Source organism: Peribacillus deserti, assembly GCF_002863585.1.
In the GTDB taxonomy this organism is placed as follows: Bacteria; Bacillota; Bacilli; order Bacillales; family DSM-1321; genus Paraperibacillus; species Paraperibacillus deserti_A.
This window is the reverse complement of sequence record NZ_PGUY01000057.1, coordinates 1-52,213: the sequence shown is the minus strand read 5'-3', so window position 1 is coordinate 52,213 and position 52,213 is coordinate 1. Positions and strand designations below refer to the sequence as shown.

At 42.3% G+C, this 52,213-nt stretch carries 54 protein-coding genes and 1 pseudogene; 19 read left to right on the top strand and 36 right to left on the bottom strand.

All coding sequences use genetic code 11. The annotated features are described in order from the left end of the window. Positions 1–310: 310 nt before the first annotated feature. The 4 genes from CUU66_RS18030 to CUU66_RS24355 form a co-directional block, all read right to left on the bottom strand. Complete coding sequence (locus tag CUU66_RS18030; protein WP_101644738.1) at positions 311–460, bottom strand: YvrJ family protein; 150 nt, start codon at positions 458–460, stop codon at positions 311–313. 70 nt (positions 461–530) lie between these two features. After that, complete coding sequence (locus CUU66_RS18025; RefSeq protein ID WP_101644736.1) at positions 531–749, bottom strand: DUF2922 domain-containing protein; 219 nt, start codon at positions 747–749, stop codon at positions 531–533. 254 nt (positions 750–1,003) lie between these two features. Further along, entirely contained in the window at positions 1,004–1,222 is a 219-nt protein-coding gene (locus CUU66_RS18020; RefSeq protein ID WP_101644734.1) for a DUF1659 domain-containing protein, read from the bottom strand. Positions 1,223–1,664: 442 nt separating this feature from the next. After that, a complete protein-coding gene (locus CUU66_RS24355) occupies positions 1,665–1,811 on the bottom strand; it encodes a hypothetical protein (RefSeq protein WP_180955346.1) in 147 nt (48 codons plus the stop codon). A 186-nt stretch (positions 1,812–1,997) separates the two neighbouring features. Here CUU66_RS24355 and CUU66_RS18015 point away from each other — a divergent pair, with 186 nt between their 5' ends. The 6 genes from CUU66_RS18015 to CUU66_RS17990 all read left to right on the top strand — a co-directional run bounded on the left by CUU66_RS18015 (position 1,998) and on the right by CUU66_RS17990 (position 6,854). Beyond that, positions 1,998–2,831 carry a glycerophosphodiester phosphodiesterase gene (locus CUU66_RS18015; protein ID WP_101644732.1) on the top strand — a complete coding sequence of 278 codons (834 nt, stop codon included), beginning with the start codon at positions 1,998–2,000 and terminating at the stop codon, positions 2,829–2,831. Positions 2,832–2,946: 115 nt separating this feature from the next. After that, positions 2,947–3,267, top strand: a complete 321-nt coding sequence (locus CUU66_RS18010; RefSeq protein WP_101644730.1) for a hypothetical protein — start codon at positions 2,947–2,949, stop codon at positions 3,265–3,267. Between the two features lie 189 nt (positions 3,268–3,456). Next, positions 3,457–4,620 carry an ABC transporter ATP-binding protein gene (locus tag CUU66_RS18005; RefSeq protein WP_101644728.1) on the top strand — a complete coding sequence of 388 codons (1,164 nt, stop codon included), beginning with the start codon at positions 3,457–3,459 and terminating at the stop codon, positions 4,618–4,620. Beyond that, positions 4,620–5,258: an ABC transporter permease gene (locus CUU66_RS18000; RefSeq protein WP_101644726.1), complete on the top strand. Its 639-nt coding sequence runs from the start codon at positions 4,620–4,622 to the stop codon at positions 5,256–5,258. Before CUU66_RS18005 ends, CUU66_RS18000 begins: the two co-directional genes overlap by 1 nt. Before the next feature lie 31 nt (positions 5,259–5,289). Then, the gene (locus CUU66_RS17995) at positions 5,290–6,201 is read left to right on the top strand and encodes a glycine betaine ABC transporter substrate-binding protein (protein WP_101644724.1); all 912 of its coding nucleotides are present in this window, start codon (positions 5,290–5,292) and stop codon (positions 6,199–6,201) included. Beyond that, positions 6,201–6,854 (top strand): ABC transporter permease, encoded by a 654-nt coding sequence (locus CUU66_RS17990; RefSeq protein WP_101644721.1) that lies wholly within the window; start codon positions 6,201–6,203, stop codon positions 6,852–6,854. The genes CUU66_RS17995 and CUU66_RS17990 overlap by 1 nt, the downstream gene beginning before the upstream one ends. A gap of 67 nt (positions 6,855–6,921) precedes the next feature. On the opposite strand, the gene CUU66_RS17985 is transcribed toward CUU66_RS17990, so the two are convergent. Then, positions 6,922–7,449 carry a DUF2179 domain-containing protein gene (locus CUU66_RS17985; protein ID WP_101644718.1) on the bottom strand — a complete coding sequence of 176 codons (528 nt, stop codon included), beginning with the start codon at positions 7,447–7,449 and terminating at the stop codon, positions 6,922–6,924. Between the two features lie 1,063 nt (positions 7,450–8,512). Between CUU66_RS17985 and CUU66_RS17980 the strand changes: the two genes are divergently transcribed. Next, positions 8,513–9,298, top strand: a complete 786-nt coding sequence (locus CUU66_RS17980) for a GNAT family N-acetyltransferase (protein WP_101644716.1) — start codon at positions 8,513–8,515, stop codon at positions 9,296–9,298. Between the two features lie 121 nt (positions 9,299–9,419). Beyond that, on the top strand, positions 9,420–9,980 hold the full coding sequence (locus tag CUU66_RS17975) for a YdcF family protein (protein WP_257968059.1): 561 nt from the start codon (positions 9,420–9,422) through the stop codon (positions 9,978–9,980). A gap of 1,648 nt (positions 9,981–11,628) precedes the next feature. Here the strand turns inward: CUU66_RS17975 and CUU66_RS17965 are convergent. The 3 genes from CUU66_RS17965 to CUU66_RS17955 form a co-directional block, all read right to left on the bottom strand. After that, a complete protein-coding gene (locus CUU66_RS17965) occupies positions 11,629–11,955 on the bottom strand; it encodes a DUF3243 domain-containing protein (RefSeq protein WP_101644714.1) in 327 nt (108 codons plus the stop codon). 108 nt (positions 11,956–12,063) lie between these two features. Then, complete coding sequence (locus CUU66_RS17960; RefSeq protein WP_101644712.1) at positions 12,064–13,557, bottom strand: UDP-N-acetylmuramoyl-L-alanyl-D-glutamate--2,6-diaminopimelate ligase; 1,494 nt, start codon at positions 13,555–13,557, stop codon at positions 12,064–12,066. A gap of 209 nt (positions 13,558–13,766) precedes the next feature. Next, positions 13,767–14,489 (bottom strand): gamma-glutamyl-gamma-aminobutyrate hydrolase family protein, encoded by a 723-nt coding sequence (locus CUU66_RS17955; protein ID WP_101644710.1) that lies wholly within the window; start codon positions 14,487–14,489, stop codon positions 13,767–13,769. Positions 14,490–14,607: 118 nt separating this feature from the next. On the opposite strand from CUU66_RS17955, the gene CUU66_RS17950 reads away from it, so the two are divergent. Further along, entirely contained in the window at positions 14,608–15,030 is a 423-nt protein-coding gene (locus CUU66_RS17950) for a pyridoxamine 5'-phosphate oxidase family protein (RefSeq protein ID WP_101644707.1), read from the top strand. A gap of 301 nt (positions 15,031–15,331) precedes the next feature. Here the strand turns inward: CUU66_RS17950 and CUU66_RS17945 are convergent, their stop codons facing one another. The 15 genes and pseudogenes from CUU66_RS17945 to CUU66_RS17870 form a co-directional block, all read right to left on the bottom strand. Beyond that, positions 15,332–15,880 (bottom strand): M15 family metallopeptidase, encoded by a 549-nt coding sequence (locus CUU66_RS17945; protein WP_101644705.1) that lies wholly within the window; start codon positions 15,878–15,880, stop codon positions 15,332–15,334. 88 nt (positions 15,881–15,968) lie between these two features. After that, a complete protein-coding gene (locus CUU66_RS17940; RefSeq protein ID WP_101644703.1) occupies positions 15,969–16,682 on the bottom strand; it encodes a GDSL-type esterase/lipase family protein in 714 nt (237 codons plus the stop codon). 156 nt (positions 16,683–16,838) lie between these two features. Further along, complete coding sequence (locus tag CUU66_RS17935; RefSeq protein WP_101644701.1) at positions 16,839–18,089, bottom strand: M24 family metallopeptidase; 1,251 nt, start codon at positions 18,087–18,089, stop codon at positions 16,839–16,841. A gap of 144 nt (positions 18,090–18,233) precedes the next feature. Next, positions 18,234–20,483, bottom strand: coding sequence for a phosphodiester glycosidase family protein (locus CUU66_RS17930; RefSeq protein WP_180955345.1), 2,250 nt, complete (start codon positions 20,481–20,483; stop codon positions 18,234–18,236). Between the two features lie 435 nt (positions 20,484–20,918). Next, positions 20,919–21,704 (bottom strand): serine hydrolase, encoded by a 786-nt coding sequence (locus tag CUU66_RS17920; RefSeq protein ID WP_101644694.1) that lies wholly within the window; start codon positions 21,702–21,704, stop codon positions 20,919–20,921. A 15-nt stretch (positions 21,705–21,719) separates the two neighbouring features. Further along, the gene (locus CUU66_RS17915) at positions 21,720–22,730 is read right to left on the bottom strand and encodes an ABC transporter ATP-binding protein (RefSeq protein WP_101644692.1); all 1,011 of its coding nucleotides are present in this window, start codon (positions 22,728–22,730) and stop codon (positions 21,720–21,722) included. 3 nt (positions 22,731–22,733) lie between these two features. Beyond that, on the bottom strand, positions 22,734–23,651 hold the full coding sequence (locus CUU66_RS17910) for a C40 family peptidase (protein ID WP_101644690.1): 918 nt from the start codon (positions 23,649–23,651) through the stop codon (positions 22,734–22,736). Positions 23,652–23,667: 16 nt separating this feature from the next. After that, positions 23,668–24,747 carry a mandelate racemase/muconate lactonizing enzyme family protein gene (locus tag CUU66_RS17905; protein WP_101644688.1) on the bottom strand — a complete coding sequence of 360 codons (1,080 nt, stop codon included), beginning with the start codon at positions 24,745–24,747 and terminating at the stop codon, positions 23,668–23,670. 45 nt (positions 24,748–24,792) lie between these two features. Next, entirely contained in the window at positions 24,793–25,713 is a 921-nt protein-coding gene (locus CUU66_RS17900) for a S66 peptidase family protein (protein ID WP_101644686.1), read from the bottom strand. 159 nt (positions 25,714–25,872) lie between these two features. Further along, positions 25,873–27,501, bottom strand: a complete 1,629-nt coding sequence (locus tag CUU66_RS17895; protein ID WP_101644684.1) for a peptide ABC transporter substrate-binding protein — start codon at positions 27,499–27,501, stop codon at positions 25,873–25,875. A gap of 34 nt (positions 27,502–27,535) precedes the next feature. Further along, a pseudogene (locus CUU66_RS17890) lies at positions 27,536–28,535 on the bottom strand (ABC transporter ATP-binding protein). A 5-nt stretch (positions 28,536–28,540) separates the two neighbouring features. Next, positions 28,541–29,500 carry an ABC transporter permease gene (locus CUU66_RS17885; RefSeq protein ID WP_101644682.1) on the bottom strand — a complete coding sequence of 320 codons (960 nt, stop codon included), beginning with the start codon at positions 29,498–29,500 and terminating at the stop codon, positions 28,541–28,543. Continuing rightward, on the bottom strand, positions 29,497–30,426 hold the full coding sequence (locus tag CUU66_RS17880) for an ABC transporter permease (protein WP_101644680.1): 930 nt from the start codon (positions 30,424–30,426) through the stop codon (positions 29,497–29,499). The genes CUU66_RS17885 and CUU66_RS17880 overlap by 4 nt, the downstream gene beginning before the upstream one ends. Before the next feature lie 13 nt (positions 30,427–30,439). Continuing rightward, a complete protein-coding gene (locus tag CUU66_RS17875; protein ID WP_101644678.1) occupies positions 30,440–31,264 on the bottom strand; it encodes a M55 family metallopeptidase in 825 nt (274 codons plus the stop codon). A gap of 207 nt (positions 31,265–31,471) precedes the next feature. Next, positions 31,472–32,176 carry a hypothetical protein gene (locus CUU66_RS17870; RefSeq protein ID WP_101644676.1) on the bottom strand — a complete coding sequence of 235 codons (705 nt, stop codon included), beginning with the start codon at positions 32,174–32,176 and terminating at the stop codon, positions 31,472–31,474. Between the two features lie 116 nt (positions 32,177–32,292). Between CUU66_RS17870 and CUU66_RS17865 the strand changes: the two genes are divergently transcribed. Continuing rightward, entirely contained in the window at positions 32,293–32,712 is a 420-nt protein-coding gene (locus CUU66_RS17865) for a hypothetical protein (RefSeq protein WP_101644674.1), read from the top strand. A 4-nt stretch (positions 32,713–32,716) separates the two neighbouring features. Next, positions 32,717–33,169, top strand: a complete 453-nt coding sequence (locus tag CUU66_RS17860) for a hypothetical protein (RefSeq protein WP_142383748.1) — start codon at positions 32,717–32,719, stop codon at positions 33,167–33,169. Positions 33,170–33,195: 26 nt separating this feature from the next. Here the strand turns inward: CUU66_RS17860 and CUU66_RS17855 are convergent, their stop codons facing one another. From CUU66_RS17855 to CUU66_RS17835, 5 genes are all read right to left on the bottom strand, one after another. Next, positions 33,196–33,942, bottom strand: coding sequence for a hypothetical protein (locus CUU66_RS17855; protein ID WP_101644670.1), 747 nt, complete (start codon positions 33,940–33,942; stop codon positions 33,196–33,198). Beyond that, complete coding sequence (locus CUU66_RS17850; protein ID WP_101644668.1) at positions 33,939–34,355, bottom strand: hypothetical protein; 417 nt, start codon at positions 34,353–34,355, stop codon at positions 33,939–33,941. Before CUU66_RS17850 ends, CUU66_RS17855 begins: the two co-directional genes overlap by 4 nt. Before the next feature lie 77 nt (positions 34,356–34,432). Then, positions 34,433–38,059 (bottom strand): copper oxidase, encoded by a 3,627-nt coding sequence (locus CUU66_RS17845; protein ID WP_101644665.1) that lies wholly within the window; start codon positions 38,057–38,059, stop codon positions 34,433–34,435. A 22-nt stretch (positions 38,060–38,081) separates the two neighbouring features. Next, the gene (locus tag CUU66_RS17840; RefSeq protein ID WP_101644663.1) at positions 38,082–38,396 is read right to left on the bottom strand and encodes a hypothetical protein; all 315 of its coding nucleotides are present in this window, start codon (positions 38,394–38,396) and stop codon (positions 38,082–38,084) included. A 13-nt stretch (positions 38,397–38,409) separates the two neighbouring features. After that, positions 38,410–38,706 (bottom strand): hypothetical protein, encoded by a 297-nt coding sequence (locus CUU66_RS17835; protein ID WP_101644661.1) that lies wholly within the window; start codon positions 38,704–38,706, stop codon positions 38,410–38,412. A gap of 143 nt (positions 38,707–38,849) precedes the next feature. Here CUU66_RS17835 and CUU66_RS17830 point away from each other — a divergent pair, with 143 nt between their 5' ends. Next, positions 38,850–39,269 carry a hypothetical protein gene (locus CUU66_RS17830; protein ID WP_101644660.1) on the top strand — a complete coding sequence of 140 codons (420 nt, stop codon included), beginning with the start codon at positions 38,850–38,852 and terminating at the stop codon, positions 39,267–39,269. 89 nt (positions 39,270–39,358) lie between these two features. Here the strand turns inward: CUU66_RS17830 and CUU66_RS17825 are convergent, their stop codons facing one another. After that, positions 39,359–39,577, bottom strand: coding sequence for a hypothetical protein (locus CUU66_RS17825; protein WP_142383747.1), 219 nt, complete (start codon positions 39,575–39,577; stop codon positions 39,359–39,361). A 187-nt stretch (positions 39,578–39,764) separates the two neighbouring features. Then, entirely contained in the window at positions 39,765–40,280 is a 516-nt protein-coding gene (locus tag CUU66_RS17820) for a Rok-like winged helix domain-containing protein (protein ID WP_101644655.1), read from the bottom strand. Between the two features lie 390 nt (positions 40,281–40,670). On the opposite strand from CUU66_RS17820, the gene CUU66_RS17815 reads away from it, so the two are divergent. Beyond that, positions 40,671–41,327, top strand: coding sequence for a C40 family peptidase (locus tag CUU66_RS17815; protein ID WP_101644653.1), 657 nt, complete (start codon positions 40,671–40,673; stop codon positions 41,325–41,327). A 58-nt stretch (positions 41,328–41,385) separates the two neighbouring features. Here the strand turns inward: CUU66_RS17815 and CUU66_RS17810 are convergent, their stop codons facing one another. Then, a complete protein-coding gene (locus CUU66_RS17810) occupies positions 41,386–41,649 on the bottom strand; it encodes a hypothetical protein (RefSeq protein WP_101644651.1) in 264 nt (87 codons plus the stop codon). 196 nt (positions 41,650–41,845) lie between these two features. Here CUU66_RS17810 and CUU66_RS17805 point away from each other — a divergent pair, with 196 nt between their 5' ends. Beyond that, positions 41,846–42,595, top strand: coding sequence for an NAD-dependent protein deacylase (locus tag CUU66_RS17805; RefSeq protein WP_101644649.1), 750 nt, complete (start codon positions 41,846–41,848; stop codon positions 42,593–42,595). 291 nt (positions 42,596–42,886) lie between these two features. On the opposite strand, the gene CUU66_RS17800 is transcribed toward CUU66_RS17805, so the two are convergent. The 4 genes from CUU66_RS17800 to CUU66_RS17785 are packed head-to-tail and all read right to left on the bottom strand — an operon-like array spanning position 42,887 to position 46,460. Next, positions 42,887–43,603 carry a (2Fe-2S)-binding protein gene (locus CUU66_RS17800; RefSeq protein WP_101644647.1) on the bottom strand — a complete coding sequence of 239 codons (717 nt, stop codon included), beginning with the start codon at positions 43,601–43,603 and terminating at the stop codon, positions 42,887–42,889. 13 nt (positions 43,604–43,616) lie between these two features. After that, entirely contained in the window at positions 43,617–44,402 is a 786-nt protein-coding gene (locus tag CUU66_RS17795) for an ABC transporter ATP-binding protein (protein WP_101644645.1), read from the bottom strand. 13 nt (positions 44,403–44,415) lie between these two features. After that, positions 44,416–45,417 (bottom strand): FecCD family ABC transporter permease, encoded by a 1,002-nt coding sequence (locus CUU66_RS17790; RefSeq protein ID WP_180955344.1) that lies wholly within the window; start codon positions 45,415–45,417, stop codon positions 44,416–44,418. A 5-nt stretch (positions 45,418–45,422) separates the two neighbouring features. Continuing rightward, on the bottom strand, positions 45,423–46,460 hold the full coding sequence (locus tag CUU66_RS17785; protein ID WP_257968058.1) for a FecCD family ABC transporter permease: 1,038 nt from the start codon (positions 46,458–46,460) through the stop codon (positions 45,423–45,425). Positions 46,461–46,663: 203 nt separating this feature from the next. Here CUU66_RS17785 and CUU66_RS17780 point away from each other — a divergent pair, with 203 nt between their 5' ends. The 5 genes from CUU66_RS17780 to CUU66_RS17760 all read left to right on the top strand — a co-directional run bounded on the left by CUU66_RS17780 (position 46,664) and on the right by CUU66_RS17760 (position 50,870). Continuing rightward, complete coding sequence (locus CUU66_RS17780; protein ID WP_257968057.1) at positions 46,664–47,611, top strand: ABC transporter substrate-binding protein; 948 nt, start codon at positions 46,664–46,666, stop codon at positions 47,609–47,611. Positions 47,612–47,927: 316 nt separating this feature from the next. After that, positions 47,928–48,656, top strand: a complete 729-nt coding sequence (locus tag CUU66_RS17775; protein WP_101644641.1) for an amino acid ABC transporter ATP-binding protein — start codon at positions 47,928–47,930, stop codon at positions 48,654–48,656. Between the two features lie 14 nt (positions 48,657–48,670). Then, on the top strand, positions 48,671–49,474 hold the full coding sequence (locus tag CUU66_RS17770; protein WP_101644639.1) for a transporter substrate-binding domain-containing protein: 804 nt from the start codon (positions 48,671–48,673) through the stop codon (positions 49,472–49,474). A gap of 82 nt (positions 49,475–49,556) precedes the next feature. Further along, complete coding sequence (locus CUU66_RS17765) at positions 49,557–50,195, top strand: amino acid ABC transporter permease (RefSeq protein ID WP_101644637.1); 639 nt, start codon at positions 49,557–49,559, stop codon at positions 50,193–50,195. Positions 50,196–50,207: 12 nt separating this feature from the next. Then, a complete protein-coding gene (locus CUU66_RS17760; RefSeq protein WP_101644636.1) occupies positions 50,208–50,870 on the top strand; it encodes an amino acid ABC transporter permease in 663 nt (220 codons plus the stop codon). An 828-nt stretch (positions 50,871–51,698) separates the two neighbouring features. Here the strand turns inward: CUU66_RS17760 and CUU66_RS17755 are convergent. Continuing rightward, a complete protein-coding gene (locus CUU66_RS17755; protein WP_142383746.1) occupies positions 51,699–51,902 on the bottom strand; it encodes a hypothetical protein in 204 nt (67 codons plus the stop codon). Positions 51,903–52,213 lie beyond the last annotated feature (311 nt).

The following is a 52,213-nucleotide window of genomic DNA, read 5'->3' as shown; positions in this document are numbered from 1 at the left end:
CACCTGATAAAGAAGACTTGCTGATTGGCAAGCGATAGCGAAGACAGAAGCTTAGTCGCCCTTATGCGTTAGCCCGGCATAAGACGAGCGGCAGTAAAAGGCCGATTTTGCCTTTTAATGGCGATTGGCTAGACCCGCGGTGTCAGTCCGGAGCTGGACAATACCCGCTGCTCCCGCAGGAGTCTCGCACCTTACGTTCCAATCAACCTGTTTAACAATAGAATAGGTTCACCGAACTATTAAAAAACAACATTCTTTTAGAAAAGAGCCTAAAAAAAAGAAACTCTGGCGCAGAGTTTCTTTTCTCCATTTATGGAAGTGGTTTATCTTTCAACAGCGGGGGAAGGTTTTGAATAGATTGAATCAGGATGTCAAGCTTTGATTCAATACGATAAAGCAGGTACAACGAGACAACTATTGGAAAACCTACCTCGCTGATAAAAGTAAAGAGTGTTTCCAAGACAACTCCTCCTTTATATGTTAGTAGGGAAGCCATTCCCCGGGCTTAGCAGAATGGCTTCATCCTTCTATTAAATCAATTCATACTCCTGGACCGTTCTGTCTATGATCCTGGCATTTTTTTTTGCAGTCAAATCTCCTGAACTAGTCATGAAGATGTTTGCTGCGAGAATCGAATCCATTGCCTGTTTTACAGCAGCAACATCGACCGGCTCTTTTGGGTCCTCCACAGATATCTTTGAATTTTTGCCATCGGCGGTGATAAACACCAGTTCTAACGTTTTTGCCATTCCTTTCGCTCCTTTTTTTTAGTTTGGCTGTTTTCGCAAACTTTGTTGTTATTGAACAAGGGGGTTAATTTCTACTTCAGGATGCACGTTTTCCGCGAGGCGGGCGCCTGATTATCCTCGGCCTCACCTGTCCCGCTGCTTCTGCAGGAGTCTCGCACCTTACGTTTCAATCAACCTGTTTAACAATAGGGTTGGTTCTCAGAACTTTTTAAAAAACAATAATCTTTTAGAAAAGAGCCTTTAGTTTCCACAAATTACGCATTAATGCTCTGTACATCCTCCCTTGTTACATCAGCAAGCGGAAACTTGCCAAGACCTGCTAAAGCCTGCGCGGTTTGCTGAAGCTGATCTGGAGTGGCCGCGGGCTTTACATTTGGAAGAGTCTTCTTTTTAAAAATCGGTTCATTTTTGTCATTTAATCCTGCTTGGACCGAATACTGCAGTGAAGATGTGATCAATGTTTGATTTGCCATTTTTGTTCACCCCCTTTCACTCTCTATATAAAGAGCTGCGGTTAAAAAGGGGCATGGATGCAAAAAAAACCGGAAATTTTCCGTGCAGTATGTGCTGTCCGGGTAGTTCAAAATTCCAGGGCTCCCGGGCACATGGGCCGCTGCAGCATATTAAAAAGGCTGATCCCGGGTTTACTGGATCAGCCTCCTTAATCTTTTATAGGTTTCCTGCTGTTTATCTAGACCGCTAAGAAAGCGATGGAACGGTATTATGTTGACTCTGCTACAGGCCGCTGCCTTTTACCCCAGCTCGTCTACTATAATACGGGTAAAATGATGCTCGTAATCAGCCTATTTTTTAAGGCGGCTATTATTTAACTTAGTTAAGTATTTATAGAAATTTTTTTCTCATGAAATCTCAAGCTTTAATTGGAGCTCTGCTATCATCTTCTAAATCTAGCAGTTATATTTTGTTTTTAGCCTTTTCACTTAACATATGGTAATCGTTTTGAGAGAGTAAGCTGGCAAACAGTTTCTTTCTGGAGATGACTTTCTCAGCTTTTACTCCTTTTTTTAATAAGGAAATAATTAATTCATTGACTGTTGGCATATGTACTACCCTTCTCTTCCCTTGCAGAATTGACAAAGACACTTCCCTGCATAATACCTAGAATTATATGCCTGTCCTAATTAAATTGCAAATAGATTTTTTACATATTCCTCTATCCATTTATAGAATTGACATTTAACGTTTAGTATTTTACCCTTAGAAAAAATCACATAAGGTGTGATCACTGTGAAGGCTCCTGGATCCAAACGTCTGTCTCTGTTCAGCCTTTTCCCGCTATTAACATTTATAAAAAAAGGAATGAACAAGAATGATGTAATCTCACCGAAATATCCCCTTATCATTGCTCATCGGGGGGCGTCTGGCTATTGTCCTGAGAATACCCTTGCCGCCTTTAATGAATCCCTGAAAATGGGAACGAAATATATAGAACTCGATATACAATTAAGCCGGGATGGAGAACTGGTAGTCATTCACGATACAACCTTGGAAAGAACCACTAACGGAAAAGGCTATGTAAAAAACTGGACTTATGAAGATCTATCAAGATTAGATGCTGGTTCCTGGTTTAATGAACAGTATAAAGAAGAACGGATTCAGCGTCTCCAGGATGTCCTTGCCCGTTATAACGAAGCCGCCGGATTCGTTATTGAAATAAAGAAACCGGCACTTTATCAAGGGATTGAAGAAAAGTTAGCTGATGCGTTAAGTGAGATTACCTTTCAATCTGACCTGTTGTTCCCTGTTATGGTCCAGTCGTTTGATGAAAATTCCTTGAAGACCTTCCGGAGCTTTGCTCCTGATATCCCGATTGGGCTGCTTGTAAAGAGACAGCCTGCAGGTATCAGTACAAAAAGAATGAAACGGATCTCTCAATATGCTCAATTTATAAATCCAAAAATAAATATGGTTAACAGGCGTTTGATCAAAAGGATCCACTCCGTGGGTTTAGGGGTTTTTGTTTGGACGGTCAAGGATAAGAAAACAGCAGAGAAGCTCCGCCTCTATGGTGTAGATGGAATAATAACGGACTTCCCTGATTTGTTTAACAATAGAGAGTGATAATGGCCCCAGCCTGCTGACAGGCTGGTTTTTTTATGCAGAAGCATGGCTAAAAAGTATGAAAACCAATCCACTGGGGAAGACTTATTCACATTCTTTTCTTTAGGAGGATATGGTGAAAAGTCTATATTATATTAACGAACGAATGATGATACAGGGGCTCGATAAAAAAGAGAGCACTCTTGCACAAGTAAACAGTCTCAGAAGCTACATTGCCGAGAACAGCCTCCAGACAATCAAGCTTAATCCCCATCAAATAAACGATTACTATACAATACTTCATGCACTGTTGTTTGATCTTGAAAAAACAGGAACCCGCTATGAATACTTCCTCTATTACTCAGACGAGGCTGTGGCTAAATTCATACATCTTTACCCCGAAAGATGGGAACAAATAGGATTATATTTTAATGAGCTTAAATGCTGTTCTCATTAAATCATTGCTATAAAAACTGCCCGCAGCATGAGAAGTTAGTTATGTGTGTTTATTTGTGGGACATTCAGGGTAAACACACGTATCACGATATTATTTTCTTGAAATAATATCGTATGGAAAGAAGCAGCAAGAAATTGCTATTCTAGCAGAATTGTCTTGTTACTACACATTTTGGGGTGAAAAAGGAAAATGATTCGATTTGAAAAAGTATATAAAAGGTATGCGGATGGGTTCCAGGCCTTAAAAGATATTAATCTGGATCTTGAAGCTGGTAAAATCCACGTGTTTATCGGCCCAAGCGGCTGCGGAAAGTCTACGACTATGAAGCATATCAACAGGCTGATCACACCAACCGAAGGAAAAGTTTTCATTGACGGTGAGGATATTACCGCAGTGAACCCTGTCCAGCTAAGAAGGAAGATTGGTTATGTAATTCAGAATATTGGTTTATTCCCGCATATGACCATTGCAGAAAACGTTGCGGTAGTGCCTCGTTTATTAAAATGGGATGAAATCAAAATCCAAAATAAAGTGAATGAACTCCTCTCTTTAGTTAATCTCCCTCCTGAAACATATAGAAATCGATTTCCAGGTGAACTTAGCGGCGGCCAGCAGCAGCGTGTCGGGGTTATACGTGCCCTTGCTGCAGAACCCGATATTATCTTAATGGATGAACCCTTTAGCGCACTGGATCCCATCAGCCGGGAGCAGCTTCAGGATGAATTAACCAACTTACAGGAAAATATCCAAAAGACGATTGTCTTTGTCACGCATGATATGGATGAAGCCATAAAAATAGCTGACAATATCGTTTTGATGAAAGCAGGAGAAGTCATCCAAGTCGGCACACCCGAGCAGATTCTCCGACACCCTGCCAACGATTTTGTTAAAGAATTCATCGGTAAAAAGCGATTGGTAGAACATAGAGAAAATACGATGTTTACGAACTTTGATGAAGGAGTGCCATCTGTCAGAGAAGTAATGATTGATAAGCCGGTAACTGCTGCGCCTCAGCGCGGGCTTGCTTCCTCACTGAATCTGATGGAACAGCGCAGAGTCGATTCGTTAATTGTTGTGGATAAACACAGAAAGCTGCTCGGATATGCGCCTATCCTGAATGTACTGGGCCACATCAGCGATGAAACTAAAGTACTTGCAGATGTGATGCAGTCATTTACGTTCTCTGTAAAACCGGAGGATCCATTTACCGCAGCACTAGAGTATATGGGACAAAATAATGCCCCCTATGTTCCTGTAGTGAATGAGGAGAATATACTCGTAGGAGCCGTAACAAGAGGAAGTATAGTCCGATTAATGTCTGAAGTATATCCTGTAATAGAAGAGGTTTTATAATGATAGCTGAATATATAACTTTTCTTAAAGAACGATATCCGGATATTCTGGCCCGGACTGGTGAACATTTGATTATTGTTGGTGCTGCGGTCATTCTCGGGTGTATTGTTGCGATCACGACAGCAATCATCCTGACACGCTTTAAGGATAGCTTGGCAGGCTCCATTTCATTCGGCCTGGCGAATATCTTCCAGACCATCCCTTCCATTGCACTGCTTGCAATGCTTATACCGCTGCTGGGAGTCGGCAGAAATCCTGCTATTCTTGCCTTGTTCCTCTATTCCCTGCTGCCTCTGTTAAGAAACACCTATTCAGGCATCAAGGAAGTAGATGCCAATATTGTCGAGGCAGCCAGGGGGATGGGCTACAGTTCATTCCAGAGATTGTGGAAAATCGAGCTTCCTCTTGCAAAGCCATATATACTCTCGGGCATCAGGCTGACAACGGTGTATATCATAAGCTGGACTACTCTTGCAGCCATTGTCGGAGCAGGAGGGCTTGGTGATTTAATCATTGCCGGGATGGCCAATAACAATAACTTTTTAATATTCACAGGAACGATAAGTGCCATTATTCTTGCACTTGCAGCTGACCTGATCCTGGGCTTTGTTTCAAAGGACAGAACGGTAAAAGGATAAGAGAATCATAATTGGGGTGAAGAAAAACAACATGCGAAAAGCCAGCAGACTATTGCTTGCTATAAGTCTTGTTTCCATCTTCCTTTTATCTGCCTGCAGTCAAAAGGAAGATACGATAAATATCGGGGCGGCAACCTACACGGAAACAAAAATAATGGCAGCAGTTTATAAAGAATTAATAGAAGACCGGACAGATATCCAGGTTGATATTACCCCGGATCTTCTGTCCACTTCCTTGATCCTTAAGGCATTGGATCGTGGAGACCTTGATATGTCTTTAATGTACTCAGGCATGATTTATAATAATTTCTTTCCCGTGAAAGTAACGACGAATCGTGAGGAAGTCCTTTCACAGGCTAAGAAAGGGTTTGACAAATACTATGATATGAAATGGTTTGACCCGCTCGGATTTGAAAATACGTATGCATTAACTGTAAGAGAAGACATAGCTGAGCAAAGAGGCTTAGAAAAGATTTCAGATTTGAAAAAAAGTGAAAAAAACATGAAATTCGGGGTAGATTCATCCTGGATGGAACGGCCTACAGATGGCTATCCCGCTTTTAAGAAAGCCTATGGTGTAACCTTTGAGCGGACATATCCAATGGACGTGAACTTAGTCTACGAAGCGGCTGCCAGCAAGAAAATGGATGTTGTCCTTGCCTATTCTACAGACCCGAGGTTGATTCAATACAAATTGAAAACCTTAAAAGACGACAAAAGGTTCTTCCCGCCATATGATGCTTCCATACTTGCGAGAAACGACACCTTAAAAAAACATCCTGAATTAAAGGGAATTATTAATACGCTTAGTGGCAAGATTAATGAAAAAACCATGACAAACCTTAATTATCAAGTGGATATTAAACATAGAAGCGAACGGGATGTAGCAAGAGAATATCTTGTGCAGCAGGGCCTTCTTGACAAGGAAAAGGAGGAAAGCTGATGCAGACATTAAAAGATATGGCAGCTTATATTGGAGAAAATTACGATCTTCTGCTGATCTACACTGGGCAGCATCTATTAATGGTTGTATGCGGGGTTTTCCTGGCACTCATTGTCGGCACCCTGCTGGGAATTGTTTGTGCAAGGTTTAAAAAGGCCGCACCCTTTATATTGGCGATCGCTAATATCATACAGATCATACCAAGTCTTGCACTTCTGGCGATACTCATGGTCTATTTTGGACTCGGTTTTTATACCGTCGTTGCCGGACTGTTTTTATACTCTCTTCTTCCCATTATCCGCAACACCTATGTGGGTCTCGACCAAGTGGATCAATCCCTGATTGAAGCCGGACATGGTATTGGCATGACCTATTTCCAGCTTCTTTTAAAAGTTCAGCTTCCGCTGGCCATGCCGTTTATTATGGCAGGACTTAGGATAGCGGCTGTTATTGCGGTCGGAGTAGCAACCATTGCTCCTTTTGTAGGCGGAGACGGCCTGGGACGTGAAATTTTCTCAGGAATTAATTCCCGCAATGATATGAGGATATTTGTCGGGGCAATACCTGCAAGTCTGCTAGCCATTATAGCAGATCTTGTGCTTGGAAGAATGGAAAGAAAAATGAAATATACTACAAAGCCGAAAACCAGCTGACCACTGGGGATCGTCTGAAATAATGAAAAAAAAGCAGCTATCGCAGCTGCTTTTTTTGTTTGTCTCATTATTTTCTATGCTTTGCTTTTTTCATACCTTTTAAAAGAAAACCGCCCTTGAATTTTCGAGGTTCATAGGAAATGATGAAAGCTCTGGGCTCATGTGTTTCAATAATTTTCATCAATTCTTTTTCCCGGTCTCGTCTGGTCAGGATATCCAGCTGATATCTCTTGCCGTCCCTTCCTTCCCCTTCAAAGACCGTTACACCAAACCCAAGCTCACGCAGTTCATTTATCAAGCTTTCGTTACGGCTGGCAAGCTTCACATTAAGATTGGTGTATCCAATCGCCAGCAAGGATTCCACGTAGCCGCCAATTAATATTCCAAGTCCAAACCCTACGGCGTAAACAACCATCGCCAAGCCGCTCTGATCCCCGGAAAATACGAGTGACAGCCCGAAAACATAAATTAAGGATTCCACCATGCCAAAGAGGGATGAAAACAGGGTTTGGCCTTTAACCATGAATATTGTACGAAGAGTAAGAATTGGTACATATACCAGTTGAAGTATTAATATCAGGATAATTTCTTTCAAAGCTAAACCCTCTCTCACTAATATAATTAAATACAAGCACCATAACCCTATTGCTATTTTAGTAAAATTTTATCACAAATCACTTTCTTTTTTCACTTTTTTTATAGGGTTTTAGGAATTTTACAAACTAAGCAGTCTTTATATTTTTACCCATAAAAAATCACTAAAAACGATTCTTTTTTAATGGTTTAGAATGAGTATTGATAATTTCCAAAAATTTCTTTAAGATTAATAGAAAAGAGCAATCACCCCGCTCAGCTGCCAGTGGTCTGGAACGCTCCGCATTAGATAAAGGAAGCAAAAAAAGCTGAATACAGTGGTACCTAAGCATACCTGACCATCTATCCCCTTCGTGATGAGTGTATAGCTTTAACACCTTTCACATATGTCAGGCAAAAGACCTGATAAAGTGTACTTTGCTGATTGGCGGGCAAGCAATATCGAAGCTTAGCCAAAGTTATGCGTAAAGCCTGGCTGGAGACATTTGAAGTGGTGTTCCCCCTCCAAGGGATGCGAGGCTCTATGATTCCAGCGCCTGCAGCTATACCAATACAAAGAGAGACGTGAATCATTGTTGTTTAGCAGGAGTAGAGTGAAATACAGTAGTCGCCTCAAGTGCGTACACTGTCTATGGATATAGTTCAAATTCTTTTTTTGATAGCTCTGTTAAACATGGCTGTTGATTGCAGCTAGCAGGCACTCGCGGACCTTAGGGGCGTTCCGGGAGCCTCCTCGGCATTGACGCCTGTGGGGTCTCCCTTAATAGAAAAGCGGAGGACGGTGACTTTCTAGGCATTTAAAAAAAAAACTGTGATGAGTAAACTCTTTAAAAAACTACATAATATGGAAAGTCAGACACCTGACAGACATAAGACGAGCGGCAGCGAAAGGCGCTTTTGGCCTTTTGATGGCGATTGGCTTATGACCGAAGGTGTCAGTCCGTAGCTAGACAATACCCGCTTTTCCCGCAGGAGTCTCGCATATCCGTTCCAATCAACATCGTGCAAAAATCAACAATGACCTTTAACATAGCCTTTTTGATAAAAACCTAGGAGCCGCTACAATGATTAGAAAATTAAATAACCAGGATCATGCCAAGGTCTTTTCCTTTTTAAAAGAGGAGCCTTCTTTCAATCTATTTATAATCGGAGATATCGAAGCATTTGGATATGAAACGGAATTCCAGCAAATATGGGGCGAGTTTGATGAAAAGCTGAACCTTATAAGTGTAATGCTGCGATTTCATGATTCCTATCTTGTATATGCCAAAGAGGCATTTGATGTGGAGGGCTATGCTCGCCTTCTACCAGTTGAAGGACCGGTCCAATTATCGGGCAAGTCAGAGGTAGTCGAAAAATTTGAAACGCAGAGCTTCATTCAACTGGGCGAAAAGAAAAAAATGTACTTTGCTGAATGCCGCAGTAAGTCTCATGCAAAGGACCCTGATTCAAGGCCAGTACATTTAGCGGATTTTGAAGATGTTGACAGGATTATGGAATTAAGAAGCAGGATAAAGGAATTTGTGATTACACCGTCCAGGAGAGATATCCTTGTACAGGCAATGAAATCGAAAACAGGACGAACATATTACATAGAAGAAAACGGACAAATGATCTCTGCTGCCGGTACTGCGGCTGAAAATTCCATTTCCGCAATGATAGTAGGGGTATGTACACATCCAGAACATAGGAATAAAGGGTTAGCCTCGGAAACCTTAATAGCTTTAATGGAAGATTTAATGGAAATCGAGAAAAAAACCTTATGCTTGTTCTATGACAATCCGGCAGCTGGAAGCATTTATCATAGACTGGGTTTCAAAGACATCGGAAAATGGACTATGTATAGATAAAGATTCAATGCTGCCGGTTTTATTAAATCATTCCAGTGACACTTTTTTTGCTAGTTTAGTAAATACCGGTCCAGTGAATGCCATGAAATGGAGCTGATCTGCCATTAAGAGAAAAAAGGCCTTGCATCTATTGCTTTTGCTGGGAGCAGCAGGAATTTTTTACTGTGGTATCCTTCAATATATGATGTATCGATACTCCCATAAGCCGGTCCCCGAACAAGCCGATTACGTAATTGTCCTTGGTGCACGTGTGAAAGAAGATGGGCCAAGCCTCACTCTTCAAGCAAGAATAAATGCTGCCGCGGGCTACCTGAGTGAAAATCAGAAGACCAAAGCTATTGTTTCAGGAGGCAAGGGGCTGGATGAACCCGTTTCTGAAGCTCAAGCAATGAAGGAAGGTTTGGAATCTGCCGGTATAGACGAAACCAGGATCATCCTGGAACCCCGCGCAAAGACAACCTATGAAAATATTAAATACTCAAAAAAACTTATTCGCTCAAAGCGGGACACCGTCCTCCTCGTCACAAATGATTTTCATATATATAGGTCGGTTCAAATGGCAAAGAAACAGGGAATGACCGTGAAAGGTCTGCCCGCTCCAACGCCGCTCATTGCAGTTCCTAAATCTTTTATACGTGAATACCTGGCGATAACAAAATATCTAATAACGGGAAAGATGTAAAAAGGGACTATCATCAGTCCCTTTTTCGCCTTGTAAGAAGATACATCGATAGGGGCTCTTGCTTTGCCCGATCTGGCACAGGGATATTTTATTTATGAATGCAGACTATTCTAATTAATATAGAAAGGCTGCCGGAATTTTTAACGAGCTTGCACGATACGAGAATATCATGAAGAGAATATGGAATTTGCGTATTGTTTTTGGGGGACTGCTGATTTGAAAACGCGGAAATTCTGCGGATATGCTTTTTATGTGGCTAAACAACAGTTTTATGTGTCTTAACCTCGGATTTATGTGGCTATCTTATTTTTTATGTGGCTAAACAACAGTTTTATGTGTCTTAATTCGGATTTATGTGGCTATCTTATTTTTTATGTGGCTCACTCTTACTTTTGTGTTTTTTAGCTGACTTCCGGCTCGTGGCCGGCCCCGGCTGATCCCGCAGTTATCGCATTCTTCCATGGCCTTTATAAGAACGCGGTATACCCAAAGATTATGCGCCCCCTCTGCTTTGTACTATTTAATTTGACCTGCGATTTCCACATGTTTTTTGGATGCTAAGTACTGTTTTTCCCAGCTAAATCATAGATTTTGGTACTTTTTGAACCTACAAGCTCAATATAGTATCAAAATTGGTGATATGTATATGGTTTTTACCAAATTAAAGGATGGTGAACAATCTGTGAATCTCCTTATGCTTAACTTCTTAGACTTTATGCTTATGTTTGAAAGGTTTATGCTTGCCTTTTAAGGTTTTATGCTTATCTTTTAATGGTTTATGCTTATCGCTCATGTTTCTATGCTTATATTTTTTGCCATATGCTTATCCAATAGCTTTTATGCTTCCCTTTTAAGAGATATGCTTATCTGGCGACGGGAATTCACTTCTCCACCCTCAGCATAAGAAAAATCTCGTATCGGCATGGCTGTATGATACTAGAAATCAGATTAAACCAATACGCAGATATTACTCAATGCTATGCCAGAACTTAATATTCCCCACTAAGACATATAATTATCTGTCAAGCCGGTCCACAACCGATCAGCAAAAATTAAATAGATAAATAATTAGGCTGTTTTCTCAAACTTTATAACAAGAGGTTGATTGGAACGGAAGGCATGCTCGCTTTCCGCGGGGCGGGCGGTGAGCCTCCTCAGCTTCGCCTGCAGGGTCTCACCTGTCCCGCTGCTCCCGCAGGAGTCTCGCACCTTACGCTCCAATCGACCTGACTGAAGAATAGGGTAACGTAACAAGACTTATTAAAAACAACAATTTTTTAGAAAGGCTCTTTTCGCAAAGTTTGTTGCTTTTTAATGGCAGGTTGATTTCCGTTCCAGGTGCTCGCTTTCCGCGGGGCGTGCGGTGAGCCTCCTCAGCTTCGCCTGCGGGGTCTCACCTGTCCCGCTGCTCCCGCAGGAGTCTCGCACCTTCCACTGCAATCAACTGGTTCGATAAGGAAAAACATCTCGAAAAACAACAATCCTTTAGAAAACAGCCTTTAGAAAAGAGCCAATAATTAATCATTAAGGTCCGCTTACATAACATCTATCCAACATGAGCAGCCTTCATTTCACATCAAAAATAAAGGCTGCCGGGGCTTACCCGACAGCCTGTAAGAAAGGGACTGCGATCAACCCCTTTTTTACATTATTGCACCAGCTTAACCAGCATGTGTGACAGCATATGGCGTTCTTCTTCGTTTCCTGTTTTCCAAAGCTGCTGAAGCAAATATTCTTCGCGATTGCGAGGTTCTTCATGTTCAGCCAGGTACCCGGCTACTTTTTGTGTCAGCTTAGCCAGCTGTTCTTCTCCCAGACCAAGGCTTTCTCCTTTTGACACCTTTTCGCCTAGATATGATTTAAAGCTGTCAAAATTCGAAAGAATATCATCCTTTGTTTCCTGGCTCATGTTGTTCAGTTTCTGTTCTACTCTGCCTTCAGTTTCAGAATTGCTGCTTCCATTTAATTGGCTCATTTATAACATCTCCTTTTCCGAAGTTGTTTATTTAATATCCTTTTTCGAGCTGTTTCAAACATTATACAAAAATTAAATTTAACTTATACAAAAAAAGCGAATGTCACATTATCTTACCAGCCCTTGAAGCTTGGCACCTGGTTTGACGACATCATCCGCCTCCTGCCTTAAGTACTCCAGAGCCTCGAGATCCGATTTAACAGGAAGAAGGAAATCTTCGGCATACAGCTCCGGCCCCTTGCCCGTTACTAGGATCCACTCATCTCTTTCGGCTTGCAGCCATGCTTTCCTGATAGCAGCCGTTCTGTCAGGAATTATCTGAACTCGGCTGCCATCCACTCTTTGTTTGATCTTTTCCAGCTCATCTAACATCGTTTCAAGTGGTACACCATTCAGGTCATCGATTGTAAGATACACCTGGTCACTGTGCTCCAGGGAAGTCTGTAACATAAGATCCCTTTTGGTTTGATCCCGTCCGCCGCGGAAGCCAAAGATATGAGTCACTTTTTCGGCTCCCAGTGATCTTACAGTGGTTAACATATATTCTATGGCATCCTCTGTATGTGCATAATCCACGACAAACCTTGCTCCATATGGATGTTCAACGATCTCGAACCGGCCAGGTACACCTATGAAGCAGCCTAATGCTTCGATGATCGTTTCTAAAGGAATACCTGCCTCATAGCAGGTTAAAATAGACATAGCTGCATTATACACATTATGAAGACCAGGGAAGGAAAGGAAAACAGGATACGATTTCCCCTCGATGCTGACATGAAAGCTGCCGCCTTCACATGAGACTCTTGCAAGACCTAAGTCCCCTCCCGCCTCACCCGCTATCTTTTTTACAGATACTTTCTTTTCTTCTAAAATTGCAGCCAGTTTGCTCCCCCATGTATCGATGGAGTTAACGATCGCTTTTCCGTTCGGCTTTAAGTAATCAAATAACTTCTGCTTCGCAGAGAAATAGTTATCCATGGTCTGGTGATAATCCAGGTGATCATGGGCTAAGTTGGTAAAAAGCCCGTAATCTAACGCTAATCCATCGATTCTGGATTGCTCCAGAGCATGCGAAGAGATCTCCATGATTACATATTCGTCATTGCTTTTTGCCAGCAATTCCTGCAATTGCAAAGAATCCGGCGTAGTATTTGTCGGAGGAAATTCTTCGCCATTAATTATGTATGATATAGTCCCAAACAGAGAACATGATAGGCCGGCATAGTTCAGGATATGTTTGATCATATAAGAAACGGTGGTCTTTCCATTGGTGCCGGTTATCCCGATGATCTTGTGCTTCTCAGCTGGAAAATTATAAAAAGTACAGGCCAGCTTCGGAAGAGCTTTTCTGCTGTCCTCCACTTGTATGTATGGAATATCCAGCTGTATCGGCTTTTCTCCTACAATTGCCTGAGCACCGCGCTCAATTGCTTCTTGTATGTACTCATGCCCATCATGCGAATATCCTGAAATGGCCACGAACATGTCACCGGGATTAATGGAGCCTGAGTGAATCTGTAAACCTGATATTGGTAAATCCTCCGTAACAGAGTCCTGTATAATGGATGGGGCAATGGCAGCCTTCAGTTCGGCTAGTTTCATTTTACAATCTCCTGTCTTTATAGCTTCAGATAAAAAGCAGCTTATTTGTAAGGTAAACACAACATAAACTTTCTATACCCTTCACGCCTGTATAATAACTAAAACATTTTCCTCATTTTACAGGGTGGAATCCGGATTATCATGAATGTTTGTAAGTCCAATTAACTAAAAAAAGATAGTGAACCGAGTTCACTATCTCTTTTTACATTTCATTCACTGCAAGCTTCGATAAAACTTACGAATAATTGATGCATTATTTCATCTCCGGCAGCCATATCCTCTGGATGCCACTGTACAGCCAGCATCCAGCCGCCATCCGGATCCGCCGCTTCCACCGCCTCTATGATTCCATCTTTTGAGACTGCGCCAATCTTAAGAGATGATGCTACATCACCTATAGCCTGATGATGGAAGCTGTTCACACGTATGGAATCCTTTCCTGATATCCTGCCCAGAAGGCTGTCTTGTTCAATAGCTATAGTATGGCTTGAAGCAGCGCGGGCAGCCTGCTGTGCATGTTTAATATATTCCATTCGTTCACTTTCTATATCCTGGATTAGATTTCCGCCAAGCGCAACATTCAGCACCTGAATACCTCTACAGATACCAAATATGGGCAGCTTCTTTTTGCGAGCATATTCAATCAAGTCTAATTCTGTCTGATCTCGTTCCGGCACCACTCTGCCAAGCCTTGGATGAGGTTCAGCCCCAAAGTGATATGGATCGATGTCCTCGCCACCACTTAACAGAATACCATCACACAAAGAGACCCATTCTTGTGCCAGCTCCTTATTTCCGATTGGAAGAACGACAGGAATGCCGCCAGCTCTAATAACTGAATCCACATAGCTGTAGTGAAGGTATACAGAATCGAATCCAGACGTAAACATCGTTGTTGCTGTTATTCCTATGATGGGTTTTTTATTACTCATTGTTTTAGTTCCTCCTATGCAGGTATGGTATTTTTAATGATCCTGTTTCACACTTCTCCGTTTAATTACAAGCAAATGAAGGAATATATAGGTAGATAACCAAAAAGGAGTGTTACAAATGGATCAGCAGGAATTAAGAACAAAAATTATAGGATTACTTGAAGAAAATGCGGTCGGGACGCTCGCCTCAGTAATGAATGGCAAGCCGCATAGCCGCTACATGACGTTCTTTAATAACGACCTTACCTTATATACACCGACGAACAAGGAAACACATAAAGCTGAAGAAATTGATAACAACCCTTACGTCCATATTTTACTTGGCTACCAAGGCGAGGGTTTTGGTGATTCTTATCTTGAAATCGAAGGCAAAGCCGCAGTAAGAGAGGATGCCGACATAAAGGAAAAGCTCTGGAACGATCATTTAAAACCATGGTTTAAAGGCAAAGATGATCCTGACTATATAGTATTAGAGATCAAGCCATCCATGATCCGGCTCATGAACAATAAGGAAAATTCTCCGCAGACCCTGGAGCTTTAAATGGGGCTGTCTGACCTTTTGCCTCTAGATAGTGTTATTTTCCTAAAAGGTTGTAGAAAAAATTCTGTGACCGCAATTCATTACTAGGTGATCTTCGCTGTAGAAGCGAGTCTCCTGCGGGCGCAGCGGCACAGGTGAGATCCCACAGGCGATAAGCTGGGGAGACTCACCGCACGCCCCGTGAAAAGCGAGCATTCTCACGTTCCAATCAAACTTCTTGTTTGGTAGCGATAAAGTTTGCGAAAGCAGTCTTAGATAAAAAGGGATGGCTACATAATTAGCTATCCCCTTAATTTCTATGCTAAATGGCTTCCGGTCTTTCTCCCCTTTTTAAATGGTTAATGGTAAGACCGAATGTCATTTGTAAATGTGGGTAATCCTTAAACTTTTCCCAATCCCCGCCCCATTCAAATCCTAAGTCCTTTGCTATTTCTGCAGCTTCAAACCAATCTGGCTGCCCATTTCCATTACCGTCATACTGTGTGTCCCAAATAACCTGCCCTGATGTATTTTTTAGAGCATAATCAAAAGCGAGTCCAAAGTTATGAAAAGAATCGCCTCCGCGTACATTCGTTACGACACTGCCTGAACCGGAGCGTCCCTTTTCATACAGCCTGTTTTGTTGATCTATACTTCGGAAACCGTCTGTTATGACGATGGTTATTCCCTGTTTTCCTGCCCGTGAAATAAACTCCTCTTTTTTTTCGCTTACTATGGGGTTTAATTCAGAAGGCAGTGATTTTTCGCTAATTTTTGGGGATGAAACTTCTTCGGGTTGCTGTTGATAATAATATGCTATGAGCAGACATACTGCTGCTGCTACCAATAATGTTACAGCCCTTGTTTTCACCTTTTAAAACCCTTTCTAAAATTCTATATATCTTTTATTCTATCATCTCTGAATGAAATCAAACAAGAGAAGCCCTCACCAGGACTTCTCAAAACCGGTAGCTCTCTATAATTTTATCAGCAATTAAATTATACCCTTTATCATTCACATGTAGTGAGTCATAAAAATATTCCTTTTTTTCTTTGCCTTTAAATAAATCGTTTGTAGAAACGAAAGATATTTTCGGATCCTCTTTAAATAGATTTTTGGCCGAGTGATTCCAATCATCTATATACGCCTCAATTTGCTCTCCAGTATTAGGATATGGATTATACAACCCTAACACGATAATTGGAGCGTCTGCATTTAACTCCTCTATAGTGTCTACGATATCTTCTAGGTTATCTAGGTACTGCTCCTTTGCTTCCGCAAGCTTCTTAGGAGGCATCCCCTGTAAATCATTGCCCTTTGATGAATTGACCAGATCATTTGTCCCGATGAATATCATAACGTAATCTGATTGGTAAACTGCTTTAGTAATCCTGGGATCAGCCAGGCGCTTCAGTAAACCTCCTGATTCCTGCCCCACTACACCGTAGCCTTTTACATTGTACGTATGCTCTGGATATTCTTTATTTAATTTCTGCTGCAGGGATGTTACATATCCATGCCCTTTTGAATCACCAAGGCCATAAGTAAGGGAGTCCCCAAGTGCGGTTATCACTCTCTCATTTTTTTGTTCATCGGGTTTATTGAGTATATAAGCTGTAATTCCCGCGAGTATCACTAAAATTGGCAGAATAAATAAATTGAACTTTTTCATGATCCTTCCCCTTCTGACTGAAATAGTTAGTATGAGATTTTATTTACCCAAAATAGCTGAATTATAACTATCAAAAAAAATCCTCCTATGCTTCAGAAGGATTATTATGACCTGTGTTTGCGAAGGGAAGCCGGATGATCTTGCAGGGCAAAATCATTAAATTAAATAAAATTCAATCTGCCTGTTAGTTAAGAAAGATACTTTTCCGCCCTTAAAAGTGATAGATTCCTCCATATACAATGTCACATCCTGACCCCATTCAGGGATGTACTGGGTTACATTAAACTCCATAGCATAGCACGTATTGTTTTTTATTGAATATGCCCCGCGTACAGGTATGTCGCCCTGGCAATCGTATAGTCCCATCACCGGCCCAGCACCATGGCAATGCACCCCAAGCGGATGGGAATAGACCATCGCTTTTATTCCTTCCCGTCCGGCCTGTTCAACCGAGGATTGAAAAATATCATTGCCGGAACAGCCTTCAGCAAAATGTCCGGCTATGATATCCTCCATTCGGATAGCTGTCTTCATGGCATCTATCACTCCTTTTGGCGGGCTTTCTTCCCCTTTTCTCAGAACATAAGCCAGCAGCTGAGTATCGGTCGCAAGTCCAAGATAATACAGGCCAAAATCTATATGAACGATATCTCCGGGAAGAATCACCGTTTCCATCCGGTTATTTTTCTCGCCCTGCCTTTGAAGGTCCACAGTCGGATAAAAGGAAGTCTTAAGCCCTAAATCGAAGACTCTCTGCCTGATCCATTCCACTACATCTTCTGAATTTGTTACACCAGGAGTAATGACATGTTCCAGTGCTTCTGCTGCTATTATCCGGGTTATATCGGCGATCTGCGGATAGAATTCCAGTTCTGGCCCTGTCCTCATCTCCAGCCATTCCACTGCCATTTTTTCTGCACTTATTCCTGTAACCGATAGATTTTCAAGGATGGTATGGATTTTCTGAAAAAGGGAATGTGTTAGGCCATCACAGGCTGCATGGACTTTTGAATAATTCAGAGCTGCACACCGCGGCTTTTTTTCGCGGATGATCCTTGTCAGGCATTCCCACTGAGTTTCCCCTTTATAGCCCCAAGCCCGCTTATAAAACGGTTCAAATTTCGGGTTGGAATGAATAACCAGCCTTTCAATCTGATTCGCTTCATCTTTATAAAATACAATGATCGTCAACCGCCTGGAGCTGTCAATGGCCGAAGGGAAAAAGGTCTCAAGGAGCGGGTCCTCATTATATTCCCGCCCTGCTATGATCCACATGTCCACGTCATGTTTTTTCATAATAGCTGGAATAAGAATGTCCAGCCGATGCATCAACCACGAATCCATTAATCCCTCTCTTTCCTTTAAAGAAAGAATTCCTAATTGTTCCTTAGTAATAAGATTTGACACGACTTATACTCCCCTATCCATTTACTCTGATTTTACCGTATTTAGGGCCCTGAGTTCTTCACACATTCCAAAAAATAACCGCCAAATCTTCTAATAGATTTGGCGGCGTTATTTACGAAGCCGGAACGTTTCAAGGAAGGCTTCCTAGTACAATGCCCTCAGTGTGTCAAAATAAATGGTCCCCTTGTTTTTGTTCGTGCTGCTGGTTTCCACTATATATATTTGCATCAGCTTCACCGGTCCTGTTACGTTTGCAGGAAGCACAGCATAAACGTACTTCCATCCCTGCCAATCTAACCTGCCCGGCCCGGTAAAGTCGATCGTGAAGGATTTACCTTTCGCATCCTGTAAGGCTGCTCTCAGCCAATGCGACTTAGAATCACCATATACCCACATTCCCAATTTAGCTGGTCTGCTGTCGATCATTCGGCCCGGAGTTCCATTTTTTCCTTTAAAATGTAAATAAGCTGCAGACGTCCCCGATGTGCCGCTGAAATCGTAGCTGAGTGAGGCACCATGTGTTCCTTCCTTGACGGGGTTTGGCCTATTCGTCGGGACAGCATAAACATTGGTGGCTTTTGCCATAGAAGTATACAAATCATCAATATCTTCAAAATCCTCCACCAATACCGGAGGCTTTCCAACATTAACAGTTATCTCAGTCTTCACTTTTCCAAAGGAAACGGCAATCTTCCCAGCCTGTATACGGGTGCTGGCGGACAAAGTCCCCTTTGCATCCAGTTTTCCTATACTACCTTTGGCTTCCCATTTTAATATTTCCTGGGAAAGCTGGATTTCATTACCCTGCTTGTCAAATCCCATGGCTTTAAAAGTTTGTTTACTTCCGGGATTTATGATCGTGTTTTTTGGTGTCAGTGATATAGATGCCAGTTCCTTTACAACCTCAACATTAATGGACTTAGTAACAGTACCGATCCTTGCGGTAATCCTGCCCTTCGCAGCGTTACCGCCGGCAGTAAAACGGCCGGAAGCATCCATTTTGCCAATCAGGCTTGGAACTGTCCATTTAATAGATTTTCCATTTACATTAACAGGGTTATAGTATTTATCCTGACCTTTTAAAGGCAGTGACACATTTGCTTTCGCTAATACTTTAATAGAATCTCCCAACGTTGAAGTCAGCTTTGAAAGGGGAGAAACAGGTGCTGTCGAAACCACCATCAGTCCATTGGATACCCTGCGCTCAAATCCATCGGACGGTTTATTTACAATCGAAAGGGACTGATCCCCCGGGAGCCTCATTGCATATGTAGCAGACCCTCCTCCATCCATATTCATCGCGGCTTCCATCCCCTGCTTGGCTAAGTATTGCGCACCTTCAGCTACAGTTACGCCATCACTATAGCACGGCTGCCTGCCATCAATTACTGTTATGTACAGCTTCCCTTGCTTTACGGCTACCAACGTGCGCGGATGACGCTCATACTTATCCTTTTCCGCTTCCGGTGTTATTTTCTCATCCTCTATAATCAAATCACCGCCTGATACCGCTTGGACAGCCTCATCCAAACCATGGCTGAAGTTGATCTTAAACTGAACCTCCTGACCTATATTTAAGTTATAGAACAGTTGATCTGCTTGTGTTCCAGACGCTGACAGAACCCATTTCCCTGCAGGAATTTTAGAATCTCCTTTATAAAGAATATCTTCCACTGTGGCAGACAGCGTTTCATTGGCCGTTACAGAATCTTTCTCTGGGTTCAGCACAAACTCTACCTCATCGCCAGAGGATTTTGTCGATGTACTGAATTTCGAAGTAAACAAAATGATGCTGTTTGGCTGTGTATCCTTATTTCTCGCGCGATTAATTCCAGATATTTTATACCCGCTGGTACCTGGAATCTGGAGCTTAGCCGTCATTTTCACCTGGCCGGAAATACCTGCCTGTCCCCTGTCCGTGATCCCAAGTACACTTTTTGAAGTTGAAGGAGCCGTAATAATTTCTCGATTTGAAATCTGAAGGCCGATCGGCTGGCCCGTATAAGGAGCTGCCGTTTTGTAAAAATCACTGTTAACACCCGCGATTACTTTATATCCAGTTTTATCAATCTGTTTAGCCTGGTTTCTGACTGTATCAATAGCCAGAACTTTCCCCTGTGCAGAGGTGACCGCAAGCTTAATGAAGGGATTTTTCGGATCCACTGTAAGCATGTTTAGTGCTTCAATATTACTTTTTCCTTTAAGAGTATAGCTGCTGTGGCTAACACCTGGAGCAACTGGATAATTGCTCTTTTTCACAGGGGTAAAGCCAAATAAATCAAAAGCCCTGGCTTTTTGGCCAAGCAGCCCTGGATCAATTAAAGAAATAATTAATAAAAATAGTGCGGAATAAACAATGATTCTTTTTCTGCTTTTAGAAAATAAACTTAACATCATGCTGCCCCCATTTAAATCTATGAATATATAACTATAATAATAGATAATTTTACCAGTAATATAGTGTTATTACGACCAGTTTCCAAATTAATCCTGAAAATAGGACTTTTATCACATGATGTTTACATATTAAATTTTATGGTGTAACAGCATTTAAGGCAGCTGCCACAAGTTTTAAGGGTCAAAAGTTGTGGGGGTTTTCAAAATTTTTAATGTAGAAATAAAAAATTGTGAGGAAAATTGGCGGCGGTGGCCCTACTAAAATAGTTGCATGAGCTATAACTAGATTTGCAGGATTAAATGAAGTTATGAGGATTTTTGAGAGTTTTGCAGGATTATTGGCATTTTTGCAGGATTCCCTTGTTCGGCCATTCTCCCTGAAATACAAATCAAAAACCCCCTTAAGGAACAGCTTAAGGGGGAAAGGTATGATCATTCTTCAATTAAATGATTATAAATTATGTGTCCGATATTCCGGATAGCCTGCCGTCCCTCTTCCTGGCTTAGAAGTCCGTCGGTTAGAACCGCTGCATACGCTGTTTTTTCTTTAAACTTAATAATTGCAGTATCATGTTCGGCTCCAGGCAGTTCTCCTGTTTTATTAGCGATCGTTATTACATCCGTATCCATATGGGCTGGAAGCTTATCCACAAATTGCTGTGATTGCAGGATGTTTAATATATCTGTCCGGCTTTCTTCTGTGAGAATGCCTTGTTCGTTTATGGCTTTCATACAGAGAAGCATATCATTGGCTGAGGTGTAATTATTCTTACCTTCCTTAATCCCATCCCAGTCCATCATCTTGCGGCCAAGCACTGTATGCCGAAGACCTATTTCCTTGATCGTATCATTAATAGAATCGAGGCCGATTAAATCTATACAGACATTCGTGGCCGTATTATCTGAAACGGTGATCATTAAGGTTAATAGATCTTTAATTGTAAAGTTGAGCCCTTCGGATAGAGACTGGATAACGCCCGACCCTCCCGTTTTATCTTCACGGGTCACAGTGACCCGCCGATGGAGAAATAGCTTTCCTTTCTCACTTTCACGGTATGCTGCTATTAATATCGGAAGCTTAATAAGACTTGCAGAAGGAATAATTGTACGGCTGTTATATTCAAATTTCTCGCCCTGAATCTCCAGTGCGAGGCTGATTCTTCCGGATGTAAGGGTCAGGTGCGCTTTCAATAACTCTTCCAAAGAAGTAATCACCATGCTATTTCCCTCCTTTTATTTCGCTGCGGCAGTCTGGGAATATTCTTTCCCGTCCATGATTTCTTTGTTATAAAGATGGCAGGCAACAAAATGCTGATCATCCGCTTCCTGCCAAACAGGTTTTTTCTGTGCACAAACCTCCATGGCATGCGGACATCTTGTCCGGAATACACATCCGCTCGGTGGATTGATCGGACTTGGCAGTTCCCCTTTTAGAATGATCCGCTCCCGTGCATCCTCCACGTCAGGGTCAGGAATCGGGATGGCCGATAAAAGAGCCTGGGTATATGGATGAAGCGGTTTATTATAAAGCTGGCCGCTGGTTGTCAGCTCTACTAGATTGCCTAAGTACATGACACCGATCCGGTCACTGATTTGTTTCACCATCGAAAGGTCATGGGCGATAAATAGAAATGTGAGGCCTTTTTCTTTTTGCAGCCGTTTCAGCAGATTTACAACTTGTGCCTGTACAGACACATCCAGTGCAGAGATGGGCTCATCGGCAATAATGAATTGTGGATCCAGCGCCAATGCTCGAGCGATGCCGATACGCTGCCTTTGCCCTCCGCTGAATTCATGCGGATATCTATTTGCATGGTCCCGATTCAGGCCGACATCTTCCAATAATTCATATACACGCTTCACTCTATCCTGCTTAGTTCGGTATAGACCGTGTACCTCCATTGGTTCTGAAATGATTTCCATAACCGTAGACCTTGGATTTAGCGATGCATAAGGATCTTGAAAAATCATTTGCATCTGCCGGTATAAAGCAAATTTTTCTTTTTCTTTTAAAGTATGGACGTTTTTACCGTCAAAGATGACCTCACCATCTGTGCGGTCATATAATCCGATGATTGTTCTGCCGGCAGTTGATTTTCCGCAGCCGGACTCTCCTACGATACCAAAGGTTTCTCCTTTGAAAATTCGGAAGGACACATCATCTACTGCTTTTAATGTTTCTTTTTTTCCTAGCTGAAAATACTTTTTTAGATGATTGACTTCTAAGAGCACTTGCTGATTCATGATTTATTCCTCCGTCTCTGCTCCATAACGCCTGGCTGCACAAATTTCCTTCTCATAAATAGTTCCTGCGAGCGGGATAATTTCAATATTATTACCGGTTTTCGGGGAATGCAGGAGCTTGCCATTTCCATAATAGATGCCGACATGGTGGATACTTCCCTTACCTTCTTCATAGGCAAAATATAATAAATCCCCCCGCCGGAGACTGTTCAGGTCTGCTGCTGCCCCAGTCTGCAGCTGATCATGCGCGTCTCTTGGAATGGTATATCCATTTGCCTTGCACATCGTATAGCTGAAGCCCGAACAATCATACCCAAAGCTGCTGACTCCGCCCCACAAATAAGGCAGTCCCACAAACCGTTCACCAGCAGCGGCAATTCCTTCTCCATTCCCTTTAGGTATGGAAGAAACGGAATCAAAGATTGTTACATCTTTTTCACTGAGCACACCGGTTCCTTCGGGGATATCAACGCGCACCCTGCCATTTTCCGCAGATGTAAAAGGCAAGACCGTTTGAAAGCAGATTTCTAAATTCCCCCCTGTATCGGTTGTCAGCATAGCTTTTTTACTATGTATAACAGCAATGGGGCTATCGTTTAAGCTCCAATTTTGATTTTGGATAAGCTGTTCCGTGGGAATCCATCCTGGATAGCCGCGAACATCCTTGGAAGAAGGCTGGCTTAAACAAATAACATGTGACCAGCCTTCTTTTTCCTCAGTGACGAGTACCTCTTCCCCCAGCAGGACTTGCGTCTGCACTAAATTTTTATTGCAGAGCTCAAGACTTGTTTCATATGTAAGGCCTTTCAGCCAATCTTGAATGTCCACCGGGTTTTTCACTGCCTTTATATCCAGATCTCTTGCAGAATCGTAACTAGTCCACACTGTTGCTACAGGAACATTGACAACCCATTTATTCATTGATAATTCCTCCTTCTTATACGCCTGCAACATTGAAAATTCCAAGGCCGGGTGCATCCGGAAACGAGATTTTTCTGCCTGAATAGTGTATGCCGCCTTTAACAATATCCTTTGCAAGCATAAGAGGAGCATCGAGATCAAACCGCGTAATATTCTTCTTACTCGCTGCAAAGTGGGCTGCCGCTGTAATTCCTAGCCTTGTTTCAATCATGCTTCCGACCATGCATTCAACGCCGCAGATTTCAGCCATTGCATTAATTTTTTCAGCCTGATAGATTCCGCCTGCTTTCATAAGCTTGATATTGATTAAGTCGGCGCTTCTCGTTCTCAATACTTCAAAAGCCTGCTTTGGTGTAAATATACTCTCATCCGCCATAATCAATGTGTCCACAGCATCTGTTACAAACTTTAACCCTTGAATATCAGCTGCTGCTACGGGCTGTTCCACAAGCTCAATGTCAAGACCTGCATCCTCCATTTTCCGGATAATGGACACAGCTTGCTTCGGGGACCATCCCTGATTGGCATCCAGCCTGATTTTTATCCCTGGGCCGACTTTCCTTCTAATTTCCTTAATGCGGTCCATATCTTTTGAAGCATCTTTCCCTACCTTGACTTTAAGGACATCGAAACCCTGCTCTGCATATCTGCCGGCATCCTCGCCCATTTCTTCGGGACTGTTTACGCTTACGGTAAAATCTGTTTCGATTTCGGATTTAAATCCTCCCAAATACTGATATAAAGGAATTCCTGCACGCTTGGACAAACAATCGTACAGGGCCATATCAATCGCAGCTTTTGCACTTGAGTTCCCAATAAGAATACTATGAAGCCCCTGAAACACAGCTTCATAGTTCAGGAGGTTTTTGTTGAGAAGGTACGGTTTAAAAACGGAATGAATGGAAGACTCGATGCTGTCAAGGCTGTCACCCGTGATAACCAATGTCGGAGGTGCTTCTCCATATCCTTCGACTCCGTTATCACAGCTGACTTTAACGACGATGGCCTGAGCAACTTCAACGGTTCTCAAAGCGGTTTTAAACGGTTTGATAAGCGGAACTTCAGCACGGAAGGTCTCTATATGTTTAATTTTCATTTTTTCTGAGTCATCCTTTGCACATTTTTCTAGCATTGCAAGGCTTTATAGAACGCCGCTTTCTATAACTACTTTCTTCTCCCCTGTATGCATGGAAGCTTTCACACCAAGGGGGATGGCATAATGAGGCGAGCAATGCCCAATTAAGAAGCCTTTCAACGCCGGCTTAGCAGCAAGCTTTATGTAATGGTCCAAGACTTCTTCAAGAGTAAGGGATTTCTCTCGCTGCGGTATACAATTATTAAAATCCCCAATCAAGAAACCCGCCGCATCCGTAAGCTTGCCTGCCATGTGCAGCTGATTAAGCATGCGATCGACGGCCCGCGGTTCTTCATTTATATCTTCAATAAGTACGATTTTATCCTTTGTATCTACTTCAAAAGGAGTTCCAAGGGTGCTTGCTAAAAGAGATAAATTACCGCCAATAATTGTTCCAGCCGCTTCTCCTTCAATCATTGTTTCAAGAGGGGACAGCATTTCAGAGTAGGTAAATACTACGGGTTGAAACAATTGAGCAAATGATGCTTTTGAAATATCATCTGCATCCTCTTTGCCGATATCAGAAGCAAGCATAGGTCCATGAAAAGTAGCCATACCCGTTTTCTGGAAGATAGCCGTGTGCAGAAAGGTAATATCGCTGTATCCCCAGAATATCTTGGGGTTCTCCTCTATGATTTTATAATCGATGGAGTCCGCAATTCTCGCGGTTCCATAACCGCCGCCGGCACAAATGATTGCTTTCACTTCTTCATCTTTAAACATATTATGTAAATCTTCTAATCTCTCAGCATCAGAGCCGGCAAGATAGCCATATTCATTTTGCACATGTCTTCCAAATTTCACATCAAGACCTAAACTTTTAAGAAAAGAAAGGGAACGCTGAAGGTTTTGCTGATTTGGCGGGCTCGCAGGTGCGATTATACCTACACAGTCGCCCTTCATGAGGCGTACTGGTTTAAATGTCATAATTGATTCTCCTTATCTCATTAAAATTCCGCATCCGAGTCCAAAGCTATCGCTGTTAGGCGATGCGGAGTTCTCCTGCATACTTTCTCGTTAAAGGTTTTCGAAACTCACAAATGGATAAAAAAGGGATGTTCAAAAGCGAACACCCCTTTTCTCTTATTACTTCTTATCTGCCCATTTCAGTTCCATGTATCCAACTGGATGACGGACGATGCCTTCCACTTTATCACTTTGTAAATATGAATTGTTGTAGAAGTAAAGAGGGAAGATAGGAGCTTCCTCCATTAACAGCTTTTCAGCCTGATACATTAATTCGAAACGTTTGCTTTCGTCCGCTTCGTTTTTAGCGTCTTTGATCAGCTTATCGTATTCTTTATTGCTCCAGCCTGTACGGTTCATCGCAAGACCAGTCGTAAAGTTTTCAAGGAAGTTGATAGGATCACTATAATCAGCCAAGAAAGAGCTGCGGGAAAGCTGGAATTTCAAAGCTGTCTGTTCTTCAGTGAAAACAGCAGATTCCATGTTTGCTAATTTAATATCTACGCCAAGATTCTTTTTGTACATATCCTGCAATGCTTCTGCAATCGCTTTGTGCTGATCGCTTGTGCTGTAGTGCAGTGTTACTTCCGGAAGTTTAGAGTAGCCTTCATCTTTCATTCCTTTTTCAAGCAGCTTTTTAGCCTCTTCAACATTTGTTTTTAAAAGATCGCCGCTTGTTTCACGGAAGTCTTTTCCGTTAGCATCTTTAAATCCGTATGCTACAAAACCATAGGCAGGTTTTTCTTTGTTCTTTGTTACGAAATCTACGATATCCTGCTGGTTTACAGCCATTGCAAAGGCTCTTCGGATATCTTTATTTGTGAACGGTTCTTTTGTTACGTTAAAGCGGAAGAAATAAGTTCCTGCCTGTCCGGAGGATTTTACTTTTCCTTCTTTATGAAGCTGGTCAGCATTATCCGGAGGAACGCTGGAAGAATCCAGTTTGTTTGTTGTGAACATTTGGTATTCGGTATTCGTATCACTGATAATATCCCAATGGACTTTATCTAACTTAACCGTTTTGTTATCCCAGTAGTTTTTGTTCTTTTCCATAACGAAATTGCTGTCATGCTCCCATGAAGCAAGGGTAAATGGACCATTCCCAACAAAAGAGTCTGCTTCAGCAAACCATTTTGGATTTTCTTTAGCCACTTTTTCGTTGATCGGGAAGAAGCATGGGTTCGAAATAACACTCAGGAAGTATGCTTGAGGGCTGGTTAAAGTAACCTCAAATGTTTTATCATCAACGGCTTTGATTTTTACGTCTTCTGCTTTTCCTTTACCTGAGTTATAGCTTTCTGCACCTTCGATAAAGTTAGCTAAGAATGCAGCAGGTGAAGCTGTTTTTTGATCCATTAAACGCAGCCATGAATAAACAAAATCCTGCGCTTTTACATCATCGCCATTTGACCACTTAGCGTCCTTGCGGATGTGGAAGGTATAAACCTTTCCATCCTCGGAAACATCCCACTTCTCGGCAGTAGCTGCTTTTGGTTCATGTGTGTCATCAAGGCGTGTCAGACCTTCCATTAAGTTGTTCAATGGATTCCAGGACACAGCATCAAATCCCTGTGCAGGGTCGAATGAGGTAGGCTCCGTACCGTTATTTAAGTTCAGTACCTTTTCTTTATCGCCTTTTTCCTCTTTGCCTGATCCGTTTGACTCTGTACCGGCATTTTCCTTTGCCGTACAGGCAGCCAGACTGAAAATCAATAGTGCAGCCATAAATAATGTCAATAACTTCTTCATGTGCGTTCCCCCTCTTTTGTTTGCATCTATAATGTTAATTCATTGCTGCCATCAATTTTTTTGCCCTTTCATCCTGCAGCCAGCAGTCAACCTGATGCTGTCCGCTTAAGCGGGTCTCCGAAGGATACACCCGGTCGCAGACATCCATTGCATATTCACAGCGTGCCGCGAAGGGACAGCCGGCGGGAGGTGCGAATAAATCGGGAGGAGAGCCAGGGATCGGAATTAGATCTCCGCCATCAATATCAAGTCTTGGGACGGACCTGAGCAGCCCCTTTGTATAAGGATGCTGAGGAGTATAAAAGATCTCCCTGCGGCTGCCAGTTTCAACAATTTTGCCAGCATACATCACAGCAATGCGATCCGCTACCTGAGCAACTACACCAAGATCATGGGTAATCAGAATGATTGATACTCCTGTCTTTTTTTGTATATCCCTGAACAACTCCAGAATCTGGGCCTGAATGGTAACATCGAGTGCAGTAGTCGGTTCATCTGCAATCAATACTTCCGGCTGACAGACAAGTGCCATGGCAATGACAATACGCTGCCTCATTCCCCCCGCTGAATTGGTGGGGATATTGTTTCAATCTTGCTTCGGGACTTGGTATTCCCACGAGATTGAGCATATCAACAGCCGCTTTTTTTGCCTCTGAGCCTGTCACGTTTTTGTGCTGTCTGATGCCTTCTATAATCTGCTCTCCAACAGTCATCGTTGGATTCAGCGCGGTCATCGGATCCTGAAAAATCATCGAAATATCCGCTCCGCGGATTTTGCGCATATCAGGTTCCGAAACCTTCGTAAGGTCTTTCCCTTTAAATACTATGGAACCATTGGCAATTCTCCCTGGAGGATCAGGGATCAGTCTCATTATGCTTTGAGAGGTGACACTTTTACCACATCCCGATTCACCCACGATGGCGAGGGTCTCCCCTTTATACAGATCAAAGGTAACTCCCCTGACTGCCTTTACTTCTCCTCCGTATGTACCAAATGATACATGAAGATCATTTACTTGAAGCACCTTTTCCATGCCGCTTACCTCCTTAACCTTGGATCGAGTGCATCCTGCAGACCGTCACCGACGACATTAAACGCGAACATGGTTGCGGATATAAAGAATGCAGGAAATACCAGGCGCCACCAGTGTCCAGTCAGGATGGAGGACAAGCCGTCACTCGCCATCATGCCCCAGCTGGTGTATGGAGACTGTATGCCTAATCCAAGGAAGCTAAGGAAAGCTTCTGCGAATATAGCTGAAGGTACTGTGAGTGTAATTTGGACGATAATTGGGCCCATTGTGTTCGGCAGAAGATTTTTCCGTATAATTCTCGATGTTTTCGTTCCAAACGTCTTAGAAGCCAGTACATATTCAAAATTCTTAATTTGCAGGACCTGTCCTCTGACAATCCTGGCCATGCCAATCCAGCCGGTGGCGGAAAGGGCAACTATGATCGTCAAGAGGCCCGGCCCCATCACAACCATTAGAAGAATGACCACAAGCAAATAAGGAAGACCGTAGAGAATTTCTACAATCCTCATCATGATATTATCTGTCCTGCCGCCCTTATATCCTGCGACACCGCCGTATATAATGCCAATGATAAAATCAGCCAGGGCAGCGACTACACCCACAAACAATGAAATGCGCGCTCCATACCATACTCTAACAAACATATCTCTTCCCAGTTTATCGGTTCCAAACCAGTACTCGCCTGAAGGCGGCAGATTTTGATTTCTTAAATTCTGGTCTCCCACTGAGTGTGGAGAAAGCATAGGCCCTATGACCGCCATGATAGTAAGCAATACTAAAAATATTAAACCAGCCATTGCAAGCTTGTTTTTTTTCAGCCTTCTCCAGGCATCCTTCCAGTATGAAAGACTCGGCCTGACTACGGCTTCCTCTTCGCCTTTATTTTTCGCCTTCGGGGCGAACCATTCATCGGGAATAACAGGTGCTTGATGTGTTTCCTGCTGTTTCCTTAATGCCACTATCATCCCTCCTTCTTATTGAGCTTAATGCGAGGATCGATAATCCCGTAAGCCAGATCTACTAAATAAAGCATAATGATCAAAACAACACTGTAAAACACGGTAGTCCCCATTATGACCGGATAATCCCGCTGATTAATGCTCTCAACGAAATACTTGCCCATGCCAGGGATCGCAAATATTTTTTCAATGACAAAGGTTCCTGTCAGGATACTGGCAGCTAATGCACCCAGCAGGGTAACGACCGGCATCAATGCGTTCCTAAGAGCATGCTTGAAAACAATCTTAACAGGAGACAGGCCTTTGGCTTTCGCGGTACGAATGTAATCCTGGGCCAGCACCTCAATCATGCTCGAACGTGTCAGGCGGGCGATAATCGCCATAGGTCCTGTGGCAAGTGCCAGAATGGGCAGGATCATATGTTTTGGGCTTGCCCATGTGGCGACCGGAAGAATTGGCCAGTTAACGGCAAACTGCTGAATTAACAGAGTAGCCATTACAAAACTCGGGACTGAGATACCCAGCACCGCAAAGGTCATGGCCAGGTAATCGATGATCCCATTATGTCTAAGAGCAGCAACCACTCCTAGAAGAATTCCGGAAATTACAGCTACAAGAAGGGTCCATAAACCTAACTCGAAGGAAACCGGCATTCCTCTCCCAATCAAATCATTTACAGTAAAGGCTGATTGTTTAATAGATGGTCCCAGGTCAAAAGTCAGGAGTGACTTTAAATAGGCGCCGTACTGTACATACAGCGGCTCGTCAAGGTGGTAGAAAGAGTTTAGATTCTTCAGTACTGCTTCATTTGTATTTTTGTCCGAAGCAAAAGGATTTCCCGGAATCGCATGCATTAGGAAAAAAGTTAGTGTGATGATGAGCCACAATGTCACAAACATGGCGATAAGCCGTTTTACAAAGTACGAATTCACTGTCGTTCACTTCCTAACAAAATGTTGTTCTCATTGCAAGCTCCGTCATGACAAGCATAGCTTGATAGGCTTCTAGAATATCCTTTGCCTGAAAGCGGACTGTCGTTGTCCCAGGTATAATCTCGGTTCCCGGCATTAGATTAGCCCATTCCGCCTGTCCATAATTAGCGAATTCAATGGCAAGCAGCGGTCTATCCGGAGGTGTCAGCGGCTTAACGCGGTCCTTGTTCTTTATCGCAATTGCGGTTTTCTCTGTTAACAGCTGTCCGGCTTTTGCGGGAGTCAAGGATTTTGCTGCCGACCGTGAGATCGTCTCCTTCACTACTGCGGTTGTAATATTCGGGATCAGCTCTTCGGCTTCCCTGGCCGCGCCGTCGTCCCCGGCAACCATGATAAGCGGCACGTCATAATAGCCAGCCACATAAGCATTGAACCCTAACTCTCCTACTGCCATATCGTTTATGTAAAAATTGCGCGCCCCAAAAATCATGGAATGAGACATAACCCCTCTCTGCGAAGCCCGTGCGTGATAGCCGGCAAAGATCGCCCCAGCAAAACTGGCATCCAGCCCCTGCACCATGGAAAATGGCTTGACATCTCCTGTAATTAACTGGGTTTCGGGGTGCAGTCTCTCTATAAGCAGATTGTTCATCTTGGAATGGCTGTCATTGACAATGACTTCAGAACACCCGGATTCAAAAGCGGCAGTAATAATATAGTTTGCTTCATTGGTCATTATAAGGCGGCTGCGTTCATAATTATGCTTAAACGAATCTACATGTGTATGATCAACCAGTCCGGTGATGCCTTCCATATCGACAGACATGTACAATTTCATGTTGCTTCCCCCTGAACTTTTATGCTAATTTTCTTAAAATTATAAAATATAAAATGTATTCTGACAATACCATTCGGACTTCTGTAGGAGTTTTATTTTATATACACTCAAGGAAATGATGAAATATCACTTCATTTTAAACACAGCAGAAGAATTTTATCTCCATAGTAAATTAGGATGGCAAAGGCCATCCACTTTGTACTACCGTTATTCAATGATGAACCCGCATACATTTAATATAGGAATAATCATGCGTTGTTCACCATTAACAATACAGACTGTTTCATTATCAACCCGCTCAAGGATGCCTTCTATACGTTCGTCTGGCAATACAGCCGTAATATGTTTCTTGGTAAATAAGAGCAGTATGATTGGCAGTGTAATGCCAAAGAACTCATTAATTAAAAAAGGAGATCTGGAAACTGTCGCTCCAAAGTTTAACACGAGTTTTCTCCTAAGGCGCGGATCAATATCAAGAACCTCTTCTTCATTTACTTCATGGCGCTTTTTTCTAATTTTGATTTTATTAATCTGTTCATACGGGATGATCCTGAACCCTCCCATAGAACCGCAGTTAAGCATTAAAAAGTCACGGCCTGCCCCCTCCAGGCAGCCCTCGACTGTTATAGGCTCCGGACAGTTTATATCTGCTTTTACTTTGGCGGCCTTAAATTTCCGCAGCGATCTAAAAAATGCCTGGTTCCTATCCTCTTCTTCCGGAGCTCCAAGAGAAAGCAGGATCTCATTTGCTTTATCAATGCTGCGCTCTAATTCCTCTAGCTCTGGTTCATTCAGGCACGTGGTCGGGGAAGGCAGTTTTGGGGAAGGAATCCGCTTTACATTACAATCCGGTATAAATATTTGATCCTTTTTGTCTGGTGAGCAGGAAAATCTTTGTTTGTGTTTTTTCAACTAGTACACCTCCTTCTTTATTTTATTGAAAAGAAGGAAAAAGGGTGTTCTAATTCAGTCTCTTTTTGTGATGAATTACATATGTATACCGTAAGATAAGTCTGGGGGCGGTCCAGTTGATATTTGTTTTTTGGGGGATTCATCTTCTGCTCTTTCTGGCCATTCATGTGAGGATTTATAAACAAAAGAAACAAATTCAATACCACTTTTCAATGGCGTTAACGATTACTGCAGCCCTTTCGAATACTTTGCTGACCGGCATTCTGCTCTCTCATCTTTTTCCTGATTACACACAAGCGGTAATAGCTGCAACAGCGGTTGGAATATGTACAGGTATTTCTTTAGGCACCACCTTGGACTTTCAAAGTTTATACTCAGGGACTGTTTCGGGAGTTATGGGAGGATTTATGGGCCCAATGATAGGCGGCCTTGTTCATGAAAGTCAGGCATTCGTCCTTTTTGTCGTATTAGAAATCATTTTCAGCGGTTTTCTTTTATCCGTGTTATTTTCCGTTTCGTTAAAAAGGGAGGTATAATGGGATGTATTGGCTATCTATATTTATCGTTCTTAATTTTGTACTGACTTGGTTTGTTTATAGACATTACACTAGCAGGAGACATTTATTGGATGCCCGGTTCATTTTTACATTGATCGTCACCCTGCCTGTACTTGCTAGCTTAGTGAATGGCATGATTATTTTCTTCCTTGGCATCCCTATCTTCCAAACAATCCTCATTTCGGCGTTACTCGGTTTAATACTCGGGGGCTTAATTGGTTCCCTATATAATCTGGTTACTTTTTCTACCGGTGCAATTCTGAGCTGTTATTTCGGGATAATGGGCCCAATGATTTCTACTCCCATTGTATCATCTGAGCTTTGTGGTTTTGCAGCAGCTGGCGGTACCTTCGCCAATAGCCTTTCAATGACACTGCTTGGTATCCTGGCTGTTGCTCTAATTGCCTTTTTATGTAGGTATACTTACAAAATTTAGGGATACCTTTAATAGGTATCCCTAAACTATTTTCCTGAAATAAAGCGGACAAACGAGGAAAGCAGAGAAGAAGTTTTTATCAGACTTATAGATACGATTGGAAGTTTCACTATTTCTCTGCCTTTTTTCAATACAAGGTTTGCAGAGTCAGAGACATGCTGGATTTTTCCGGTAATTTCGTTATTTTCAACCCAGGCTGTTACTCTAACTCCCTCCCAGTTTTGTAAATTCGTAGCTAATGTTTCTTCATAGAATAATTGTTTGAGTGCCTCCTTTGCGGAGACCGTTTCCCCAAAATTCAACAGCAAAGAATTCTTAATATCGTTATCATAAATCATATTAGTATGAGAGTAATCAGAAACCGGATAACCTGAGGGTGTGCGTGCTACATCAATCGACGGATATGGAAGCCAATATCTGTCCCCCTTTGAAATGAGAACAGTGAAATCCCGGCCCACTGCGACAACCCGTCCCGTAACCCATTCAGCCTCTCCTCTCTTACGGTAAAAAATCTCAACCTGCTGGTTCCTTCTTTCCTGCAAAAAATTTCTTAAATAAAGGATCTTACTTTTTAGCGGCAGTGCTTTTCCAATATTAATAAGGTTCTGGGAATCCATAAAGTTTTGTACGGCTTTTATTTCTTCATAAGAGCCCTCAAATGTGGAAGATAATCCTCCCCCAGCCTTCCAATCCAGTTCCAATTCCACGTTTGATTTGATAACTTCTTCTTCTCTTTGGGCCCATAATTGCTTTGTATATTCATTTAATCTCAACGGCCCCACATCCTCTTCTTTTTTAGGGTCAAACTTAACAGAGTACATACAAACAGCAGCTGAAGAATATAAAATATCCACCGATCGAATAAAACCACTCCTGCAAACATCGGGGTCATCAGCCCCATTGCTGCCCCATTTGCCAGACCAATCAAAAGGGTCTGTTCGTCCTTAAGCCTCCCAAATAACCAGCCGATCATCAGGCCCGCAAAAACTGATAATAAAACATTCTGCACATAATTAAATGGAAATTGCTCCATAAGGAAAAAAGAGAGAAAAAGAGAAAAGAAGAGAGTGATAAACATGGCCGTATTCATTCCTGCTGACAAGCCCATTACTTTTTTCCGCCTGCGCAAAAATAAATAAAATAAGCTTATAAGCAGTAAATCTACTATAAAAGGTATTGTGTACATTACTTACCTCCTTTTACCTAGAAAGCTGGATCTTTCTAATAAATAAGGATGGCCGGAGCCATCCTTATTCAAGTGTTTTATTCATCTAAAGGTATTAAATGTTCCATTAATCGATCATGTACCCTGATAAGCCCCCATAAGCCTAGTTCTATGTTCCAGCGGATATTTCCTGTTCTGTATAAGTAATCCCCTGGGAACTGGCCGATGCCTCCCGCTCCTCCTGCCAATGGCGCATCAAATGCTTCACCCGCAATATTCTGTCCCTTTGCTGCCCGGAATTCTGCATTCATATCCTGCCAGTCGGCTCTCCAAATGTGGCCATGAATATGAAATGTATTTGTTCTTCTCCGCTCAGCAGGGGTCAGCAGCCTGACGGTAACAGGTTCGCCTGGATATGCTTCAAATACTGGTGTGGCAGGATCGCCAAACTTTTCTGAATCTGCCCAGTTTTTAAGAACTGGCCGTTTCTCAAAACGGTTTATCAGCCGTTCAGTTCGATAGTTAAACCCTCTTGATCCCTGGTCATACGTATCGAAGACCTCATCAAGACCGTTAATGATTCCCTCCGTAGGATCAATAATCAGCTGATCTTGCTTATTAAAAAGACGGATACCATCATGAAGCATAATTACAAATTCCCTGAAGTCCGGAAGTAGTGGATTAATAATGACTGCATTTGCACCAGCTTTTAACTTACTTCCTGAATAAGGGTCAAAATACTTAGATTTACGCGGCTCTGCAATAAACGCTCCAAAAGAACCATGGTGCCTGTGATTGCGGAGGTCTGCCATATCCCAAAAATTACAGGCTCCTATACCGGTTGGCACCTCCCAAAAGTAAGTAATTGATTTGCCGGGCTCGACGGTTTGATCAGGATTGAAGCCGACTGTGTCGCCGCTGGAATGTTTCACATCATAATCCACAAGCTGCGGATGCATGGATATCCTTGGCGAAGAAGGGTAAAAAGCGTCTACTTTTACAGCGGGATAGCCATGTATGTTATGGTTATGAAACAGTTCCGGATCGAGCAGATTCGTAAGTTTTATCTGGATTAAGTCTCCATAATTCCCTCGTATCACAAGCGGTTCTGGATTTATTTTCCCACTTAAAATATCATCTTTATCTTTTGCAAGTGCAAAGATAATGCCGTGTGGGTCATGGTCGCCAAATTGGTTATAAACAATAGGAGTTTGAATGGCCACAATATGGTACTTTTTGAGACGCATGGCGCGGGTCTCAGGACCTAGTTTTACGACCCGCTTCTTAATAGGATCTCCTTTTTTCGGCAGCGGTCTCGTTCTCTTCGGAGGCAGAGGCCTGTCATTTAACGGTATTAAATCATCAACCAATTGATCATATGCCCTTAAAATCCCCCAGCAGCCGTTAAATACGTCCTCTACATCTTCATAGGCATACAAGTAGTCTCCGCTTCGGGGGACAAATGTTTCCACTGTAAATGACTCCGAGATACCGATATGCTGCTGGGATACATAGCGTGAATCAAGGTCTTTTCTTTCCTGCTTCCATTTCAGCCCGTGCAGATTGAAGCTATGTGATTCTTCATGAGCCCCATCCAAGAGCCTGATTCGAATCGGGTCCCCTTCATAGGCTCTCAGAAGAGGAGTTCCTGGATCACCATGGACAAAGGAACTGAAGGAATAAGCAGGATCACAATCTTTCCCAAGCCTGAATTGCAGCGGTTCACATCTATAATTCACTCCAAAGACACCGGGATCATCAAGCGAGCCAGGAAATTCCGGACGAGCAATAGGGCATCCATCCTTGTCAAACAGAAGTGCAAAATCATGAATGAACAAAGTATAATCCCTATAACTTGGGATAATGGGATGATCGACTGTGATCTGGGTGCCTCTGTCAGTGTCCTCCCCTGTTTTCGGATCGAAGAATTGTGAAAATCTCGAATGAATAACAATGCCGGCAAACACTCCATGCTGCTGATGGGAATTAGCAAATAAATGGTCATGGAAAAAAGTTGCCTTTAATTCAACATCCGAAAACCATTCCACCCGCATCGTTTCACCCGGGAGAACACTGCTGTCATAATTCCACCCAACATTTGCTCCGTCAGCTACCAGCGGGTCAAATTTAACGAAATGTACATGAGGACCCACCTCATAAGTTCTGGTTGCCAGTTGAAAGGCATCTCCGTCCAATACCTGCGGCAGACGGTTCGTTAAATTGATTCTATTGCAGCGGCCGGCATTTGTATGGATAACTAATGGCTCCGGCTCCTTTTTGCCTGATAATACATCCTCAATATCCTCGTCTTTGATGAAGAATCTTCCTTTTGGATCATGCCAGCCCTGCTTATTGTATTGAACAGGCATTTCCATAATGGAAATATTAAATTCTTTAACAATGGGATTTCCCAGGCAGGATTCAGCGAACACCGCACCGGGGCGCGCATTTGGTACGGCTGCATTTTTCTCAAGCTCAGTGAGTCCCCGCCCTCCAACAATAGAAAGAGGCGGCCTTGGTGCTTTGCAGCCGAATTTCCCTGGAATAAAGTTTGGAAATCCAGGCTTCTCTTTTGTAGGCTTAGGCGGTGCCGGCCTGTCTGGCAGAGGCTGCAGCGGCTTAATCGGAACACCGTTGGGATAGCATTGAGAACCATCCTGAAGGGTGTCAAAAATTCGGTTGATCCCCCACATTCCATCCATGAAATGCGGATACAGATGACAATGGATAATTACATCCCCTATTGCACCCTGCAGGCTTCCGAGTCCATAAAGAGGAGATATATTATAGAAGTTCTGCGGACTTATTGCCTGTGCGTCCACAATCTCGGAGTCGACATCTGTGTGCTCTTGCAGCCACTGATGGACATGGTAGTGAAAAACGTGAGTCTCCTTTACACCGCCGTGAACAAGCCTGACCATGGCAGGATCTCCAACATATCCTCTAAGAATGGGCGTCGCCGGATCACCGAAAACCCAGGAATCATGATGCACTTCTTCTCCATCACAGCCGGGTCCGACAACTCCAGCCTCTAAAAGCCTCACTCGATTTGCTAATGGTTCTGCCCGGTAATTTACCGCATGGACAGACTCACCTGGCAGGCCGGTCATAGGATCAACAGGGTCATTTCCCGTTAAATCCTTCTGCTCCGGCTCGTCATTGAAAAACCAGCCATATTCCCTAAAGGAAGGCGAAAAGGGATGGTGAATATCTGCAAATACCCCGCTTTCAATAGGGCCTCCGGTGACAGGATCGGTCCAAGTAGATCCTCTCCGCTGTATGAATATGGCTCCAAATAACCCGTGGATGTTTGTGCCTTCTTCACCGCTTAATGGATTTCCTAAATCAGAAAAGTAAGCAATTCCTGTTGTATCTGCCCGGAGCTGATACTTTATGGTACATCCCGGCTCTGCCAGGGTATCAGGATTCAGCCCGGCATTCGTGCCATCTGACGTTCTTACATCATAAGTAACTTGCTGGAAATGCATACCGGCAGCATGCTCAAGCTGATTTTCAAACAAAATTTCTATAAAGTCGCCGGCATTCGACCTTATGGCCAATGGCTGTACTAATTCTACAGGTGTAAAAGGGTTCTCCTTGACAAGCTTTTTAACCTTTTTTTCATTTTCCTTCAATACATACATACGGCCGTCTGGATCATGGTCGCCAAAATTGTTATACACAATACGAATTGGAATCGCAACAATATGAAAATAACGCTTCATTGGGAGCACTCACCTCGCTGACTCAATCCTTCAATTCTGGAATTTTTGGAAAGCCTTCCGTTTCTATATATAACACCTGTATAGCATCAATATGAATAATCCAATTTCTGTCCTCAAATACCGGCTGCTCAGTGGTATCAACAGCTACCCGTACATAATCTTCGATTATTTCAAGAATTTCACCTATATATAGAAATGGGAACTCTGCCGTTAAAAAGAGAGCACGTTTGCCAACACTCTGCTGAAGAAATTCTCTGAAAGCGAGACGGGCTCTTCCACTTGGACTGTCCATACTGCCCCCGCCTGTATTTGAACTGCTGGATCTTCCACCGGCCAACAGCATTCACCTCCTAAGAAATTGGGAATTTAATATCCCGGTCAAACCTGGTTATAGCGGTTATGGACTCAACTGGAAAAAATAAAGGTGTTGGGAACTCATAATTAGGTGCATTTGACATCTTAATTTGCACCGGCCAGAGAGTGATGCGCCCTTCGTCAGCCTCAATAAGTGTGCCTACAAAGATAGGTCGAAATGTCTGCCCAAAAATATTTAACTGGTCAGCACTGACGACAATAAGTATGTCTCTGCCTAGATTTTGCTGTATTAAGTCTATAGCCGTAGAACTCCTAGAAGATCCGTTTGCCATTTACTCACCTCTTTAATTAAGTTCTTCAATTTATAATTACAACTTTATTCCTTCGAATAGAACACATTTAAATGGAAAAAGTAACCAAACTGTACATCTAAAAATACCTTATTATTGAAGGATAAATAGAAAGGAGCGGTGAAATGGGAAGAAAAAGAAAACATCACGAGAGTTCCTCGATCGGCTTTGACATCCTGAGAAGTCATAAGTTTTGCGACGATGATTTTCTTATCAGGCTGGCAGGCATTGAAGGGGGACTAAGCTTTCGCCTTAAACAGATGATGGGTAAATGTATTAAACTATCATTACTAGAGCCTGCGAATGAACTGGTAAGCGGAGAAGTCTCTATGGTAGGCTCAAATTTTGTGGAATTATGTTCGTGCAGAACAGATAATGATCCTTTTCCTAAAAAAGAGACCATTAAAATCATTCCACTTGAAAACATCAACAAAATTTGGTTTGAAGGTGAGTGCCATAGGAATAAGTGTCATAGGGAGTTCAGGCATCATAAAGGCTGCCTATGTAAAATATGTAAAACACACAGCCGGGTTATCAAACATTGACAGCAGAATGATTCCCATTAAAAAATATCTTCTTATTTACTTCCAAAAATGAAAAACGACTCCGGAGTTGTCCGGAGTCTAACAGGTTTCTACCTATTTCTATATACTAAAGCTGAATAACTCTTTCCTTTACTGACTTTCTTGGTAAAATTATAGTCTGGATTTACACGTTCCATCACTTCTAATTCTTTTACTCTGCGGAGGATATCCATCCGTTCGAGTCTAATTTGTTCGAACACATTTTTTTCATAATGAGCCAATTGTTCTAACCTCATTTTTAATGCTGTTCTCTCATTAAATTCCATCACACTGATTCACCTGGCCTTCTAGTTATTAGGATAGAGTAAATGTATCACAGCCTGAAAAAAGGTGATTTTTCTGTTTTTATACAAAATTCTAGAATAATTGTCAATATTTAAGGAACACAAGAAAAGTTTCCAAAATAAAAAGGAAAAAGATTTAAATAGTAATAAATCAATTTCCCAATTTATCAATTCAATTATTTATGTACATATATTGACCATGTGTCGCTTTTTTTAAATGGCTCTCTTTTTTGGCTAAATTAGTCATAAATAACGATATATTCTTTATCTCAACACCGGTTTCCTGTTCTAGTTCTTTTTTTAATTGTGCCAAAGGAATTGCGGTATGGTGCTGCTGAAGAATTTTCAGAGTAGCGTCTCTTAATAACAGCGTTTTTTTATGATACCCCTTAGCTGGCTTTTCTTCTTTTACCGGCTCCCTGCCAATTTGATCTTTTTCCTCCAGACGGCTCTGTGCTTCTTCTAATCTCTCATTTGAAGTTGCTGGAGAAACATCGTCAAATTGTAAAGGCTTTACCTGATCGGCATCTTTGTTTTCAGTGATGTCTTTTTGTCTATCTAATAAATCTAATTCTCTTAATCGGTCTAGTATCTCTCTTCGTTCTTCTCTAAACTCTCTTATTGTCTTCTCTTCTGCCATCAATAATTGTTCAAGCCTCAGTTTTAGAGCGTCTCTTTCGTTAAACATAGAATTGTTCTCCTTTGAAAAAAATGCAGGAAAAAGAATTTTTATGCTTTACACATCGCCTTTATGTAAGCATTTTCTTAATAATATCACCCCTTTACTGATATTGTAAATATCATAATAGCAGCCAAATATATAATCTAAGCGTGGAAAACTATAATATTTACTTCCTATATATAGACGTAAAACCTTCCTTTTTCTATTTACTATTTCATTTATTAAGGGAAAGAACGTTTTCGGATATTTTCAGCACCGAAATTCTACAAAACTTTTCAGTTTATGACTCCCTTCCCTATAATATGTAATATAACCGTAATATTACTGTGATGATAATGTTACTTATTTCTGGTTATAATAGGTTTAGCAAATCACAGCAGGGGGTAAACTACTAAATTGAAGAAAATAATCGCATTTCTGTCACTTGTCCTTATGATAAGCAGTGTTACACCACTCGCAACTGAAGCTGCTGCAAGCACCACAACTAAATATGTGAACGTAAGCTCAGGCACATTAAATGTTCGTAAAAGTGCCACTATTAATTCTTCCATCGTTACTAAACTATCAAAAAACACTTCGGTATCTGTATATTCTACTTCAAATGGCTGGTCCAAAATCAAGGCGGGAAGCAAAACAGGTTACGTAAATGCAAAATATCTGGCTTCTAAAAAGGCAGCTGCACCGTCACCTGCTTCTTACCGTACTAAAGCAATTTCTGTAGCAAAAAGTGAATTGGGAACTCCTTATCGCTGGGGAGGCATTTCACCTAGCGGCTTCGACTGCTCGGGACTCGTAAAATATTCATTCGGTAAAGCAGGAAAAGCATTACCTCGTACTGCTGCTGAAATGTATACAAAAGGAACACGAGTAAGCACTCCAGCCACTGGCGACTTAATGTTTTTTGCTCCTAACAAAGCATCTAGACCTACACACGTTTCCATCTATGTAGGAGGCGGCAATATGATTCACGCTGCAAGCTCTAACGGTGTTTCTTATTCTAAGACAAGCAACACTTACTGGAAGCCAAAATTCATCGGTGCTAAACGCATCTAATATAGAAAGAAGCCGTCATTCAAATTGAATGACGGCTTCTTTTGTTTTCTGTCTTCTTTCACTCCAGCCTTCTGGCTGCTTTTAACGCTTCCCCTACACTCCTCTCTATATATTCCAGCGGTTCCTCAACATCTATTTTCCCTTCAAGCTGCTGTTCCAATATGCTGCAGAGCATTCCTGCCGCTTTTGTAATATAATCAAGCGAACAAGCAAGCTCGCTGCTTCCGCATTGCTCGGATCTTGCTATCATTTGAATTTCATTTAACTGCCTATGAATATCCCTTATTGAAAGAACATCAAACTTCTCATAAATCGTACCCATACATTCCCCCCTTACCCTATAAGCTTATTCGCAAGAAGGCCCGTTTAGAATAAGGGAAATGTGGGGCTATCCCTGGGGCTGTCCCCCATTTCCCGTTGGTATGACAGGGTTTCGGTTTGGGAAATATGGTAATTAGGGACAGTCCCCTAATAGATTTTGGGTATGATATATATTATTGAATAAAGGGGAATGCCTTATGGACTCTATTTTACAGCTGGCTGCGTATATAAAGGCAGCAAAGAGGATTGCTTTTTTCAGCGGGGCTGGTATCAGTACAGAATCAAATCTGCCTGATTTCAGGAGCAGGAATGGTTTGTGGACAAATAATCAAAGCTTTGAAAAGCTGGTTTCTCTTTCTTATTTTGAGAGACATCCCGTTGATTTCTGGAAAGCTTATAAAGACATTTTTGCCATGAAGCTCTTGAATCAATACGAACCCAACCGGGGGCATCTCTTTATAACAGAGCTTCAAAATAGCGGCAGAGACGTCACAGTCATTACGCAGAACATTGACGGCCTCCATGAAAAGGCTGGTACACACAAAGTATACGAAGTACACGGTACATTAAAGACCGCCACCTGTCCCAAGTGTGGAACAAAGTATGACCTGGAATATATAAATACACACGAAACACCTCGCTGCCAGACTAAATCAAGTAATGATACTCGATGCCATACGATCCTGAAGCCCGATGTAGTCCTCTTCGGGGATTCCGTTCATCACTTCAACGAATCAGTGGAGGCTGCTTATGAATCTGATTTATTTATAGTGATGGGCTCATCACTAGAAGTTGGCCCGATTAACTCTATTCCTCAATTAATAAGCGGGACCGCTATTCCCATGGTTTTAATTAATAAAGAGCATACGGTATATGATCACTTATTTGATCTGTGCCTATATGCCGGGATCGGGGAAACAGTGGAACAGGTGAAACGTGCTCTTTAATAGTCATTTGTTTAGTAGTCGTGTTTGGCGCATTAAAACTAATATAGAAAGAATAACCCTCCCTGTATTTAGTAATTTCATATAAATGACTTATAAGACTAACCAGTATGACCATTCGGCCTGCACTAGCGGGGCTTTACTCTGGGTAAGCCGAAATTTAGGAGAGGGAAATCAGGTTGGGATTACGTCTTTTTAGCGGGGATATGCCCTTTACCGGCCATGTCCCTCCCCCTCCACATTCTTTTTAGGAATAAAAAAAGACCAGCGCACATAGCCGATCTTTCTTTCACCTTAATCCTGCAGACACTTATCTTTTGACAATCTCGGGCAATAAGAACAGCTATCATGACCCGGAATTAGATAATACAGACAGCATGTTACCCGTGCATAAGCTGCCATGCTTTCTTCCGGCGTTTGGCCGTTTAAACATTTTACAAATGGCGAACGGCTCTCGAAACCCTGCCAGATTTCCGTTTCTAGGAGCAATGTGATGTCATGCCGGGCAAAGCTGGCATTTTCATCTGATTGCATTAACTGTACATACATCCAGAGCGCATATCCCCAAATATTTTCCCAAAGTACACTTGGAGAGGATTTAGTAGCCTGAGCAACATCTTTTATGAAGTTCCGGCAATCTTCACAAATAATCTTTTTCAGAGCGGAAATCACGTCAGCATCATTGGCAGCTGACACCCAGCTGCCTTCAGGAAACAGCCATTGCGGCATCCATTTCCCGCTGATTTCCTGGTCTAGGACACGTATTTCCTTTATATTTCCCGTCCATGTCAGTCTATACTTACTAAGGATGTAGAGCTGGGAAACGAAAATAAACGCGGTTTGCCTCACCAGCACCGAGCCAAGAGCATAGGGTTTATCAGTTTGAGTTCTTTTTGAAACAAGATTAAGTAAAGAACTAAGGTCATCAAGGGTATCCGATAGGGGAGCCTCCCCGCCAGAGACCACATTAAAACGCTCAAGCTCCTGCCAAATGGCTTCTTTTTGCAGCATTCTCACTCCGCCTTTACTTAATTAATTCATACGAAAGCATAGCCGGTTTTCCTGTCCGGCGGTCTGTCACAATGTCTGTTTCAATATTAAATACCTGTCTCAGGATATCTGAGTTAATCACTTCTTCGGGTGGACCTTGTTTGATAATTTCCCCCTGCTTTAAAGCTATAAGATGATCTGCAAAACGCGCTGCCTGATTTAAATCATGAATCACCATAATAATCGTCCTATTATCTTCACGATTTAATTTTTCCAAAAGATGCAGCACTTCAAGCTGATGGGCTAAATCCAGGTACGTTGTTGGTTCATCCAGCAGCAGCAAATCCGTTTCCTGGGCAATGGACATGGCAATCCATGCACGCTGCCTTTGACCGCCGGAAAGAGTATCGACAGCCTGATTTTGCAGCTGTTTTAATCCGGTAACCTCTAGTGCCCACTCAATCATCTGCTGATCGTGTTCCTTCAATCGGGATAAACCGGATTGATGGGGTGTACGGCCATAAGAGATTAATTCGTAAACAGTCAGGCCTTCAGGAGCTTCAGGTGACTGCGGCAGAATGGCTAATTTTTTTGCTATTTCTTTGGTTGGGGTTTTATGGATCAATTTACCGTCCAGATAGATGGCGCCGGATGATGCCGGATGAAGCCTTGCCATTGTTTTAAGAATTGTAGATTTTCCGCAGCCATTCGGCCCGATTATTGCGGTGATTTTGCCAGGTACTATTTCCAGGTTGAGATCCCGCACAATAATCCGCTCTTCATAGCCAATTGTTAAGTGTTCTGTTGACAGAGAGTTCATCCGCTCATCCTCCTTATTTGGATTTCATTAGTAAAAACACAAAGTATGGAACGCTTACAATGGCCACAACCAGCCCTGCTGGAATCTGTGTTGGCGACAGTACATTCTTTCCGATTGTATCTGCCAAGATTAAGATGATCGCTCCAATCAAAGCAGCCGTCGGTATTAACACTTGATGCTTAGGGCCGACGAGCCTGCGTGAAATGTGAGGGGCAATCATTCCTAAAAAGGCGATGCCTCCTCCTGCAGCGACACCCAATCCGGCCAGCGACACAGCAGTCAATAGCAGCAGCATTCGTTCCCAAAGAGAACGGATTCCCAGTGCTGTAGTGATCTGCGTTCCTAATTGTAAAATATTCAGCGTATGGGATTTAAGCAGTGCCGCCAGCAGTAAGATGGTAAACCACGGCAGAAGGGCCCATACATAAGACCATTGCTTTGCCCATAAATCTCCGGAAAGCCACACCATCGCCTTTACAAAATCATGCGGATCAAGCCTTAGCTGTAAAGCGATGATAAAAGCACTCAGCCCTGCGTTGACACCGATGCCAACGAGGATCAGACGGATGGATTCTATTCCCCTTTTCCAGGCAAGGAACATAATCAGCCCGCCTGTCATAACGGCACCCAAGAAAGCAAACAGCGGCAGGATATAAGTACTTAATAAGGTAAGCCCTCCTGCGGCTGTCTGAAAAAAAGTAATATAAATAACAACAGCCAGGCCTGACCCTGCATTAATTCCAAGTATTCCGGGATCAGCCAGGTCATTGCGTGTAATGCTTTGCAGAATCGTTCCTGATACAGCCATTCCAGCACCAACCATAATCGCCAGAATAATGCCAGGAAGACGAAACTGAAATAATATTAATTCCTGTTTTTCTGAACCATTTCCAATAAAGGTTTGAAGCACTTCCAATGGTTTGATAGAGACCGCACCAAGATTCAAACTGAGAAGGCAGGAAAGTGCAAGGAGTACAAGCAGGATGAATGTACTCCATTTAAACCTGGCTTGCATGCTTTTTATGAGAATCTGCCCCTTCCACTTCTGACTAGATATAGAAAAAATGGTACGCCTACAGCAGCAGTAATTACACCTATTGGTGTTTCATAGGGTGAGTTGATCATTCTTGCCCCGATATCCCCAAGTACAAGAAGCAGACTGCCAAGTACCGCTGATACCGGCAGAATATACCTATAGTCAGGCCCGATCAGCATGCGGCTGATATGCGGGATGACCAGCCCTGCAAATGCCACTGTCCCTGCAATCGCTACCGAACTTCCTGTAAGCATAAGAACAGCCAGAACACCGAGACCATTTACCAGCCTCACATTTATACCAAGTCCTTTTGTAACTTCTGCTCCAAGATTAAGCAGGGTTAATGAGCGGGCAAGCAGGATGACGATCAGGATCCCAAAAATGCCGGCTGTCAGCAGGATTTTCACACCGCCCCAGCCAGCACCCGCTATACTTCCTGCATACCAGAAGCTCAATTCTTTCGACACATCAAAATGAATGGCAATGACCGATGTTAAAGAACTTAAAAACATGCCGATCGCCACTCCTGCGAGAGCCAGCTTAACAGGAGCGATCCCGCCTTTTGAAACAGCGGCCAAAGAGAAAACAAGGAGAACCGTGAGGCCTGCACCGGCCATCGATACGAGGACAGAACCAGATGAGGAAATCCCAGGGAACATAGAAAGTGCAATGACAAGTGCAAGAGCAGCACCATAGGAGATTCCCAGCAAAGAAGGCTCGGCAAGCGGATTTCGGGTCAACGCCTGCATAATCGCTCCAGAAAGCGCCAAAAACGCTCCTACTAGGGCGGCTGTCAACGCTCTCGGGAGCCGAATTTCTCTGATTACCTGATGCTGAGTGCTATCGGGATTAAAATCAACAAGCGCCTGCCACACCGTACCAGTGCCTATATGAGTTGTGCCATACACGATAGAAACTGCAAGCGCAAACAAAACAGCAGCGCTCCCGGCTGATAGTACAAGACCAGCCCGCAGTCCCCGTCCTGCTGGGGAACTAGTGTAATTATTAGGGTTTCTTACCACATTTCTACCTCTTTATATAAGTATAAATTAATGAATGAGAACCATTTTCAATGTCTTTAAGTATATGATTATATTAACATTGTTTCAAGGTTTATTGATGAAATATCATCAATTACCAGTATATTTAGCGGTTCTATTGACTTTTTCCTTGATAATGATTATCATTTTCATAAACAGCTAAATTCATAAGGAGGAAAATAACGTTGCGCTTACATAAAAAAAGTATAGGGTTCCTTACAGCGCTGCTCAGCATACTCATGCTCTTGGCGGCCTGTGGGAATACATCTGATACTGACAAATCAAAGACGGAGCCGGCAAAAGAAAAAACATTAACAGATGCAATGGGTAAAGTGACGATCCCTGCTGATACCAAAAACATTTTGGCTCCATATATGGAAGATTCTCTGGTTGCGCTTGGAATTACTCCCGCAGCACAATGGTCTATCGGGGCCTCGGTTCTGGATTATCTTCAGAAAGATCTTAAGGATGTGCCAAAAATCAGCTGGGACCTCCCTCTTGAACAGACCATCGAAGCAAATCCTGACTTGATTATCTTCAGTTCAAGTGCTTCTATTCAAAAAGGACAATATGAAGAATATAAAAAAATCGCTCCAACTTATGTCTTCAAAAACGAAGACAGCTCTGACTGGAAGAAACAGCTTGAAATTATGGGTCAGATCACTGGAAAAGAAAAAGAAGCAAAAGATAAACTTGCCGAATATCAGGAAAAAACAAAAAAGGCTTCCGAAGATATTAAACAGGCCATCGGCAGTCAATCTGCAGCTATGATCTGGATTGCCGGAGATCAGTATTACCTGTTTGAATCTACCAGGTTTGCCGGAAACGTGTTATACGGAGATTTGGGTGTTGCCCAGCCTGAGATGGTGAAAAAATTGCCTGTGCCAAAAGCCAGCTGGCAGCCATTGTCGCTCGAATCTCTATCCGAGCTTGATGCTGATCATTTATTCCTTATCAGCAAACCAGGAGAGACAGGCCTGAAAAAGCTTCAGCAAAGCTCTGTTTTTAAGGGTCTTAAAGCCTCTAAGCAGGGTAATGTCTATAACATGGAAGATCCGAGCCATTGGACTATAAATGGTGTCATTGCCAATGAGCTTACAATCGATCAAATAACAACATCGCTTACTAAATAATTCTAATTCGAAAGCTTGTAGAGAGTCTCTCCTCTGCAAGCTTTTTTAATGCCATAAAATTTATAGTTAAAAAAGCAGGCTCAAAAATTTCTTTTATCCTTCTCCCCCTTCCTTCAATCTACTAATAAAACATCGTGAAATTTAAATTTAATAATTTTGTATTACCTGCATTTTCTAATCTGTGTATAAAAAAATCATATAAATTTCTGTCGTAATTTGACTAATTTACAAATCATATCTTATAATTTAATTAATTCTGAAATTTTTGATAACACAATCACATACATATAACTACGTTTTATATCGGAGGTCAGGGATGATTGAATTTAGCCATGTAAATAAGTTTTATGGGGACTTTCAAGTCTTAAAAGATATTAATCTCAAAATTAATAAGGGTGAAGTAGTAGTGGTTATAGGGCCATCCGGTTCGGGGAAAAGCACTCTGCTACGCTGTATCAATCACCTGGAATCCATATCTGATGGAAGTCTCACCGTAAATGGCATTTCGGTAGGTGATAAAAAGACAGATATCAATAAGCTTCGCCGAAATATCGGAATGGTCTTTCAGCACTTTCATTTATATCCACACAAAACCGTTCTCGAAAATATCACTCTTGCTCCTGTAAAGGTACTGGGCCTTTCGGATAAGGAAGCTAAGGAAACCGCCAGGCATTATCTCGACAAAGTAGGAATACTGGATAAGGCAGACTCTTATCCTTCCCAGCTGTCAGGCGGTCAGCAGCAGCGTGTGGCAATTGCACGCGGACTTGCCATGAAACCGGAAGTTATGCTCTTTGACGAGCCAACCTCAGCACTCGATCCGGAAATGATCGGCGAGGTTCTTGATGTCATGAAGACCCTTGCCAAAGAAGGAATGACGATGGTCGTGGTAACCCACGAAATGGGTTTTGCGAGGGAAGTTGCCGACCGGATTGTGTTCATCGATGAAGGCCGGATCCTGGAAGAAGCAATTCCGGCTGAGTTTTATGCGAATCCGCGTGAAGAGCGTGCACGCTTATTTCTCAGCCGTATATTAAATCATTAATAGGGGGTAAAAAAATGTTCAAGAACAAAAAGCTTTTTAAGATGGCTCTCGTAACATCAATGGCTGCACTTATGCTGGCCGCATGCGGAGGCGGGGAAAAAGAAGACAGCAAGGATGTCCTTGCACAGATTAAAGATCAAAAGAAAATTGTATTTGGTGTAAAGCACGATACCCGTTTATTTGGATTGAAGAATCCTTCAACGGGAAAAGTTGAAGGATTTGATATTGACCTATCGAAAGCATTGGCTGAAGAAATGTTCGGCTCTGATGTTAAACCTGAATATAAAGAAGTTACTTCTAAAACGAGGGTTGGACTGCTGAACAACGGGAAGGTTGATGCGGTCGTCGCTACGATGACAATCAACGAGGAGCGTAAAAAAGAAGTAGATTTCACAGATGTGTACTTTGATGCCGGTCAATCCCTTTTGGTGAAAAAGGGCAGTAAAATCCAAGGTCTTGATGACTTGAAAAAAGGAACAAAAGTGCTCGCTGTTAAAGGCTCTACATCAGCAGTCAACATTCGTGAAAAAGCACCCGAAACAGAAGTACTGGAATACGAAAACTATGCAGAAGCCTTTACTGCATTAAAATCCGGAAAAGGTGATGCATTAACGACAGACGATGCGATCCTTTATGGTATGGCTGAAGAAGATCCATCCTATGAGTTAGTGGGCGGAACATTCACGGAAGAACCGTATGGCATTGCTGTTAAGAAAGGTAACAAAGAGCTTGTTGACGAGCTGAATAAAGCATTAAAAAGCCTGAAGGACTCAGGGAAGTATGATGAAATTAAGAGCAAGTGGATTAAAGAAAAATAATTAATACAGCTTTTTTGTCAGGATGGGCAGAGGTCCCTTTGTTACACGGCCCTCCCCATCCTATTAATTAGGAGGAGATCGTTTGCTGGATTTCTCTATACTGACAGATAACATCGATTCATATATTGAAGGATTTAAAATAACCATTTATGCCAGTTTAATTTCTTTATTATGCAGCTTTATATTGGGAACCATTATTGCAGTGATGCGTATTGCCCCTTTAAAACCGATAAATTGGCTTGGTACCGCGTATGTGGAATTCATCCGTAACATACCGGTGTTAGTTATCGTCTTCTTCACTTACCTAGCCGGCAACTTTGGCGGGATGACAGCTGGTACGATAGGCTTGACCATCTATACAGCGGCTTTCATCGCGGAAGCAATCAGGGCCGGGATTATGTCAGTCCCAAAAGGACAGATGGAAGCAGCACGATCTTCAGGATTGAGCTATGGACAGGCTATGAGATTGATCATACTCCCCCAGGCTATTAAAATTGTTATACCTCCACTAGGCAATCAATTTATCAACCTGGTAAAAAACTCATCTTTATTGGCTGTAGTTGCGGGAGGAGATCTAATGTATCATGGTGATCTAGTAAATTCAAAGACATTCTCACCTTTTGATACATATATCTTTGTAGGTTTATTTTATTTAATATTAACGATCCCTCTGAGCTTTGGCGTAGGTTATCTCGAAAAACGCCTGGCCAGAAGCAATTGAGGAGGTCCATAAATGGATTTTTTTGCATCATTCGTTGAAGTATACACACTCGACCATTTCAAGTTTTTGTTAGAGGGCTTTTGGGTCACTTTAAAAGTCGCTGCGATTTCAATCGTGCTCAGCTTCATTATTGGAGGCATTATCGGGGTACTGAGGTATGCGAAAATACCTGTTGTTTCACATATACTTGCGGTAATAGTTGAAACGATCCGAAATCTTCCGCTGCTGCTTATCATCTTCTTCACTTATTTCGCACTGCCGGAAATCGGGATTGAGATGGAAATTACAACAGCAGCCATTGCAGCCTTGACTGTTTTTGAATCTGCTATGCTTGCAGAAATAATCCGAAGCGGTCTAAATTCAATTGAGAAAGGGCAGATTGAAGCAGGCCGTTCATCTGGCTTGAATTACGTACAAACGTTACGCTACATTGTTTTGCCTCAGGCTTTAAGAAGAATGGTACCGCCGATTGTCAGCCAATTCATTTCTCTGCTGAAGGATACATCCCTCGCTGTAGTCATTGCCCTGCCGGATTTATTGCATAACGGACAGATCATTTATGCTCAAAAAGGGTCTTACGTAATACCAGTATTTGTACTTATAGCATTCATGTATTTCATTGTGAATTATGCTTTATCTCTTATTGCACGAAGATTAGAGCTAAAGCAAAGCTAGATCAACCGGCTCAATTTAAGAGCCGGTTTATTTTATATAACAGATGACTAATGTATCTATTTTAAAGGCTCTATTCTAAAAAATTATTGTTTTTTAATAAGTTTTGTGAAAACATATTTTGAAATCGGGTCGATCGGAGCGTAAGGTGTGGGACTCCTTGATCCAGCTACAAGGCTTTAGACCATTAAGTCATAAGCCCATCCATCTATAGCGACTAAGCTTCTGTCTTCTTTATCAGGTGTCTGCTTTTCTAATGAATTTAGGATGCACCAAGAGTTAGAGTCATCATTATGAGTTTATATATAAGCTTTTTTAGAAAAGCACCGTCCTCCGCTTTTCCATCAGGTGAGACCCCGCAGAAGAATCCGAGGAGGCTAACGGCCTGCCCCGATGAAAGCCAGCATCCTCACGTTCCAATCAACCTCTTTGTTCAATTGCAATAAGTTTGTGAAAAAGGACATTTTAAAATCTGCTTTTTGTCTCATTAATGGTATGTGTCTATTAAGGTGTTTCCCTTAAATGGTATTCTTTTTAACCTTTAGAAACAACGTCATCAACCATTATTGCTCTAAAATGTTCCTCTTTTTCCCCTTGGCCATAACCCTATTTTCACTTCCTTTTTTATATAGTAATTTCTACAGCTATTAATCAAAAAAAGGCTTTATGACTGAGAATATAGCCGTTTCTATTTGTTATTCAAAGTCATAAATTACTAGTAAAAAGGAGGATGAAAATATGAGTTATAATAACTTTGGATGCTGCTGGGCAAAATGTCATGAGCCTTCTCTGACCAGCAATGACAGTTTTAAAACTTGTTTCTATAGATGTTTAAAAGGAGAGAGACATAACTGTCACTGTCAGAGCTGCAGGCATGATGATCATCATCACAATCATGGCCATAAGTGCAGGCATGACCATCATCATGATCATTGCCATAAGTGCACCCATGACCACCATCGCGATCATTGCCATAGCTGCAAGGATAACCATAACCGCGACCATGGTCATAAGCGCAAGCGTAAGCATAAGCATGGCCACGACCACAAGCGCAAGCATGGCCGCAAGCACAGATTCTATTGATACTGTTTATTGCTAGTCAGATAAAACGGTATCAATGAAGAGCCTTTTCTTTATAGGAAGGCTCTTTTTTTTTGGCTCTTTTCTAAAAGATTGTTGTTTTTTTAATAGTTCTGTGAACAAACCCTATTGTTAAACAGGTTGATTGGAACGTAAGGTGCGAGACTCCTGCCGGAGCAGCGGGACAGGTGAGACCCCACAGGCGAAGCCGAGGAGGCTCAGCGCCCGCCCCGCGGAAAGCGAGCATCCTCACGTTCCAATCAACC

Coding starts and splice junctions, on each gene's coding strand:
- CUU66_RS18025 (WP_101644736.1), bottom strand. CDS start 749: ATGGCAAAAACGTTAGAACTGGTGTTTATCACCGCCGATGGCAAAAAT.
- CUU66_RS18020 (WP_101644734.1), bottom strand. CDS start 1,222: ATGGCAAATCAAACATTGATCACATCTTCACTGCAGTATTCGGTCCAA.
- CUU66_RS24355 (WP_180955346.1), bottom strand. CDS start 1,811: ATGCCAACAGTCAATGAATTAATTATTTCCTTATTAAAAAAAGGAGTA.
- CUU66_RS18005 (WP_101644728.1), top strand. CDS start 3,457: ATGATTCGATTTGAAAAAGTATATAAAAGGTATGCGGATGGGTTCCAG.
- CUU66_RS18000 (WP_101644726.1), top strand. CDS start 4,620: ATGATAGCTGAATATATAACTTTTCTTAAAGAACGATATCCGGATATT.
- CUU66_RS17995 (WP_101644724.1), top strand. CDS start 5,290: ATGCGAAAAGCCAGCAGACTATTGCTTGCTATAAGTCTTGTTTCCATC.
- CUU66_RS17990 (WP_101644721.1), top strand. CDS start 6,201: ATGCAGACATTAAAAGATATGGCAGCTTATATTGGAGAAAATTACGAT.
- CUU66_RS17980 (WP_101644716.1), top strand. CDS start 8,513: ATGATTAGAAAATTAAATAACCAGGATCATGCCAAGGTCTTTTCCTTT.
- CUU66_RS17965 (WP_101644714.1), bottom strand. CDS start 11,955: ATGAGCCAATTAAATGGAAGCAGCAATTCTGAAACTGAAGGCAGAGTA.
- CUU66_RS17960 (WP_101644712.1), bottom strand. CDS start 13,557: ATGAAACTAGCCGAACTGAAGGCTGCCATTGCCCCATCCATTATACAG.
- CUU66_RS17955 (WP_101644710.1), bottom strand. CDS start 14,489: ATGAGTAATAAAAAACCCATCATAGGAATAACAGCAACAACGATGTTT.
- CUU66_RS17950 (WP_101644707.1), top strand. CDS start 14,608: ATGGATCAGCAGGAATTAAGAACAAAAATTATAGGATTACTTGAAGAA.
- CUU66_RS17940 (WP_101644703.1), bottom strand. CDS start 16,682: ATGAAAAAGTTCAATTTATTTATTCTGCCAATTTTAGTGATACTCGCG.
- CUU66_RS17930 (WP_180955345.1), bottom strand. CDS start 20,483: ATGTTAAGTTTATTTTCTAAAAGCAGAAAAAGAATCATTGTTTATTCC.
- CUU66_RS17920 (WP_101644694.1), bottom strand. CDS start 21,704: ATGGTGATTACTTCTTTGGAAGAGTTATTGAAAGCGCACCTGACCCTT.
- CUU66_RS17915 (WP_101644692.1), bottom strand. CDS start 22,730: ATGAATCAGCAAGTGCTCTTAGAAGTCAATCATCTAAAAAAGTATTTT.
- CUU66_RS17910 (WP_101644690.1), bottom strand. CDS start 23,651: ATGAATAAATGGGTTGTCAATGTTCCTGTAGCAACAGTGTGGACTAGT.
- CUU66_RS17905 (WP_101644688.1), bottom strand. CDS start 24,747: ATGAAAATTAAACATATAGAGACCTTCCGTGCTGAAGTTCCGCTTATC.
- CUU66_RS17900 (WP_101644686.1), bottom strand. CDS start 25,713: ATGACATTTAAACCAGTACGCCTCATGAAGGGCGACTGTGTAGGTATA.
- CUU66_RS17895 (WP_101644684.1), bottom strand. CDS start 27,501: ATGAAGAAGTTATTGACATTATTTATGGCTGCACTATTGATTTTCAGT.
- CUU66_RS17885 (WP_101644682.1), bottom strand. CDS start 29,500: ATGATAGTGGCATTAAGGAAACAGCAGGAAACACATCAAGCACCTGTT.
- CUU66_RS17875 (WP_101644678.1), bottom strand. CDS start 31,264: ATGAAATTGTACATGTCTGTCGATATGGAAGGCATCACCGGACTGGTT.
- CUU66_RS17860 (WP_142383748.1), top strand. CDS start 32,717: ATGTATTGGCTATCTATATTTATCGTTCTTAATTTTGTACTGACTTGG.
- CUU66_RS17850 (WP_101644668.1), bottom strand. CDS start 34,355: ATGTACACAATACCTTTTATAGTAGATTTACTGCTTATAAGCTTATTT.
- CUU66_RS17845 (WP_101644665.1), bottom strand. CDS start 38,059: ATGAAGCGTTATTTTCATATTGTTGCGATTCCAATTCGTATTGTGTAT.
- CUU66_RS17835 (WP_101644661.1), bottom strand. CDS start 38,706: ATGGCAAACGGATCTTCTAGGAGTTCTACGGCTATAGACTTAATACAG.
- CUU66_RS17830 (WP_101644660.1), top strand. CDS start 38,850: ATGGGAAGAAAAAGAAAACATCACGAGAGTTCCTCGATCGGCTTTGAC.
- CUU66_RS17820 (WP_101644655.1), bottom strand. CDS start 40,280: ATGTTTAACGAAAGAGACGCTCTAAAACTGAGGCTTGAACAATTATTG.
- CUU66_RS17810 (WP_101644651.1), bottom strand. CDS start 41,649: ATGGGTACGATTTATGAGAAGTTTGATGTTCTTTCAATAAGGGATATT.
- CUU66_RS17805 (WP_101644649.1), top strand. CDS start 41,846: ATGGACTCTATTTTACAGCTGGCTGCGTATATAAAGGCAGCAAAGAGG.
- CUU66_RS17800 (WP_101644647.1), bottom strand. CDS start 43,603: ATGCTGCAAAAAGAAGCCATTTGGCAGGAGCTTGAGCGTTTTAATGTG.
- CUU66_RS17795 (WP_101644645.1), bottom strand. CDS start 44,402: ATGAACTCTCTGTCAACAGAACACTTAACAATTGGCTATGAAGAGCGG.
- CUU66_RS17790 (WP_180955344.1), bottom strand. CDS start 45,417: ATGCAAGCCAGGTTTAAATGGAGTACATTCATCCTGCTTGTACTCCTT.
- CUU66_RS17775 (WP_101644641.1), top strand. CDS start 47,928: ATGATTGAATTTAGCCATGTAAATAAGTTTTATGGGGACTTTCAAGTC.
- CUU66_RS17770 (WP_101644639.1), top strand. CDS start 48,671: ATGTTCAAGAACAAAAAGCTTTTTAAGATGGCTCTCGTAACATCAATG.
- CUU66_RS17760 (WP_101644636.1), top strand. CDS start 50,208: ATGGATTTTTTTGCATCATTCGTTGAAGTATACACACTCGACCATTTC.
- CUU66_RS17755 (WP_142383746.1), bottom strand. CDS start 51,902: ATGCTTATGCTTACGCTTGCGCTTATGACCATGGTCGCGGTTATGGTT.